56 protein-coding genes (2 of these 56 cut by a window edge) are annotated in these 55,667 nt (G+C 61.1%); 30 read left to right on the top strand and 26 right to left on the bottom strand.

Features of this window, described 5'->3' with window-relative positions:
- Positions 1-20, top strand: the final stretch of a protein-coding gene (locus I2I01_RS00545) for a DNA/RNA non-specific endonuclease (RefSeq protein ID WP_196284476.1). The gene continues 1,495 nt to the left of window position 1, outside the view; only the last 20 of its 1,515 coding nucleotides appear in the window; its start codon lies beyond the left edge, outside the window; its stop codon occupies positions 18-20.
- Between the two features lies 1 nt (position 21).
- On the opposite strand, the gene I2I01_RS00540 is transcribed toward I2I01_RS00545, so the two are convergent.
- The 8 genes from I2I01_RS00540 to rsmA all read right to left on the bottom strand — a co-directional run bounded on the left by I2I01_RS00540 (position 22) and on the right by rsmA (position 6,698).
- Positions 22-966, bottom strand: coding sequence for a hypothetical protein (locus tag I2I01_RS00540; RefSeq protein ID WP_196284475.1), 945 nt, complete (start codon positions 964-966; stop codon positions 22-24).
- A 130-nt stretch (positions 967-1,096) separates the two neighbouring features.
- Positions 1,097-1,933, bottom strand: coding sequence for an alpha/beta hydrolase family protein (locus I2I01_RS00535; protein ID WP_196284474.1), 837 nt, complete (start codon positions 1,931-1,933; stop codon positions 1,097-1,099).
- Positions 1,934-2,025: 92 nt separating this feature from the next.
- Positions 2,026-2,610, bottom strand: a complete 585-nt coding sequence (locus I2I01_RS00530) for a hypothetical protein (protein ID WP_196284473.1) — start codon at positions 2,608-2,610, stop codon at positions 2,026-2,028.
- A gap of 70 nt (positions 2,611-2,680) precedes the next feature.
- Positions 2,681-3,511 (bottom strand): nuclease A inhibitor family protein, encoded by an 831-nt coding sequence (locus I2I01_RS23475; protein ID WP_196284472.1) that lies wholly within the window; start codon positions 3,509-3,511, stop codon positions 2,681-2,683.
- A gap of 152 nt (positions 3,512-3,663) precedes the next feature.
- Entirely contained in the window at positions 3,664-4,140 is a 477-nt protein-coding gene (greA, locus tag I2I01_RS00520; protein ID WP_196284471.1) for a transcription elongation factor GreA, read from the bottom strand.
- A gap of 101 nt (positions 4,141-4,241) precedes the next feature.
- The gene (locus I2I01_RS00515) at positions 4,242-5,207 is read right to left on the bottom strand and encodes an NAD(P)-dependent oxidoreductase (protein ID WP_196284470.1); all 966 of its coding nucleotides are present in this window, start codon (positions 5,205-5,207) and stop codon (positions 4,242-4,244) included.
- A 9-nt stretch (positions 5,208-5,216) separates the two neighbouring features.
- Positions 5,217-5,831, bottom strand: a complete 615-nt coding sequence (locus tag I2I01_RS00510) for a hypothetical protein (protein WP_196284469.1) — start codon at positions 5,829-5,831, stop codon at positions 5,217-5,219.
- A gap of 42 nt (positions 5,832-5,873) precedes the next feature.
- The gene (gene rsmA, locus I2I01_RS00505; RefSeq protein ID WP_196284468.1) at positions 5,874-6,698 is read right to left on the bottom strand and encodes a 16S rRNA (adenine(1518)-N(6)/adenine(1519)-N(6))-dimethyltransferase RsmA; all 825 of its coding nucleotides are present in this window, start codon (positions 6,696-6,698) and stop codon (positions 5,874-5,876) included.
- Between the two features lie 127 nt (positions 6,699-6,825).
- Between rsmA and I2I01_RS00500 the strand changes: the two genes are divergently transcribed.
- The 15 genes from I2I01_RS00500 (at position 6,826) to I2I01_RS00430 (ending at position 19,028) form a co-directional block, all read left to right on the top strand.
- On the top strand, positions 6,826-8,184 hold the full coding sequence (locus tag I2I01_RS00500; protein WP_196284467.1) for a TSUP family transporter: 1,359 nt from the start codon (positions 6,826-6,828) through the stop codon (positions 8,182-8,184).
- A gap of 156 nt (positions 8,185-8,340) precedes the next feature.
- Positions 8,341-9,798: a leucyl aminopeptidase family protein gene (locus I2I01_RS00495; protein ID WP_196284466.1), complete on the top strand. Its 1,458-nt coding sequence runs from the start codon at positions 8,341-8,343 to the stop codon at positions 9,796-9,798.
- Positions 9,799-9,920: 122 nt separating this feature from the next.
- Complete coding sequence (gene pdxA / locus I2I01_RS00490) at positions 9,921-10,955, top strand: 4-hydroxythreonine-4-phosphate dehydrogenase PdxA (RefSeq protein WP_196284465.1); 1,035 nt, start codon at positions 9,921-9,923, stop codon at positions 10,953-10,955.
- A 104-nt stretch (positions 10,956-11,059) separates the two neighbouring features.
- Complete coding sequence (locus I2I01_RS00485) at positions 11,060-11,593, top strand: YceD family protein (RefSeq protein ID WP_196284464.1); 534 nt, start codon at positions 11,060-11,062, stop codon at positions 11,591-11,593.
- Positions 11,594-11,662: 69 nt separating this feature from the next.
- On the top strand, positions 11,663-11,893 hold the full coding sequence (gene rpmF / locus I2I01_RS00480; RefSeq protein ID WP_196284463.1) for a 50S ribosomal protein L32: 231 nt from the start codon (positions 11,663-11,665) through the stop codon (positions 11,891-11,893).
- A 117-nt stretch (positions 11,894-12,010) separates the two neighbouring features.
- Positions 12,011-12,952, top strand: coding sequence for a phosphate acyltransferase PlsX (plsX, locus tag I2I01_RS00475; protein WP_196284462.1), 942 nt, complete (start codon positions 12,011-12,013; stop codon positions 12,950-12,952).
- Positions 12,953-13,102: 150 nt separating this feature from the next.
- Complete coding sequence (locus I2I01_RS00470; protein ID WP_196284461.1) at positions 13,103-14,113, top strand: beta-ketoacyl-ACP synthase III; 1,011 nt, start codon at positions 13,103-13,105, stop codon at positions 14,111-14,113.
- A gap of 137 nt (positions 14,114-14,250) precedes the next feature.
- On the top strand, positions 14,251-14,814 hold the full coding sequence (efp, locus tag I2I01_RS00465; RefSeq protein ID WP_196284460.1) for an elongation factor P: 564 nt from the start codon (positions 14,251-14,253) through the stop codon (positions 14,812-14,814).
- Between the two features lie 59 nt (positions 14,815-14,873).
- Positions 14,874-15,359 (top strand): acetyl-CoA carboxylase biotin carboxyl carrier protein, encoded by a 486-nt coding sequence (gene accB / locus I2I01_RS00460; RefSeq protein ID WP_196285531.1) that lies wholly within the window; start codon positions 14,874-14,876, stop codon positions 15,357-15,359.
- Between the two features lie 126 nt (positions 15,360-15,485).
- Positions 15,486-16,829: an acetyl-CoA carboxylase biotin carboxylase subunit gene (gene accC / locus I2I01_RS00455; RefSeq protein ID WP_196284459.1), complete on the top strand. Its 1,344-nt coding sequence runs from the start codon at positions 15,486-15,488 to the stop codon at positions 16,827-16,829.
- Between the two features lie 161 nt (positions 16,830-16,990).
- Entirely contained in the window at positions 16,991-17,323 is a 333-nt protein-coding gene (locus I2I01_RS00450; RefSeq protein ID WP_196284458.1) for a hypothetical protein, read from the top strand.
- Between the two features lie 53 nt (positions 17,324-17,376).
- Complete coding sequence (locus I2I01_RS00445; protein ID WP_196284457.1) at positions 17,377-17,694, top strand: hypothetical protein; 318 nt, start codon at positions 17,377-17,379, stop codon at positions 17,692-17,694.
- Positions 17,695-17,767: 73 nt separating this feature from the next.
- A complete protein-coding gene (locus I2I01_RS00440; RefSeq protein WP_196284456.1) occupies positions 17,768-18,154 on the top strand; it encodes a hypothetical protein in 387 nt (128 codons plus the stop codon).
- Positions 18,155-18,196: 42 nt separating this feature from the next.
- Positions 18,197-18,592, top strand: a complete 396-nt coding sequence (locus I2I01_RS00435) for a hypothetical protein (RefSeq protein ID WP_196284455.1) — start codon at positions 18,197-18,199, stop codon at positions 18,590-18,592.
- A gap of 43 nt (positions 18,593-18,635) precedes the next feature.
- On the top strand, positions 18,636-19,028 hold the full coding sequence (locus I2I01_RS00430) for a hypothetical protein (RefSeq protein WP_196284454.1): 393 nt from the start codon (positions 18,636-18,638) through the stop codon (positions 19,026-19,028).
- Here the strand turns inward: I2I01_RS00430 and hutF are convergent.
- Complete coding sequence (hutF, locus tag I2I01_RS00425; protein WP_196284453.1) at positions 19,015-20,334, bottom strand: formimidoylglutamate deiminase; 1,320 nt, start codon at positions 20,332-20,334, stop codon at positions 19,015-19,017. The two genes, I2I01_RS00430 and hutF, sit on opposite strands and share 14 nt — an antisense overlap.
- A 31-nt stretch (positions 20,335-20,365) precedes the next feature.
- Positions 20,366-21,169, bottom strand: coding sequence for an N-formylglutamate amidohydrolase (locus I2I01_RS00420; RefSeq protein ID WP_196284452.1), 804 nt, complete (start codon positions 21,167-21,169; stop codon positions 20,366-20,368).
- A gap of 201 nt (positions 21,170-21,370) precedes the next feature.
- On the opposite strand from I2I01_RS00420, the gene I2I01_RS00415 reads away from it, so the two are divergent.
- Positions 21,371-22,774: a dihydrolipoamide acetyltransferase family protein gene (locus I2I01_RS00415; RefSeq protein ID WP_196284451.1), complete on the top strand. Its 1,404-nt coding sequence runs from the start codon at positions 21,371-21,373 to the stop codon at positions 22,772-22,774.
- Between the two features lie 110 nt (positions 22,775-22,884).
- Positions 22,885-23,082, top strand: coding sequence for a hypothetical protein (locus I2I01_RS00410; RefSeq protein WP_196284450.1), 198 nt, complete (start codon positions 22,885-22,887; stop codon positions 23,080-23,082).
- Positions 23,083-23,155: 73 nt separating this feature from the next.
- On the opposite strand, the gene I2I01_RS00405 is transcribed toward I2I01_RS00410, so the two are convergent.
- Entirely contained in the window at positions 23,156-25,786 is a 2,631-nt protein-coding gene (locus I2I01_RS00405; protein WP_196284449.1) for a valine--tRNA ligase, read from the bottom strand.
- 364 nt (positions 25,787-26,150) lie between these two features.
- Between I2I01_RS00405 and I2I01_RS00400 the strand changes: the two genes are divergently transcribed.
- The 3 genes from I2I01_RS00400 (at position 26,151) to I2I01_RS00390 (ending at position 28,969) form a co-directional block, all read left to right on the top strand.
- Positions 26,151-27,068 (top strand): carbon-nitrogen hydrolase family protein, encoded by a 918-nt coding sequence (locus tag I2I01_RS00400; RefSeq protein ID WP_196284448.1) that lies wholly within the window; start codon positions 26,151-26,153, stop codon positions 27,066-27,068.
- A 153-nt stretch (positions 27,069-27,221) separates the two neighbouring features.
- Positions 27,222-28,430 carry an N-acetyl sugar amidotransferase gene (locus I2I01_RS00395; RefSeq protein ID WP_196284447.1) on the top strand — a complete coding sequence of 403 codons (1,209 nt, stop codon included), beginning with the start codon at positions 27,222-27,224 and terminating at the stop codon, positions 28,428-28,430.
- A gap of 179 nt (positions 28,431-28,609) precedes the next feature.
- The gene (locus I2I01_RS00390) at positions 28,610-28,969 is read left to right on the top strand and encodes a hypothetical protein (RefSeq protein WP_196284446.1); all 360 of its coding nucleotides are present in this window, start codon (positions 28,610-28,612) and stop codon (positions 28,967-28,969) included.
- 144 nt (positions 28,970-29,113) lie between these two features.
- Here I2I01_RS00390 and I2I01_RS00385 read toward each other — a convergent pair whose 3' ends face one another.
- A complete protein-coding gene (locus I2I01_RS00385) occupies positions 29,114-29,974 on the bottom strand; it encodes a DUF4197 domain-containing protein (RefSeq protein ID WP_196284445.1) in 861 nt (286 codons plus the stop codon).
- 112 nt (positions 29,975-30,086) lie between these two features.
- Between I2I01_RS00385 and I2I01_RS00380 the strand changes: the two genes are divergently transcribed.
- Positions 30,087-31,388: a competence/damage-inducible protein A gene (locus I2I01_RS00380; RefSeq protein ID WP_196284444.1), complete on the top strand. Its 1,302-nt coding sequence runs from the start codon at positions 30,087-30,089 to the stop codon at positions 31,386-31,388.
- A gap of 48 nt (positions 31,389-31,436) precedes the next feature.
- Positions 31,437-31,898, top strand: a complete 462-nt coding sequence (locus tag I2I01_RS00375; protein ID WP_196284443.1) for a hypothetical protein — start codon at positions 31,437-31,439, stop codon at positions 31,896-31,898.
- Between the two features lie 138 nt (positions 31,899-32,036).
- On the opposite strand, the gene I2I01_RS00370 is transcribed toward I2I01_RS00375, so the two are convergent.
- The 5 genes from I2I01_RS00370 to dnaG all read right to left on the bottom strand — a co-directional run bounded on the left by I2I01_RS00370 (position 32,037) and on the right by dnaG (position 39,190).
- Positions 32,037-33,263, bottom strand: coding sequence for a bifunctional 3,4-dihydroxy-2-butanone-4-phosphate synthase/GTP cyclohydrolase II (locus I2I01_RS00370; RefSeq protein ID WP_196284442.1), 1,227 nt, complete (start codon positions 33,261-33,263; stop codon positions 32,037-32,039).
- A gap of 109 nt (positions 33,264-33,372) precedes the next feature.
- A complete protein-coding gene (locus tag I2I01_RS00365) occupies positions 33,373-34,560 on the bottom strand; it encodes a glycosyltransferase (RefSeq protein ID WP_196284441.1) in 1,188 nt (395 codons plus the stop codon).
- A gap of 8 nt (positions 34,561-34,568) precedes the next feature.
- Positions 34,569-35,798 (bottom strand): glycosyltransferase family 4 protein, encoded by a 1,230-nt coding sequence (locus I2I01_RS00360; protein ID WP_196284440.1) that lies wholly within the window; start codon positions 35,796-35,798, stop codon positions 34,569-34,571.
- Between the two features lie 66 nt (positions 35,799-35,864).
- The gene (locus I2I01_RS00355) at positions 35,865-36,920 is read right to left on the bottom strand and encodes a potassium channel family protein (RefSeq protein ID WP_196284439.1); all 1,056 of its coding nucleotides are present in this window, start codon (positions 36,918-36,920) and stop codon (positions 35,865-35,867) included.
- A 170-nt stretch (positions 36,921-37,090) separates the two neighbouring features.
- On the bottom strand, positions 37,091-39,190 hold the full coding sequence (dnaG, locus tag I2I01_RS00350; RefSeq protein ID WP_196284438.1) for a DNA primase: 2,100 nt from the start codon (positions 39,188-39,190) through the stop codon (positions 37,091-37,093).
- A gap of 214 nt (positions 39,191-39,404) precedes the next feature.
- Here dnaG and leuS point away from each other — a divergent pair, with 214 nt between their 5' ends.
- A complete protein-coding gene (gene leuS, locus I2I01_RS00345; protein ID WP_196284437.1) occupies positions 39,405-42,188 on the top strand; it encodes a leucine--tRNA ligase in 2,784 nt (927 codons plus the stop codon).
- A gap of 138 nt (positions 42,189-42,326) precedes the next feature.
- Complete coding sequence (locus I2I01_RS00340; protein WP_211537740.1) at positions 42,327-44,894, top strand: M14 family metallopeptidase; 2,568 nt, start codon at positions 42,327-42,329, stop codon at positions 44,892-44,894.
- A 142-nt stretch (positions 44,895-45,036) separates the two neighbouring features.
- Here I2I01_RS00340 and I2I01_RS00335 read toward each other — a convergent pair whose 3' ends face one another.
- The 3 genes from I2I01_RS00335 to I2I01_RS00325 all read right to left on the bottom strand — a co-directional run bounded on the left by I2I01_RS00335 (position 45,037) and on the right by I2I01_RS00325 (position 46,438).
- Positions 45,037-45,387 carry an MmcQ/YjbR family DNA-binding protein gene (locus I2I01_RS00335; RefSeq protein ID WP_196284435.1) on the bottom strand — a complete coding sequence of 117 codons (351 nt, stop codon included), beginning with the start codon at positions 45,385-45,387 and terminating at the stop codon, positions 45,037-45,039.
- Positions 45,387-45,575: a DUF6728 family protein gene (locus tag I2I01_RS00330; protein ID WP_196284434.1), complete on the bottom strand. Its 189-nt coding sequence runs from the start codon at positions 45,573-45,575 to the stop codon at positions 45,387-45,389. The genes I2I01_RS00335 and I2I01_RS00330 overlap by 1 nt, the downstream gene beginning before the upstream one ends.
- 128 nt (positions 45,576-45,703) lie before the next feature.
- Positions 45,704-46,438: a phytanoyl-CoA dioxygenase family protein gene (locus tag I2I01_RS00325; RefSeq protein WP_196284433.1), complete on the bottom strand. Its 735-nt coding sequence runs from the start codon at positions 46,436-46,438 to the stop codon at positions 45,704-45,706.
- 84 nt (positions 46,439-46,522) lie between these two features.
- Here I2I01_RS00325 and I2I01_RS00320 point away from each other — a divergent pair, with 84 nt between their 5' ends.
- Positions 46,523-46,996 (top strand): nuclear transport factor 2 family protein, encoded by a 474-nt coding sequence (locus I2I01_RS00320; RefSeq protein ID WP_196284432.1) that lies wholly within the window; start codon positions 46,523-46,525, stop codon positions 46,994-46,996.
- 3 nt (positions 46,997-46,999) lie between these two features.
- Here I2I01_RS00320 and I2I01_RS00315 read toward each other — a convergent pair whose 3' ends face one another.
- Positions 47,000-47,356, bottom strand: coding sequence for a hypothetical protein (locus I2I01_RS00315; RefSeq protein WP_196284431.1), 357 nt, complete (start codon positions 47,354-47,356; stop codon positions 47,000-47,002).
- A gap of 20 nt (positions 47,357-47,376) precedes the next feature.
- Positions 47,377-49,371 carry a (E)-4-hydroxy-3-methylbut-2-enyl-diphosphate synthase gene (gene ispG / locus I2I01_RS00310; protein WP_196284430.1) on the bottom strand — a complete coding sequence of 665 codons (1,995 nt, stop codon included), beginning with the start codon at positions 49,369-49,371 and terminating at the stop codon, positions 47,377-47,379.
- A 303-nt stretch (positions 49,372-49,674) separates the two neighbouring features.
- Between ispG and I2I01_RS00305 the strand changes: the two genes are divergently transcribed.
- The 3 genes from I2I01_RS00305 (at position 49,675) to I2I01_RS00295 (ending at position 51,896) form a co-directional block, all read left to right on the top strand.
- Positions 49,675-50,679: an SDR family oxidoreductase gene (locus I2I01_RS00305; protein WP_196284429.1), complete on the top strand. Its 1,005-nt coding sequence runs from the start codon at positions 49,675-49,677 to the stop codon at positions 50,677-50,679.
- A gap of 141 nt (positions 50,680-50,820) precedes the next feature.
- Positions 50,821-51,252, top strand: coding sequence for a TlpA disulfide reductase family protein (locus tag I2I01_RS00300; protein WP_211537739.1), 432 nt, complete (start codon positions 50,821-50,823; stop codon positions 51,250-51,252).
- A 35-nt stretch (positions 51,253-51,287) separates the two neighbouring features.
- Positions 51,288-51,896, top strand: coding sequence for a thioredoxin family protein (locus tag I2I01_RS00295; RefSeq protein WP_196284427.1), 609 nt, complete (start codon positions 51,288-51,290; stop codon positions 51,894-51,896).
- Between the two features lie 148 nt (positions 51,897-52,044).
- Here the strand turns inward: I2I01_RS00295 and I2I01_RS00290 are convergent, their stop codons facing one another.
- The 3 genes from I2I01_RS00290 to I2I01_RS00280 form a co-directional block, all read right to left on the bottom strand.
- On the bottom strand, positions 52,045-53,013 hold the full coding sequence (locus I2I01_RS00290; protein ID WP_196284426.1) for an NAD(P)H-quinone oxidoreductase: 969 nt from the start codon (positions 53,011-53,013) through the stop codon (positions 52,045-52,047).
- A 108-nt stretch (positions 53,014-53,121) separates the two neighbouring features.
- Complete coding sequence (locus I2I01_RS00285) at positions 53,122-53,649, bottom strand: PAS domain-containing protein (protein ID WP_196284425.1); 528 nt, start codon at positions 53,647-53,649, stop codon at positions 53,122-53,124.
- A 34-nt stretch (positions 53,650-53,683) separates the two neighbouring features.
- Positions 53,684-54,049, bottom strand: coding sequence for a hypothetical protein (locus tag I2I01_RS00280; RefSeq protein ID WP_196284424.1), 366 nt, complete (start codon positions 54,047-54,049; stop codon positions 53,684-53,686).
- A 210-nt stretch (positions 54,050-54,259) separates the two neighbouring features.
- On the opposite strand from I2I01_RS00280, the gene I2I01_RS00275 reads away from it, so the two are divergent.
- Positions 54,260-54,796 carry a hypothetical protein gene (locus tag I2I01_RS00275; protein WP_196284423.1) on the top strand — a complete coding sequence of 179 codons (537 nt, stop codon included), beginning with the start codon at positions 54,260-54,262 and terminating at the stop codon, positions 54,794-54,796.
- Positions 54,797-54,954: 158 nt separating this feature from the next.
- Here the strand turns inward: I2I01_RS00275 and I2I01_RS00270 are convergent, their stop codons facing one another.
- Positions 54,955-55,667, bottom strand: partial view of a glutamine synthetase III family protein gene (locus I2I01_RS00270; protein WP_196284422.1) — the 3' portion only. Its footprint extends 1,477 nt past the window's final position; only the last 713 of its 2,190 coding nucleotides appear in the window; the start codon falls outside the window, past its right edge; the stop codon is at positions 54,955-54,957.

Here is a 55,667-nt window from a genome sequence, read left to right as displayed (position 1 = left end):
ACAGCGGCCGCGCCGAGTAACTCAGAACCGCCGCGTGAGCGACAGCCCGCTGCCCCCGGCCGGCCCGGGAAAATTCACCACGCCCACGGTCGTTTTTTGCTGCGCCGCATTGCGGTGGCTGATGAGGTTCCAGGCACTCAGGGCCAAGGTGGCGGTGCCCAGGCCGATGTTGAGGTAGGATATGTTGCGCTCGGTACCATAGGTGGTGACCCGGCTCCAGTTAATGCCCTGTTCGTCGTTGGGCAGGCGCAGAGCACCAGTCAGCAGTTGGCCGGTGCCGCTCAGGATGCCAGCGTAAGCCGCGCCTTTGCCTCCCGTGGGGCGGTTGAACTGGCTGGCGTTGGCGGCGCCCAGCATCACATTCACGCCGCTCCAAAGGGCCGAGCCCACGGCGTAGGATTTCACGTCGGCCTCGGTGGGCGGCGGGGGGCCGTAGGTGGGCTGAATAAGGGCGCATTCGGCCCGGGTCAGGCCCGAGGTCTTCACCCAGTCGGCCAGCACAGGGGTGCGCATGTCGGCAATCAGGTCGTACTGATGGGCGTCGTTGATGCGCTCGGCGGCCGGGCGGCCGGCGGTTTCGGCCACCAAATAGCCCACGGCGCACAAGCGGCCGTCGCGGTCGATGAAGCAGGGGCGCCGGCCCTCGGGGTGGTCGTAATTGCGCGGAAACACGCCGGCCACCCAGTACCGATGCAGCAGGTCGAGCAAGTGGGCGCGCCGCTGGGTCAGTTCGGGGCTGAGGCCGGCGGTGGGGCGCTGGCGTAGCTGCCGTTCGGCGTAAGCCAGGTGGGCTTGCACGCGGGCATCGTCATTGGTGGCAGCGGTGGGCGCTTGGCCTGTGGCGGCCACGTAGCCGGCGTTGCCCACCAGCACGTTCACCTGGTCGGCGGCGAGGGGTTGGGGGGGCTGCTGGTTGCAGGCGTTCAAGCCAAAGCCGACGAACAGGAACAGGAATAATTTTTTCATAAAGCGGAAAGGGTAAAAGCAGAAATTTGTTGTTTTCTGCCTGACCGGCCTTCCGCCCCAATCGTTGCACCGTTCATGGCTGGCAGCATCCTTTGCTACACAGTTGCCTCAATATTCAGGGAGAGCCCTTCTACCGCTGCTTGCCTGCCGCCAGAAAGCGGCTCACTTCGCTCACATACTTATCGCCAAAATAGGCTTCGCTCAGCACCACCATGCCCTGCAGATGCGCGCCCTCGTAAGCCAGCACCTGCCGCCGTTGGCGGCGCCGGGCGTCGCGCACCACCGCCACCGAATCGACCAGGGGCGTGTGCTTATCCGCTGTGCCGCCAATCAGCAGCCACGGGCACCGCACACGGGGCGCGAATTGGGAGTAAGCGGCTGCTTCGGCCGGCAGGCTCACCACCTTTTGCCGGCTTTGCAGCTGGTAGGCCACCAAGCGTTGCGGGCTCGCCACGTAGCCTTCCGTCACCAGAAAGTCGCAGTGTGGGGCCGTGGCCGCCACCTCGCTGGCCATCATGGTGCCCATCGAAAACGCTATGATACCCGTCCGGTTGCGCGGGTAGCGCCGCCGGGCGTCGGCCAGCGCCGTGCCCAAATCCACCGCGAACTCGTGGTAATAAAGCTGCTCGGTATCGATGGCGAAGTCGGCGCTGTGGCCAAAGCCGCGGTAGTCGAACAGATACACCCGGTAGCCGGCAGCCGTCAGGGCCCGCGCTTGGTGCAGTTCGTTCGACATGTTACCGAAGTCGCCGTAGGCCACTACCATTGTGGTGTGGCGGTCGGGCACATCGATAGCGGGTTCAATCAGCCAACCGGTGAGCTGCACGCGGTCGGGCGTGGTCAGGGCCACGGTTTGGTAGCGCATACCCAGCGAATCGGGGGTGGCCAGCCACTCACGGCTGGGCTTCAGGGCCCAGGCAAAGGCAGTTTGCAGGAACAGGAACGTGAGGAGTACAAAACGCTGCATAAAGGCAACCATCAGAGCCAGGACGACGCGGCTGGCACCACAAGCCAACCGCCTTCGTTCACAGACCCCGCTTTCATGCAACCGTTGCACCCCTACGGCTTTGAATAAGTGTAGGGCTCTCCTTTCCAGTTCTTCGGTACGGGCCGCCGGCCGGCCAAATCAAAAGAGCGCACAGACGGCCGCAGGTACTTGCCGTCTCGCAGGTACCAGCGCTCTACAAAGGAAGTATCCGATTCGACGCCGGACCGGAAATTCACGAGCCTGGTTTCCAGCACCGAATCGCCGTTGAGTACTACCGGCTGCGTCAGCACATCAGCGCTCAGCGTCCCAGCCGGGTAATAGAGGCGTTCGTGGCCGGTGGTCCAGCGGCCTTTCAATTGGTAGTCGGCGTCGGCCAGCAGTCCGCCGTGCTCATCGAACTGTTGCCAATGGCCCAGCTTCGTGAATTTGTACTTGCCTTTGGCGGCCGGCTCCACACGCAATTTTCCCTGCCAATACACCTGCTTCGGAAAAAAGCGCCAATACGAAACGTGCATTTTCTCGAGGGCTTGCCCGGCGGCCAACTGCTGTTTTTCGGCTGCAGTGAGGTGACTGCGGTAGTCCGACAGCTCAAACGCCTGCGGAACGCAACCGCTCAGCCAAAGCAAGCCTCCCCAGGCCGCGGTGCGTAACTTCATGAAAACAGCAGCTATCAGGTAGTCAATCCAAATTCTCAGGCAACGGCAGCACCGTTGTTTCGGTGCTGGCTTAGGTTTCCGTCAGCACGGTTTTGAAGCCGGCCAGCGTGCCGTCCATGGTGCGGCCCAGGGCGTAGGCATGAATTTGCGGGCCCTTGCCCACGCGGTACACCTGGGCTCCGTCCAGTTCCTGCTTCATATACATCTGCAGGGCCTTGTAGCGGTTCGCCAAAGCCACGTCGTTCAGCACGCCATCGTCGGCCGTGTGGTTGCGCAGGAACTGGGTGAGTTCCACGGTTTCTACTTTGGCATCGGCCGGCTCGCCCAGCAGCTTGAGCAGCGCGGCGTTGCTCAGCTCGCCGCCGGGCGCGGCGTAGGCTACGGCTTCGAGCGGCGCGTCCGACTCGCTTAGGAAGTGCAGGCCGGCCACTTGCTTTTGCAGCTCCGGTGGCACGGGAGCGCCGCCACCTTTTGTGGTGCCTTTGGCCTCCTCCAGCCCGCTGCCGCCGTCCACTTTGGCGGCAATGGCGGTGGCCAGCTCCTGCATGCGCGCCTCGGGCACCTTGATTTTAGGGTTGGTGAAGTTGATGTCCTGCACCGTTTGCATCGGAATCAGGTGGATGTGGGCGTGCGGCACTTCCAGCCCAATCACGGCTACGCCCACGCGCTTGCAGGGCACGGCGGCTTTCAGCCCCTTGGCCACGCGCTGGGCAAACACGTGCAGCGCGGCCAGCTCATCGGCGGGCAGGTCGAAGATGTAATCGACTTCCTTTTTGGGAATCACAAGCACGTGGCCTTCCACCAAGGGCGTGATGTCGAGAAAAGCCAGGTGGCGGCCGTCCTCGGCCACTTTATAGGCCGGCAATTCGCCGGATACGATGCGGGAGAAAATCGAAGGCATGGGCGGGTTAGTTGTCAGTTGCTCGTTGTCAGTTTTTAGGTCGCTGCTGCAAATAAACGAGAACCTGCGGCCCGGCGTCCGCCCTCGCCCGAAAAGAAAAAGGGCAGCACCTCGCGGCGCTGCCCTAACAACTGACAACGAGCAGCTGACAACTAGCGCGAAATCTCCAGAATCTCGAACTGCAGCTTGCCGGCGGGCACGGTGATTTCGGCAGTATCGCCGGCCGATTTGCCCAGCAGGCCCTTGCCGATAGGCGACTTCACCGAGATTTTGCCGGCGGCCAGGTTGGCTTCTTCCTCGGCCACCAGGGTATAGTTCAACACCATGTTGTTTTTCAGGTTTTTCAGCTTCACCTTGCTCATGATGAGCACCTTGCTGAAATCCATGTTGGTTTCGTCGATGAGGCGGGCGTTGCCCACCACTTCTTCGAGCTTGGCAATTTTGAGCTCCAGCAGGCCCTGGGCGTCCTTGGCGGCGTCGTATTCGGCGTTCTCACTCAGGTCGCCTTTGTCGCGGGCTTCGCGCAGGTCTTCGGCAGCCTTGGCCCGGCCCCGGATTTTGAGGTCCTGGAGTTCGTCCTTCAGTTTTTGCAGGCCTTCGGCGGTGTAATAATTGATGGTGCTGGCCATGGGAATTGGTACTTGACGGTTTGGCTAAAAAGCAAGGAGAACGGCTGGCACTGCCAACCGTTCTCCCTTCTTAGGTTCGAGACAAAGATACGCAAAACGAATTAGCTCCCCGCTACTCCGCTTGGCTCCCCGGCCCGAAAGGCCCGAATTTTCTCCACCAGCACTTCATTGATGCGTCGGTAGCTCTCGTGCGTCCAGCCGCCCACGTGTGGCGTCAGCACCACATTCGGCGCTTGGCGCAGGAAATCAAAGTTGGCCCGCTGGCTTGGCGTCAGAGTGTTCAGCTTTTCATTGTCAAGCACATCAAGGGCCGCTCCCCGCACCCTCCCAGCTTGCAGCGCCCCCACCAGCGCGGTGTGGTCCAGCACTTCGCCCCGCGCCGTGTTCAGCAGCCACAGGGGCCGCGCAAAGTCAGCCAGCAGTGCCTCGCCCACAAAATGGTGGTTGGCTTTTGAGTACGGAATGTGCAGACTCAGCACGTCGGCGCGGGCCTGCAGCTCGGCCAGGGTCACCAGCTCGGCATTGCCGTCGGGTAAGATGTCCGCATCGATGTCATGCGCCAGCACCGTGCAGCCAAAGGCGCCCAGTCGCCGCGCAAACGCCCGCCCCATGTGCCCGTAGCCGAGCAAACCTATGATTTTGCCGCCCACTTCCTCGCCTCGGTTGGCCTCACGGTGCCACTCGCCGCGCCGCACTTCGCCGTCGGCCCGCACGATGTTGCGAAATAGCGCCAGCAGCAACCCCACCGCAAACTCGCCCACCGCGTCGCGGTTGCCCTCGGGCGCGTTAAGCAGCGCCACACCGGCCGCGGCCATGGCGGCTTCGTCAATATTGTCGGTGCCGGCGCCGGCCCGGGCCACGTAGCGCAGCTGCGGGCCGCGGGCCAGCAGGTCGGCCGTCACGCGCAGCTTGCTGCGCACCACCAGGCCTTCGTAAGGCCGGGCCGCCAGCGCGACGGGAATTTCGGCGGCCGTTAGGTTCGGCTGGTAGTCGGCCGCCACGCCAATTTCGGTCAGCAGGGGCAGCAGCGAGGGGTGCATTTCGTCGACGACGAGGCAGAGGCTCATGGGCGGGACTTACTTGGCCGGGGAAGTTTCGGTGAAGTCGGCAGCGGCCAGCGGCATGGCCTGCACCGAAGTAGCTTCGCTCACCATCGAATACCCCTGCTTGCGGTTGGTCACCACGAATTTCAGCGGCAGCGCGCCGTTGCTGGCTTTCAGGTAGGTGGCCCAGTCGCCCATCTGGTGCTTGGCGTAAGGTGCGGGGTTTACGCGCACTTTGGGCGAGAAATAATACACCGTGGTGTTGCCGTCCGAATCAATCTGCAGGCTTTGGCAGGCATAACCCGCAATAATGGCCTTCTCGGGCAGGGGCTTCACCACCGCGCCTGGTGTGCCGGGGTTGGCGTCCATCACCGTGGGCGTGCCGTTCATAAAGAACTGAAACTTGTTGGTGCTGCCATTGTACAGCTCCAGAATCTGCTTCTTTTCAGTGTAGGCCTTGTAATTATCCCCGCTGATGTAATACAGGTTTTCATTGCCGAGCACGGGGCTGAGCTTATCGGTGATGTCCTGCCCGTCCAGTGTAGCAAACGAATTGTGGTACACAATTTTACCGCTAAACCACGGCCCATCGGCGGCCATCGTGAAGGAACACAGCAGCACAGCGGCAGCAAGTAGCGTTTTTTTCATTGTCGAATCAAAAGTGAATGGGGATTTTAAAAAAACACGTCCTTATTCCGCTACGTCGCTGTCATCCAGCTCCGGCAGCGCCGTGCCGCCAGCCATGTGCTGGGCCACGTGCCGCGTGAGGCCCACAAACTCGGCCACGCCCAGCGTTTCGGCGCGGCGGTCGAAAATAGGGTCGGTGGTGGCCTCAGCCGGCATACCGAAGGGTTTCAGGGCGTTGCGCAGCGTCTTGCGACGCGTCTGGAACGCCTGCTTCACCACCCGGAAAAACAGCTTTTCGTCGCAGTCCAGTTGCTGCACGTCGTTGCGGGTGAGGCGCACCACGGCCGAATCAACCTTGGGCGGCGGGTTGAACACGTGCGGCGGCACCGTAAACAGGTACTCAATTTTGTAATAAGCTTGGAGCAGCACGCTCAGAATGCCGTAGGTTTTCGAACCGGGCGGCTCGGCCAGACGCTCGGCCACTTCCTTCTGAATCATGCCCACCACCTCGCGCACCTGCTGCCGGTTGTTGAGCACGGCAAAGAAAATCTGACTGCTGATGTTGTAGGGGAAGTTGCCGATAATGGCCAGCGGCTGCCCCGGAAACAGCTCGCCGAGGTTCTGCTTGAGAAAATCGGTGGCATAAATGCGGCCGTCCAGCGCGGGGTAATGCTCCCTCAAATAGGCTACCGACTCGGTATCGATTTCCACCACACTGGTCTGGTATGCGGGGTTTTCGAGCAGGTATTGGGTGAGCACGCCCATACCAGGGCCTATTTCCAGCACCGTGCGCACGGCGTCGGGAAGCTGCAGGGCGCCCACGATGCGGCGGGCAATGTTGGGGTCGGCCAGAAAGTGCTGGCCCAGGTGTTTTTTCGGACGTACCACGGCAAAGCGCGGCCGCGGCTAGGGGCGCGGCAGCCCGGCAAAGGTAGCAGCCCCGCCGGCCGGGCCGTGATAACCTTCTGCCCGGCATTCGGCTTTTACGCCGCGCCAGCTGTATCTTTCAAGAGTCATGCCCGCCGACGCCAACGCTACCCCCGTCACCTGCACCGCCGGCCCGCCGCATAAGGCAACGCCGCCTAACATCCTGTTTCCCATCTTCCTAAAACTGGAAAGCATGCGGGTGCTGCTGGTAGGTGGCGGCTCCGTGGCCCTGCAACAACTCGGCGCCATTCTGAGCAACAGCCCGGCCGCGGCTGTTACAGTGGTCGCCCCTGATATCTTGCCCGCCCTGCGCGAACTCGCCGACCAGCATACGTCGGTACAGTTGCATCAGCGCCCCTTTCAGGATGCCGACCTCGACGGCCACGACCTCCTGTTCCTAGCCACCAACGACCCGGCCCTGCACCGCTACATTGGTGCGGCCGCGGTCCAGCGCCACCTGCTCACCCACGTGGCCGACGCGCCCGATTTGTGCAGTTTCTGCCTACCAGCAGTGGTGCCGACAGAAGACGACCGAGTTGCCCGGTATCCCAACCGCACCCTAGCCTACGAAACGCCCGCCACGGCTTACTGGCGGAGGGTGGCTACAGGGGCGCTTGCCACATTCGCGCTGTTCATTTTCATCAACATCCTCTCCTACTATTTCACCTGGCAGCAAGCCTGGGACCTGGCCCGCTCCTCGTCCACATTCTACACGTTCGTGGCCGTGGGCTTCGTGGCGCAGCTCATCGATGGCATGCTGGGCATGGGCTACGGCGTGGTGTCGGCCATCAGCCTGATGTCGCTGGGGTTGAGTCCGGTGTCGGTGAGTGCCAGCATTCACACGGCCGAGATGTTTGCCAGCGGCGCCTCGGGCTACCAGCACTACCGCTTTGGGAACGTTAACAAAAAGCTGTTTCGGGTGCTGCTCCTGCCTGGCATTGCGGGCTCCATCGGGGGGGCGTATCTGCTCTCCCGCTTCGGCGAAGAATACGCCAACTGGGTGAAGCCCCTGCTGGCCGCGTACTTGCTTGTTCTGGGCTTGCGCATCCTGAGCAAAGCCCTGCGCCCCCAGCGCGACAAACGCCGCAAAGTAAAAAACGCCGGGTGGCTGGCCGGCGTGGGCGGCTTCCTCGATTCGTTTGGCGGCGGCGGCTGGGGTCCGCTCGTTACCAGCACCCTCATCACAACCGGCCGCACCCCGCGCTACGTCATCGGCACGGTGAGCCTGGTGGAGTTCTTCGTAACGTTTGCTAGTGCTTTCACCTTCTTCGCCATGAAAGGCCTGTCGCACTGGCAAATAGTGGCGGGGCTCATTGTGGGCGGGGTGGCGGCCGCGCCCCTGGCCGCCCGGCTGGCCGGCCGCATCCCCACCCGCTGGATGTTCGTGGGCGTGGGCCTGATGGTGATAGTTTGGAGCCTGTGGGCGCTGCGGAAGGTGGTTTTCTGAAACAGACAGGCCTCCCGCCGGGCACAAAATGTGCGGCTAGGATTTCTTTAATGCTGGGGGTGGGTGTCCCGCAAGTAAGGCGTTTATTCCTCCCTCCTACTTTTAACTGCCCCGGCGGCTACCTTCGCGGTCGTATTACCTCAGTCTTACCTGTCCATGCCCCTCGCTCTTGCCCATGCCGCCGCCGCGCCGGCTCAGTCCACGCAGGTATTCATTCTGCCCCACGGCACTACTAGCCTTCCCGCCGCGGCCGCTGGCGACCTGCCCGAAGCCGCCGCCCGCTACGTCGAAAAAGCCCTGGCCGACGACCAGAAGCTGGTGCATCTCAACCACTTCAGCCACCACCACTATTTCGTGGTGCTCGCCGACAAGCCTACCACCGCCCAGGTAGCCGAGCAGCTGCGCCGCGCCGGGCACACCCTACACGGGCAGCTGAAAGCCGAAAAGGTGGAAGAGGTTTTCATCGAAAACCACAGCGCCACTTCCAACGCCGCCCTGCTGCTGGCCGAAGGGCTGGCCCTGAGTGCCTACCAGTTTGAAGGCTACAAAACCGACGAAAAATCGCAGAAGCCGGCATCGCTGGCCCGGGTGTACGTGGTGGGTAATGGCGCCACAGTGGCCGAAATCACCGAGCTTGAAGGCTTGCTCGAAGGCGTGGAGTTTGCCCGCGACCTCGTCAACGCCCCGCTTAATAAGCTCAACGCCGTCCAGTTTGCCGAGCGCATGGCCGAAGCTGGCGACCGCGCCGGCTACACCACCGACATCCTCGACCTGGCCAAAATTGAAGCCCTGCGCATGGGCGGCCTGCTCGCTGTCAACCTCGGCTCGCCCGAGCCGCCCACTTTCAGCATCCTCGAGTACAAGCCCGAAAACGCCCAGAACGAGAAGCCCTACGTGCTGGTGGGCAAAGGCGTGGTGTTCGACACCGGCGGCCTGAGCCTCAAGCCCACGCCCAACAGCATGGACATGATGAAGTGCGACATGGCCGGTGGCGCGGCCGTGGCCGGCACGCTCTACGCCCTGGCCAAAAACCAAGTGCCCCTGCACGTCATTGGCCTCGTGCCCGCCACCGACAACCGCCCCGGCGGCCTCGCCTACGCCCCCGGCGACGTCCTCACCATGCACTCCGGCCTCACCGTGGAGGTGCGCAACACCGACGCCGAAGGCCGCCTGCTGCTGGCCGATGCTCTCAGCTTCGCCAAGCGCTACGAGCCCGAGTTGGTCATCGACCTGGCCACCCTCACCGGCGCCGCCGTGCGCGCCCTCGGCACCGAGGCCAGCGCCTCGATGGGCACCGCCGAGCCCGCCACCCTGCAAAAGTTGGCCGAAGCCGGCTACGCCGTGCACGAGCGCCTCGTGGAGTTTCCCCTCTGGGACGAATACGCCGACCACATCAAGTCCGATATTGCCGACATCAACAACCTCGGCAAGGGCGAAGCCGGCCACATCTCGGCCGCCAAGTTCTTGGAGCGCTTCGCCGTCGGCTACCCCTGGATTCACCTCGACATTGCCGGCCCGGCCTACCTCACCGCCCCCGAGAGCTACCGCGGCAAGGGCGGCACCGGTGTGGGCGTGCGCCTGCTGTATGAGTTCCTGACCAAGCAGTTGGCCTAGTAAATCGTTGTCATGCTGACGAAGGAAGCATCTTATCACGGTTGCTTTTGTCAGAATTAACCTACCCTGAGGGCGCGATTTGGATAAGGTCCTTCGCTTCGCTCAGGATGACAGAATAAAAAATGCCCCAACACCTCCCCCGCCTCGGTTTCTCCGTGGGCGACCTCGCCGGTATCGGCCCCGAAGTCATTTACAAAACCCTGCTCGATGAACGCCTGCTAAAAATCTGCACGCCGGTTATCTACGGCACGGCCACCGCACTTTTCGACGACTTCCCCACCCCCGCCGATACCGAGCACCTGCAGTTCCGTCAGCTGCGCGACGCGGCCGACATTGCCCCTGGCCGCCTGAACGCCGTGACCTGCTGGGACGAGGACTTTGCCCTCGCTCCCGGCCAGCCCTCGGCCGCCACCGGCGCGGCCGCCCGCGAAAGCCTGCTCTGTGCCGCCTGCGACCTCAAGGCCGGCAAGCTCGATGCCATCGTCACGGCCCCCATCAGCAAAGACAACACCCAGGCCGACAACTTCCGCTACCCCGGCCACACCGAATTTCTCACCAGCTTCTTTGAGGCGCCTGAGAGCCTCATGTTTCTGGTGGATGAGGACGCTGGTCTGCGCATTGCCACCGTCACCGGCCACGTGCCGCTGAAGGATGTACCGGCCAAGCTCACGGCGGAACTGCTGCGCACCAAAATCACGCTGCTCTTGAAGTCGTTGAAAAACGACTTTGGCATTCTCAAGCCCCGCATTGCTGTGCTCGGCCTCAACCCCCACGCCGGCGAAAATGGCCTGCTGGGCAAGGAGGAAGGTGAGATGGTTTCGCCAGTCATCCAGCAGTTCGTGCAAGACGGCCACCTCGTCCTCGGCCCTTTCCCGGCTGATGGCTACTTCGGCACCCAGCAGTTCCGGCAGTTCGACGCCACGCTGGCTCTCTACCACGACCAGGGCCTGATTCCTTTCAAGCTCATGGCCTTCGAGCGCGGCGTCAATTTCACGGCCGGCCTGCCCGTAGTACGCACCTCGCCCGACCACGGCACTGCCTACGGACTCGCCGGCCAGTACCGGGCCGATGAGTCGTCTTTCCGGGCGGCTGTGTACCTGGCCTGCGACGTTTGGAAACAACGTTGGGAAAATGCACAGCCGCGCTCGGCTCGGTAACGTTTAAGACGGGTAAACACGCGCCTTATTGACGAGAAATTGGCTGCCATTTTTGGCAAAAAGGCGGATTTTCACTACTTTTGCCCCCTGCTATCCAGCTACCCGTGAAAAAAGAAAGTAAATACGACATCAATCTGGCCAAGCTGGCGCTAAAAACGCACCACTTCGAGTTCGAGTTGGGTCCTGATTTTTTTGCCTTGTTTGAGGAGCCGCTGGTAGAGCAGGGCCAGCTGCATGCCGATGTGGAGCTCATCAAAACCGAGCGTCTGCTGACGCTCAACTTCCACATTACCGGCACTGTGCAGCTCACCTGCGACCGCAGCCTCGACGAGTTCGACCAGCCCCTCGACATTGAGGAGCAGCTGCTGGTGCGTTTCGGCGATGAGAACAAGGAGCTGGACGACAATGTGTTGCAAATCACGCCTGAAACCCAGACCCTGCCGCTGGCCCAGCACCTCTACGACTACATCGGCCTGGCCCTGCCCATGAAGAAGCTGCACCCGCGCTTCCAGAACGAGGCCGACGACAACCCCGACGCCGAAACCAAGCTCATTTTCTCGACCCGCAACGAAGACGAGGGACCCGACGACGATGAGCCGGCCGACCCGCGCTGGGCCGCCCTGCGCAACCTGAATTGAATCCGTCAGCGCCCCGGGTCGCTCTCCCACTCCGCACTTAAAACTCAAAAATCATAATTTACCGAAACCATGGCACATCCTAAGCGCCGCACCTCTTCCGCCGTTCGCGACAAGCGTCGTACCCACTACAAACTCACCCCTAAGGCCGTGACCCTCTGCCCCAACACGGGCGAGCTGCACCTGCGCCACAAGGCCTACGTAGTAGACGGCGACCTGTACCACAACGGCCAACTGGCCATCAAAAACTACACGAAAGTGAGCGCTGCGCCCGCGGCTGATGCCACCGGCGACGACGAATAGCGCGTCAGGTTGTTACTTCGCGGTACCACACGGTCCGGCTTCGCTCCTTTTTTAAGCCAGCGGGGCCGGACTTGTGGTTCCTGACACCCTCTCCTGACCTTCCCAAACACCTCGTTCATGAAAATAGCCCTCGACGCAATGGGCGGTGATTACGCCCCCCAAGCCGCCGTGGCGGGTGCCCTGCTGGCCGCCGAGCAACTGGCGGGCCGGGCCTCCATCGTCCTCATTGGCCAGGCCGATGCCGTGCAACCCTTGCTGCAAGCCGCCGGCCCAGCCGCCGCGGCCCTCGAATTTGTGCCTGCCTCGCAGGTCATCGACATGGGCGAGCACCCCGCCAAAGCCTTCCAGCAGAAGCAGGATTCCAGCATTGCCGTGGGCTACCGCATGCTGCACGCCGGCGAGGTCGACGCGTTTTGCTCGGCCGGCAACACCGGCGCCATGCTGGTGGGCGCCATGTTCACGGTGAAGCCCGTGGCGGGCGTGATGCGTCCGGCCATCGCCAACTTCCTGCCCAAGCTCAACAGCGAGTTTGGCATTTTGCTTGACGTAGGCGCTAACGCCGAATGCAAGCCCGAGATGCTGGAACAGTTTGCCGAGTTGGGCTCGCTCTACGCGCAGTACGTGCTGGGCATTGCCCAGCCCAAAGTTGGCCTGATGAACCTGGGCGAGGAAGAAGGCAAGGGCACTCCCAATACCCAAGCCGCTTACCAGCTGCTGAAAGTGAACCCGCACGTGAATTTCGTGGGCAACCTCGAAGGCCGCGACCTGTTCGACGACAAGGCGGACGTCATCGTGTGCGACGGCTTTACGGGCAACGTGATTTTGAAGATGGCAGAATCCATCTACGACATCATGAACCACAAGGGCATGATGGACCCGTTCATTGCCAAATTCAACTACGAAGCCGTCGGTGGTTCGCCTATTCTGGGCATCAACGACAACGCCATCATTGGGCACGGCAGCAGCACGCCGCTGGCCATCTGCAACATGTTGGTGCAGGGTTTCCAAATGGCCGATTCCGGTATTGTCGACCAGATTAAAGCCACGTTTAAGTCGTAGCCGAGTCTGGCCGGCACGGAAAATCTCCGGCTCCGGCCGGATTTTTTTTAGCCTCTGGCCTGCTCATTTTCCGGTGCCTACCGTGTTTGGTACCGGACCTTTTGCGGCGCTGATTCCTATTTATCGCCCGCCCCGCCTACTTTTGCCCGTATGAAGATTACTGCTGCCATCACCGGCGTGGGTGCCTACGTGCCCGACTACGTACTGACCAATGCCGAGCTTGAAAAGCTAGTAGACACCACCGACGAGTGGATTATGTCGCGCACCGGTATCCGGGAGCGGCGCATTCTCAAGGGCACCGACCAGGGCACGTCCGTCATGGGCATCAAAGCGGTGCAGAATCTGCTGGACAAAACAGGCACCAACCCCGAGGATATCGAGCTGCTGATTTGCGCTACCGTGACGCCTGACATGTTGTTCCCGGCCACCGGCAACATCATTTCCAACGGTGTGGGCGCCATCAATGCCTTTAGCTACGACATGAACGCAGCCTGCTCCAGCTTCCTGTACGGACTGGCGACGGGCGCGCAGTTCATTCAGGCGGGCACTTACAAAAAGGTCGTGGTGGTGGGAGCCGACAAGATGTCGGCCATTGTAGACTATACCGACCGCGCCAACTGCATCCTGTTTGGCGACGGCGCGGCCGCCGTGCTGCTCGAACCCAGCACCGACGGCTTCGGCGTGCTCGACATGGTGCTACGCACCGACGGTAGCGGCGAACCCTACCTGCACCAGAAAGCCGGCGGCAGCCGCCGTCCGCCCTCCTACGATACCATCGACCGCAAGGAGCACTACATCTACCAGGAAGGCGCCACGGTGTTCAAGTTTGCCGTGAAAAGCATGGCCGATGTGGCCGCCCAGGTAATGGAGCGCAACCACCTCGGCAAAGACGACGTGGCCTGGCTGGTGCCCCACCAAGCCAACAAGCGCATCATCGACGCCACCGCCAACCGCATGGGCGTGGGGCCGGAGAAGGTGATGCTCAACATTGACCGATACGGCAACACCACCAGCGCCACCATCCCGCTGTGCCTGGCCGACTACGAAGGCCAGTTGCGCCGCGGCGACAACCTCGTGCTGGCGGCATTCGGCGGCGGCTTCACCTGGGGCTCCATCTACCTGAAATGGGCCTATGATGGCGACAAGGTGGCCAAGAGCTAATGGCCGCTGGCTGTTAGCTTTGTCCCTCAACACAAATTTTTAGTTGTTTAATAGCCAATTGCTTTCAAACAACTACTCATAAAAACACCCACAAAAAAGCGAGTAGCTACCGGCTGCGCGCTAAAAGCTAAATCACAATGGCATCAACCGCCGACTTCCGCAACGGCCTCGTTCTCAACTACAACGGGGAATTGCACGTCATCACCGAGTTTCAGCACGTGAAGCCCGGCAAAGGCCCCGCTTTTGTGCGCACCAAGATGCGCAACATCAAAACCGGCCGCACCATCGACAACACCTTCAACGCCGGTGTGAAGGTGGAAACGGCCCGCGTGGAGCAGCGCCCGCACCAGTTCCTCTACAAGGACGACTACGGCTACACGTTCATGAACAAGGACGACTTTGAGCAAGTGGTGCTGCCCGAAGAAATGGTGCCCTTCGCCGACCTGATGAAGGAAGGCCAGGACGTGACCATCCTCATGCACGCCGAGACCGAGCAGCCCCTCACCGCCGAACTGCCCACCACCGTGGACCTCGTGGTGACCTACACCGAGCCCGGCCTGCGCGGCGACACCGCCACCAACACGCTGAAGCCTGCCACGGTGGAAACCGGCGCCCGCATCCAGGTACCGCTGTTCATCGACGTGGATACCAAAATCCGCATCAAAACCAGCGACTACAGCTACGTGGAACGCGTGAAGTAATCAAGCGAAAGCTGCTAACCAAGATGTCAAACTCGCCCAAAAAGGAAAAGGACGCTGCCATGAAAGCTAAAGAACTCCAGGAGCTGCTCGATTTTATCGCCAAGTCGGGCCTAAATAAGGTCAACATTGAAACCGAAGAATTTAAAATCTCGGTGCAGCGCGAGCCCAATGTGAAGCAAGTGGTAAGCGCCGCCCCCGCGCACACTGCCCCTGCCGCGGCCCCCGCGCCGGCCGCTCCGGCGGCTGCCCCGGCCCCCGCTGCCGCCGCGCCTGCCGCGCCTGCAGCTTCGGCCGAGGCCGCCGGTGGCAACCACAAGCCCCTGAAAGCCCCCATGATTGGCACGTTCTACCGCAGCAGCGGGCCCGACGTGGCTCCCTTCGTGCAGGTGGGCGACATGGTGCAGAAAGGCCAAGTTATCTGTATCATCGAGGCCATGAAGCTCTTCAACGAGATTGAAGCCGAGGAAAGCGGCCGCATCGTGAAGGCGCTGGTGGAGAATGCCTCGCCGGTGGAATACGACCAGCCGCTGTTTTTGATTGAATAGTCAATACGTCCGTCATCCTGAGCGCAGCGAAGGACCTTATCCAGCCTGAACGAAGCCGTTCGAATGTGATAAGGTCCTTCGCTCCGCTCAGGATGACCCGTTTTATACACCTGACATCCCACCCACATGTTTAAGAAAATACTCATCGCCAACCGGGGCGAAATTGCCCTGCGCATTATCCGCACCTGCAAGGAAATGGGCATCAAAACGGTGGCCGTGTACTCGACTGCCGATAAGGAAAGCCTGCACGTGAAGTTTGCCGATGAGGCCGTGTGCATCGGGCCGCCGGCCTCGAAGGACAGCTACCTGAGCATGCCCAACCTGATTGCGGCCTGCGAAATCACCAACGCCGACGCCATTCACCCCGGCTACGGCTTCCTCTCCGAAAACGCGGAGTTCTCGCGTATCTGCGCCGAAAACGGCATCAAGTTCATCGGGGCCTCGCCCGAGATGATTAACAAGATGGGCGACAAGGCCACGGCCAAGGACACCATGAAAAAAGCCGGCGTGCCCTGCGTGCCCGGCTCCGACGGCCTGCTGGAAAGCGCCGAGCAGGGCCGCAAAATCGCCGCCAAAATCAAGTACCCGGTGATGCTGAAGGCCACGGCTGGCGGCGGCGGGCGCGGCATGCGCGTCATCAACTCCGACGAGGAATTCCAGAAGGCCTGGGACGACGCCCGCACCGAGTCGAAGGCTGCTTTTGGCAACGACGGCATGTACCTGGAGAAGTTTGTGGAGGAGCCCCGCCACATCGAAATCCAGGTGGTGGGCGACCAGTTTGGGCACGTGTGCCACTTGTCGGAGCGCGACTGCTCCATTCAGCGCCGCCACCAGAAGCTGGTGGAAGAGTCGCCCTCGCCGTTCATGACCGACGCGTTGCGCGAGAAAATGGGCGCGGCGGCCATCAAAGGCGCCAGCAGCATTGGCTACGAGGGCGTGGGCACCATCGAGTTTCTGGTAGACAAAAACCGCGACTTCTACTTCATGGAGATGAACACCCGCATCCAGGTGGAGCACCCCGTGACGGAGGAAGTGGTGGCCTACGACCTCATCAAGGAGCAGATTAAAGTGGCGGCGGGCATTCCGATTTCGGGCAAGAACTACCTGCCGCAGCTCCACGCCATGGAGTGCCGCATCAACGCCGAGGACCCGCGCCACGGCTTCCGCCCAACCCCAGGCAAGATTACCACGCTGCACATCCCCGGCGGCCACGGCGTGCGCGTCGATACGCACGTGTACGCGGGCTACACCATCCCGCCGAACTACGACTCGATGATTGCCAAGCTCATCACCGTGGCCCAGAGCCGCGAGGAGTGCATCGTGAAAATGAAGCGCGCCCTGAGCGAGTTCGTGGTAGAAGGCGTGAAAACGACCATTCCCTTCCACCTGGCGCTGATGGACAACGAGGATTTCAAGGCCGGCAATTTCACTACGAAATTCCTGGAGACATTTGATTTCTCGGTGCTGTAAGCGCACGACCGATGGAAGGATGGGTCGTCGGGTTTTTAGTCTTGGCTGGATACGCCTGGTGGCTGTATAGCCACCGTGAATTGGGAGGTGTGCAGTTGGCAATGGCGCCCATCATTTGGGGGCTGCTGTTCATCCTGGTTTCGCTGACCCAAACAGCCGTCATGCAAAACCCCATTGTGAGCGGCTACTCCCACACTGCTGCCTGGGTAAGCCTGAATGACAACCCCCACCCGGAAAGCTGGCAACTGGAATACAAGGGCGAAAACTGGCCCTTGTATCTAGCCCTTATTTCGCCCCTGCTGGGCTGGATACTGCTTAAACGCCTCACAGAACCAGGGCCATTGCGGGCATGGCAAATGCAGCATTTTAGAGGGCTAGGCGCGTTTGTGTGGCTGGGGCTGCTGTTCCATTCCTGCGACACGGAGCAACGGCAAGAGTACTATAATCAGTCCGACTTGCCGGCCATTGGCACGATTAAACCCCCACTAGATTGAGCCAGCACGCTTATTACCCAAAACTCCTGACAGCCCTTGGGCTCTGTGCGGGAATGCTTCTCACCGCCTGCTCCGACGCCTGCAACGGCAACATCGAAACCACGGTGCTGTTTGCCAAGCCAGGGCCCAACGGTGCCGGCCGGCGCATCTACGTGGACGTGGTGAACAAGCCCGACCTCGGCATTCAGAAGACTTTGCTCTACGAGGGCAAGGAATTTGGCACCTTTCCGCATGTTGTCATTATAAACGACCCCAGCAGCCGGTTTGCGAAAAATTCCAAAATCTGCTTCACCACCTACCGCACGGAGGCCGCTGCCACGGGCGGCGACTTAACCGAAGAGGGAATCCCACAAATAACCGTGGAAAAATAGGGGCCTTTTAATCCCTTGCAACCCCTCGCCATGGCCGGGACTCCGATGAGAGTTCCGGCCTTTATTTTGTGCGATGCTGCTCCGATGTCTGCTCTTCTGCCTCTGTCTCAATACTCATCTGGCGCAAGCTCAGGAAGCACCTGCGCCGCGCCCGGTGCGCGATTCGGCCTACGCCGTGCACAACTTGTTTCGGGACCGGCGGCAGCGCGCCTTGAAGGGCGGCTCGCTGGGCCTGGCTGGCCTGGCGGGGGCCGGGCTGGCGGCGGCTTACAAGCAGCCGGGCCTTTCGGGCGGACTGCTGCTGCTTTGCATTGGAACCACGGCGCTCGACCTGCGGCAACTGAGCCGCTATAGCGAAAGCCGGGAAACCCTCGTCGCTACGCGCTACGAGCAGGGCTGGCCCCTGCCACCAGACGTGCGCCGCCGGCTCAAGGCCAAATACTTTCACGCGTTCAAGTGAACAGTGGTTCTTTTGCTGGTGCCTGCATCCTCTCGCTTTATCATGAATAAGAAATTCCTTCTCCTCGGCGCGTTGCTGCTGGGTGTCGTGCTGCCCGGCCTCGGACAAAGGCGCGACACGGTGTTTGCCGTGCACAAACTGTTTCGGGAGAAACGAGCGGCGGCACGGGGCCTACAATCGGCTGGCAGCCGCGAAACGACTGATGCGAATTACCTAGGACATTCGCCCCCAACAGCCCAGGAAGCGCGGCAAGACGCATTAGGCAACACCGCGTTTACAACCGTTGGAATGATGAAGGCAGCCTATTACAGTCCTGAGAATGAAGCTATGGTACTCCAACGCTACAACGAAGGCAGCGGACTACCGCCGGATATTCGCCGCAAGCTGCGCCGCAAACATTTCCATCGTACGGCGGAAGACGTTACGCTTGGTCGGTAAAGCTTCTATCCGCATTCAACTGAACACGCTTCTTTGCTCCGCAATGAAATATTATCTACTCCTTTTAGGAATAGCCGCCACACATCAGGAAGTCGCCGCCCAAACGCTGGCTCCTCCCAGCCAATTGCCGGCGCAGCCATCAGCTGCCGACATCCGGCGCGGCGGGCGCCCGGGGCCGGAGCTAAGCCAAACGGGCTGGTACTTCGCTTCGGTGCCAAAACCGGAATTTGTGGATGAAAAGCCCGGCACTATTCGCTTCCGGGTAGTTGTCAACTCAACGGGCACGCTCGATTCGATTACCACTGTTTCCAGCAACATGTCGGCGAAGCAGGAAGCCACTTGTCGACAGGCTTTGCAGACGGTTCAATTCACAACCAACAGCCCGGCCCCGAATAGGGCCGTGGGCTTTTACACGTTCAAATTCACCGTACGCTAGCCTCCTCTCCCGCACGGTAGGCCCACTGCCCATCCACCAATGTACCGAGGATGGCTGTGGGGTCGGTGGTGTAGACGAGGGCAGGCAGCAGGTGGGCGGGGCCGGCCTGGGCCAGCAGCGGCTGCTTCAGGTCGTACACCACGGCATCGAGGGGCTGGCCCAGGGCGAAGTAGTTAACGGGGGTGCGGCCGGCGGCGCGGTGGCCGGCGAAGAAGGTTTTATCGACCAGCACCGAGGCGCCGTCGGCAAAGATGTTGCGGCGGCGATGGATGAGGCGCTGGCCGTAGTCGAGCCAGCGCAGGTCTTCCAGCGGATTGAGGCTGATGTGGCTGTCGGTGCCGATGGACCAATGGCCGCCGGCTTCGGCGTAGTCAACGAGGGAGAAAATGCCGTCGCCGAGGTTGCCTTCGGTGCCGGGGCAGAGCACCACATTCGCGCCCGACTGGGCCAGATGAGTGGTTTCGTCGGTGGTGAGGTGGGTGCAGTGCACGAGGTGAAACCGCTCGTTGAGGGGCAGGTTGTCGAGCAGCCACTCCACGGGGCGGGCGCCAAGGTGGGCCAGGCTACGCTCCACTTCCAGCGTTTGCTCGGCGGCGTGCAGGTGGAAGGGTAAGTCCTTAGGTCCTTGGGCGTGGGTGGCCAGCACGTCGGCCGCTTCCACGGCCCGTAGCGAATGCACGCCGAAGCCCAGGTTGGCTCGCTCGTAGGCGGCCACGGCCGGGCGGCTGGCATCCAACAGCTTTAGATAATCATCGAGCGTGGGCGAGATGAAGCGCCGCTGCCGGGGCGCGGGCTCGCGGCCGAAGTCACCCTTTTGGTAAAACACCGGCACCAACGTGATTTTGATACCGGCCGTGCGGGCGGCAGCCACCAGGCGTTCGCCCATCTCGGCCAGGTTGGCGTAGGGGCGGCCGGTTGGGTCGTGGTGCAAGTAGTGGAACTCGACCACGGTGGTGTAGCCATTGCGCAGCAAATGGCGGTAGAGGGTGGTAGCTACCTGCTCGTTCTGTTCGGGGCTGAAGGTTTCGGCGCAGGCGTACATGGCCTCACGCCAGCTCCAGAAGTCGTCGCGCGTGCCGGGTACGTGTTGCTCTGCGTGCCCCGCCATGCCGTACTGAAAGGCGTGCGAATGGGCGTTCTGGAAGCCGGGCAGGGCGGCGCCCTCCACCTTTTCGATGCTGATTTCGAAGCCGACAGGTGGTTCCTGCGACAGATATTCGATGATGCCTTGCGCATTGACACCTACATAGGCGGGGCTGAGCCAGCCGTCTTGCAGCAGCAGGGAAGAAAATTGGTAATAAGTCATAGCCAACAAAGCAGGCAGGGATTTTCAGGAGTTAAGCGGTGCGAAGGGACTCGCCCAGCGTGCGCAAGGTGCGGCGCAGCACAGCACGAATTTGCTCGGCCCGGGCTGGGTCGTAAGCTTGCTCGGCATCGTCCATGTACACGTCTTTCGACATTTCCAGCTGCAGCGCGTGCTGCTTTGCCTCGGGCCGGCCAAAGTGCCGGGTGATGTAGCCCCCCTTGAACGGGGTGTTGTGGCTGAGCGAATACCGCCCGCTGCCAAGCTGCTGCAGGGCCTGTTCAATCAGCGGCTGCGAAGCCGACGTTTCATCGGCGCTGCCCAGAATGAGGTCCGGGAACGGGCCATTGTGGATGGCCGAAACTACCCGCCGGATGGAATGGCAGTCCCAGAGCAGCACCTGGCCGAATTGGGCTTTGGTTTCGTCTAGCAACTGTTGCAGGGCTGCGTGGTAGGGTCCGAAGTAGAGGGATTTGCGGCGAGCTACTTCCGTGGGGGCTACTTCGGCACGCTCGTCGCGGTAAATGGGCTCGCCCAGAAAGGTGGTGCTGGTGCAAAGGCCTGTGAGCACGCGGCCGTCGTGGTAGAGCGGGCTGCTGTCGGGGTTGCGGTTGAGGTCGACCACCCAGCGGCTGTAGTTGGCTTTAATGATGGGCAAGCCCAATTCGGTGGCGAAGTCGTAGAGCTGGTGCACAAACCAATCGGTATCGTCGGGCGGCAGCAAGCTCGGCTTTAGCTCGGCTTGGATGTCGGCGGGAAACGCTATGCCCGCGTGGGGTACGCTGATGACGATGGGCAGGAGCGGCGTGCTGGGGCGGGTGAGGTCAAAAAGCGGCATGATGGTTCTGAGGCCGAGGGTGGTTGCCTGAAGCGGGAATTCGCGCGTAAAAGTAGTGCCGCAAACCCGGGCCCGGCGCTGCGTTTTTGGTGGGCAAAATATCCATTTACATGCACGGCGGGGGCGTTCGGCTTTTGGGCTACCTTTGCGGCTCTAAACTCCCACCCCACCCCCAATTACTCCCAAACCTCCTCCTTACCTATGGCACGAGTGGAAATGACGATGCCCAAGATGGGCGAATCCATCATGGAAGGCACCGTCCTGAAATGGCTCAAACAAGTCGGCGACACGATTGAACAGGACGAATCGGTGCTGGAAGTAGCCACCGACAAAGTGGATACTGAAGTGCCTGCCATCCACGCCGGCGTGCTCCAGGAAATTCTGGTGCAGGAAGGCCAGGTAGTGGCCGTGGGCGCCCCGATTGCAGTGGTCGAAACCGATGCCGCCAACGCTGGCGCTTCGGCCCCGGCCGCTGCCTCCGCCGCCCCGGCCAGCAACGGCAGCGCCCCCGATGCTGGCGCTGCCGAAGTGCCTTATCTGCCCACCAGCAACGCTGCTCCGGCCGCCCAGCCGGCCCTCAATGGCGCCGAGCACCAGCCTGGCCGCTTCCTCTCGCCGCTCGTGCTCAGCATTGCCCGCGAAGAAGGCGTGAGCCTGGCCGACCTTGAATACCTGCCTGGCACCGGCAAGGAAAACCGCGTTACCAAGAAGGACATTCTGGACTACGTGGCTGCCGGCAAGCCCGCCCTGGGCCCGAAAGCGGCCGCATCGGCTCCCGCCGCGTCAGCCCCGGCCGCCCAGCCGCAAGCTGCGCCTCAGCCCGCTCCGGCCGCACAACCTGCCGCCAGCACCCCGCAGCCTGCCACTGCCTCGAAACCTGCGCCCAGCGTGAGCGGGGGCCAGGAACTCATTGAGATGGACCGCATGCGCAAGATGATTGCGCAGCGCATGGTGGACTCGAAGCGCATTTCGCCCCACGTCACCAGCTTCGTGGAAGCCGACGTGACGGACATCGTGAACTGGCGCAACAAGCACAAGGACGCCTACAAGAAGCGTGAGGGCGAAAACCTGACCTTCACGCCCATCTTCATTCAGGCCGTGGCGCGCGCCATTCAGGACTTCCCGAACATCAACGTGTCGGTGGACGGTGACTACATCATCAAGAAGCGCGACATCAACATCGGCGTGGCCGTAGCCCTGCCCTCGGGCAACCTAATTGTGCCCGTCATCCACAACGCTGACCAGCTTAACCTCAACGGCCTCACTAAGAAGGTGAATGACCTGGCCAACCGCGCCCGCATCAACAAGCTCACCCCCGCCGACCTCGAAGGCGGCACCTACACACTGAGCAACGTGGGCTCGTTCGGCAACGTGATGGGTACGCCCATCATCATGCAGCCGCAAGTGGCCATCCTGGCCGTGGGCGCTATTAAAAAGAAGCCCGCCGTGATTGAAACACCGCAGGGCGACCTCATCGGCATCCGCCACTTCATGTTCCTGAGCCACAGCTATGACCACCGCGTAGTCGACGGCTCACTCGGCGGCATGTTCGTGCGCCGCGTGGCCGATTACCTTGAGCAGTTCGACCCTAATACGGCCATCTAAGGAAACCGTCCTGTCATCCTGAGCGCAGCGAAGGACCTTATCACGTTGGAACATTCTGACGTGATAAGGTCCTTCGCTGCGCTCAGGATGACAGTTTTTATATCACAATCATGAAAAACCTCCTGTTTATCGGTGCGCTGCTGCTGGCGCTGGGCCTCATCGGTTACTTATACCAGCAACTCACCGCCACCGAAAAAGCCTTGCAGCAAGCCGAACAACGCTTCACCGATTGCCAGAAAGTAACCTTTCAGCTCCAGAATCAGTTGGCGCCGCTGCAGAAGAAGCAGCCGGGCGGTATTCCGCAGTAAGGCAAAACTTAACCGCACAAAAAAGCCGCTTCCTGCATTAGGAAGCGGCTTTTTTATGACTCTGCCTGAATAATTACATTCCCTTCAGCGCCTGTTCCAACGCGGCGATTTTCGTTTCGGCGTCGGCCAGTTTCTGTCGTTCCTTTTCCAATACTTCGGGCTTGGCATTCTGGGCGAATTTCTCGTTGCCCAGCTTCTTGAGCACCGAGTCGCGGAAGCCCTGGGCGTACTCCAGGTCTTTTTCGAGACGGGCGCGCTCGGCGGCCATGTCGATGTGGCCTTCGAGCGGGATGAAGAACTCGCTGCCGCCCAGCACGAAGCTCACCGAGGCAGCAGGGCCGGCCTCGGCCAGGCTCACCTCCGAGATACCGCCCAGCTTGCGGATAATGCCATCGTAGTCGGCCAGCAGTTGCGGCTCGTCGGTTTTGGCCACCAGCGTGAGGGGTTTGTTCGGGCCGAGGTTTTTCTGGTTGCGCACGGTGCGGATACCGGCCACGATGGCCAGCGCCTTATCCATGTTGGCTAGGGTTTCGGCGCTGTTGGCGGGCGCGGTGGCGCGGGGCCAGGGGGCCACGGTCACGTAGTCGCGGGGGCCGCGCTCGGCCAGTTCATGCCACAACTCTTCGGTGATGAAGGGCATGAAGGGGTGCAGTAGCTTGAGCAACGTTTCGAGGAAGCCGACGGTGTGGCGCAGCGTCTCGGCGTCGATGGGGTGCTGGTAGGCCGGCTTTACCATCTCCAGGTACTGCGCGCAGAAGTCGTCCCAGGTCAGCTTGTAGATGGTCATAAGCGCATCTGACATTCTGAACTTCTCGAAATGGTCGTCCATCTCCACGATGGCGGCCTGCAGCTTGGCGTTGAACCAGGTCACGGCCTTTTCATTTGCAAAAGGCAGCGACGCATCTGGCTCCCAGCCTTTCACGAGGCGGAAGGCGTTCCAGAGCTTATTGGAGAAGTTACGGCCCTGCTCCACCAGCTTCACGTCGTAGAGCAGGTCGTTGCCGGCCGGGGCCGAGAAAAGCATTCCCGTGCGCACGCCGTCGGCGCCGTACTGGGCGATGAGGTCGAGCGGGTCGGGCGAGTTGCCGAGTTGCTTGCTCATCTTGCGGCCCTGGTTGTCGCGCACAATGCCGGTGAGGTACACGTTCCTGAACGGCACCTCCTGGCGGTACTCCAGGCCGGCCATAATCATGCGGGCCACCCAGAAAAACAGGATGTCCGGCCCCGTCACCAGGTCGTTGGTGGGATAGAAATAGTTGATGTCAGCGTTATCGGGGTCCTTGAAGCCGTCGAACACTGAAATCGGCCACAGCCACGACGAAAACCATGTATCGAGTACGTCCTCGTCCTGGCGCAGGTCGCTGGCTTGCAACTCCGCATTGCCGCTCTGCGCGCGGGCTTTTTCCAGCGCATCCTCCGCGGTGAGTGCCACCACGAAGGTGCCATCGGGCAGATAGTAGGCCGGAATCTGCTGGCCCCACCAGAGCTGGCGCGAGATGCACCAGTCGTGCACGTTCTCCATCCACGCCCGGTAGGTGTTCTTGAACTTGGCCGGGTGCAGCTTCACGGTGTCGTTTTCTACCACTTCGAGTGCAGGCTTGGCCAAGTGTTCCATTTTCAGGAACCACTGCATCGAGAGCTTGGGCTCAATCACGGCCTTGGTGCGCTCCGACGTCTGCACGATGCTGGCGTATTCCTCTACTTTCTGCAGCAGCCCGGCTTCCTGCAAATCCTTGGCAATCTGCTTGCGCACGGCAAACCGGTCCTGCCCCACGTAGAGCACGGCCTTCTCGTTGAGCGTGCCATTGTCGGCCAGAATGTCGATGACCGGCAGGTTGTGCTTCACGCCCAGTTCGTAGTCGTTCAGGTCGTGGGCAGGCGTCACTTTCAGTGCGCCCGTGCCGAAATCCATCGACACGTACTCGTCGAAAATCACCGGAATCTCGCGGCCCAACAACGGGATGCGCACTTTCTGGCCGGTCAAATGGGCGAAGCGCGGGTCGTTGGGGTTCACGGCCACGGCCACGTCGGCCATGATGGTTTCTGGTCGCGACGTAGCCACGGTCAGAAACTGGCCCTCCTGCCCTATTATGGCGTAGTTCAGGTAGTACATCTTGGCCTGCACGTCTTTGGCAATCACCTCCTCGTCGGAGATGGCCGTGCGGCCTTCGGGGTCCCAGTTCACCATGCGGATACCGCGGTAAATCAGCCCCTTATTGTACAAATCGACAAACACGCGCAGCACGGCCTCGGTCAGCTCCGGCTCCATGGTGAAGCGCGTGCGGTCCCAGTCGCAGGAAGCGCCAAGCTGTTTGAGCTGCTCCAGGATAATGCCGCCGTACTTGTCTTTCCAAGCAAAGGCGTGGCTCAGGAATTGCTCGCGGGTGAGGTCTGACTTGCTGATGCCTTGTTCCTTGAGCAAGGCCACCACTTTGGCCTCAGTGGCAATGCTGGCGTGGTCGGTGCCGGGCACCCAGCAGGCCTCCTTGCCCTGCATGCGGGCGCGGCGCACCAGCACGTCCTGAATGGTGTTGTTGAGCATGTGCCCCATGTGGAGCACACCTGTCACGTTGGGCGGCGGGATGACTACGGTGTAGGGCGTCTTTTTGGGGTTGGCTTTGGCTTTGAAGAAGCCTTGCTCCTGCCAACGCTGGTACCATTTGGCTTCAACGTCGGTGGGCGAGTAGGTGGTGGCGAGAGACATGGGAAAATAAAAGAAGCAGAAAGGGCAAAAATAGGCAGCAGAACGCCGGGGCTGGGCGTTGGCCTGGGTGGCGTAGCAGAATCCCGATTTTAAAGCAGCATTTTCCTACTTCACATAAAGTTCATCATCCTGCCCTCTGCGTCAATGGCATATCCTGTTTCACGGTTCACCAAGCCTTTGGCCAACACGCACTAAGCTTCATTTATTTAACTTAAACAGGGTATTATTGCTTTTAATGGCTATTTAATCTGATGCGTGCTTTCGGCGTTTACCTTTGGTTGGCGACCGTGAAAAGCATTCAGAGTTTAATCTCCTAGTTGTAACTTACTTCAAATTTCGTCCGCTTTTTCTTCCCTTATAGGTAATGGCCGCGCTTTTCTCGTTTCGCAAATCGGTTCCCGTTGCAGCCGCTCCTCCCCAAGAGGTGCCGGCGCCGCTGGGCACCATCCGCGTGGGCATGGGGCAGTTGCTGGTGGAGGGCGGTGAGCCTGCGCGCAACCTGGCGCGCGCCGTGGAGCAAATTGCCCAGGCCGCCGCGCAAAAGTGCGACCTCGTGCTGCTGCCCGAAACCCTCGACTTTGCCTGGACGCACCCCAGCGCCCTCTACGAAGCCCAGCCCATTCCGGGCCCTTTTAGCGACGTGCTGTGCCAGGCCGCGGCCGAGCATGGCCTCTACGTGTGCGCCGGCCTCACCGAGCGTGCGCCCGACGGCCGCAACTACAACGCCGCCATCCTCATCGACCCGCAAGGCCAGATTATTGTCAAATATCACAAAATCAACCTGCTGGCGGTGGAGCAGCCCTTCTACGCAGTGGGCCAGACGCTAAACGTGGTGGATACGCCTCTGGGCAAAATCGGCGTGAACGTATGCGCCGACAACTACCTCGACGGCCTGCCCATCGGCCACACCCTGGCCCGCATGGGCGCCGAGTTCATCATTGCGCCGGCCTCGTGGACGGTCGATTACTCCATCACGGAGGAAAACGACCCCTACCAGGAGAAATGGGTGAAGCCCTTTTCCATTCTCGCCAAGCTCTACAATGTGGTGGTGGTCAGCACCACCTCCGTGGGCTACATCGTGGGCGGGCCCTACGAGGGCAAGAAAAGCGTGGGTTGCTCGCTGGCAGTAGATGCCCACGGCGTGCAGGCGCAGGGAACCTTCAATGAGTTTGCGGGCGAGCTGGTGGTAGCAGACTTAAACCGCCCCCACCGCCCCGAGCGCGGCACCGACATCGGCCTGATGCTGCAGCGCAAGGGCTACCGCTTCGACCAGTTGCCCTAGTTATTGCGTATCAGCCCCGCCCGCCGGTGCGCAGTTTCCCTTCTTCTCTTTCTAATTATCTTCTATCATCCGGTTTTTCGCTCTTTCCTATTGCTTTTAGCGGCTGCTACCCACCCCTTCCTTCCGTAGCTCCCACCTCTAGCCTCCTTCCCTTTGCTTACACAAGTACATCCTGCCGAAGACCCCATTTTGGCCTCGCAACTGCATGACCATCAACGGTGCACGCGCTGCGTGATGGATACCACCGTGCCCGGTATAACCTTTAATGAAGCGGGTACCTGCTCTTTCTGCGACGTGCACGACCGCATGGAGCAGGCTTTCCCGACGGGCGAAGCCGGCTTGAAAACCGTGCAGCGCCTGGCCGACGAGATGCGGCGTGCCGGCCGCGGCCGGCGCTACGACTGCGTACTGGGCGTGAGCGGCGGCCGCGACAGCTCCTACACCCTGTGGTACTGCGTCACGCAGCTCAAGCTGCGCCCGTTGGCGGTGCACTTCAACGACGGCTTTGGCAACCCCGTGGCCGGCGAAAACATGGTGCGTGCCTGCCAGCGCCTGGGCGTAGAGCTACGCACCATCACCTCAGACTGGCGCGAGTCGAAGGACCTGAAAATTGCGTTCCTGAAAGCTTCCGTGCCCGACATGGAAGAAGGCACCGACCTGGGCATTGCCACCGCCCTCTACGGCGTGGCGGCTAAGGAAGGCGTGCAGCACCTGGTCATCGGCCAGTCGTTTCGCACCGAGGGTATTGCACCGCTGAGTTGGAACTTCCTGGACGGCAAGTACCTGCGCGCCGTGCACAAGCAGTTCGGCACCGTGCCCCTGCGCCCGTGGAAGCCGGCCGACCCGGGCTTTAATCTGGGCGTGAAGGAAATGTTTTACTACGCTTTTCTGCGCCGCATCAAAACCGTGACGCTGCTTTACCATCTCGACTACGTGCGCACGGAGGTAGATGAGCTGCTGGTGCGCGAGCTGGACTGGAAGAGCCCCGGCGCCCACTACGCCGACGACCTCTACCAAAGCCTGATTTACTACCTCAACCGCGTCAAGTTCAACATCGACCGGCGGCTGTTCAACTACTCGGCGCTGGTGCGCTCGGGCCAAATGAGCCGGGAAGTGGCCTTGGACCGCATTTCCCACATCAATTCCATCGAGGACGAAACGGTCATTTCCTTGTGCATCAAGCGCCTGGGTCTCACGCGAACTGAATTCGAGCAGATAGTTTCGGCCCCGCCGAAGACCTTTCACGACTACCCGAACAGCTACGCCTTGCTCCGCTTGTTCCGCCTGCCCATCAAGTTGATGAGCCGGCTCAACCTGATTCCGGAATCGGCCTACGACAAGTATTTTAACTGCGGCACCTGAGCGGGGCAAGGAACTGAGGCACCGGAAAACAGAAGCGCAAAAAGGCCCCTAATGAGGCTTCAGGTTATTTTTTCGCCGTAAAATTGCGCCTTGAAGCCAACCGAAAAAGTGCGACTGACGTATCTTCGCCACTACCGATTCGGCCTTATTTTTCACCTCAACCACCCTCCGCCCCGGCCATGATAGATGACGACGACCTGGACGACGACTTGCTCGACGACGACGACAACCTGGACTCCTACGCCAAGAAAGGCGGCGCTTCCGCCCTCGGCAATTCCGAAGACCGCCTCTCGGCCAAATACGCCGACTACCTGATGTGGACCGACACTGGCTCCTCGCACGACGAAGCCCTGGACCTGGCCAACATGACGGAAGAGGAATTTGTGGAGGCCGAGCGCGCCGAGAACTCCGACCGCGGCGGTTTCACCAGCCTCGACGATGATGACGACGATGATTTCGGCGACGACGATGATGACGACGAAGGCTACTCCAGCGGCCGCGGCGGCCGCCGCAGCAGCTTCGAAGACGACGATTACTAGGATTTTGGTAGTCTGCATAGAGTAAGCAGTAATCAAACTACTTGCCGCCAATCCATTGACAGAAAAGGCCCCGCCCGGAAAATCCAGGCGGGGCCTTTTTCGTGGTCTAAATATTGACTACCCAGTACCGACTACGCTTTACCCTTACTTTCGGCCGAACACCGACTTAAGGATGTCGCTGGTACGGGCAGCTGGGTTTTTGCGGATTTTGGCTTCCTCGTTGGCCAACAGGATAAACAGACCGTCCACGGCTTTCTGGGTGGTGTAGTCGGCCAGGCTGAGGGTGACGGGCTGCTGCAGCGGAATTTTGTTGTAGGTGTTGGTGATGGTGGCGTAAGCCCGGCCGGCACCCACCTGGTCGATGGCGGCCTCAATGTCGGGGTGGAAAGCCGACACCAGCTGTGCCTGCGTCGACTTGCGCAGGAACTGCGTGGCCGCATCGGTCTGGCTGCTCGTCACCAGCGTGATGGCGTCGGTGAAGCTCATGTTGGTGAGGGCGTTGAGGAAGATGTCTTTGGCTTTGGGCGCGGCGGCCTCGGCGGCGCGGTTGAGCTGGGTTTCGAACGTTTCGAACAGCTTGGTCATGCCGGGCAGGCGACCGATGGTGCCTTTCACCAAGTCAAGGTCGGGCGGTGTGGGAATGTGAATGTCGTCGTTGGCATTATAACCATCAGGCTCAGAGGCGAACTGCACCGCTTTGATGATGCCCTTGTTGAGGGCTTCCTTCACGCCGGCGCTGGCTTCGGCCTCGGTGAGGGGCTTGGCCGCGGCAGCTGCAGCAGCTTTGTCAGCGGCAGCCTTTTCGGCCGCAGCCTTGGCGGCGGCTGCTTTATCGGCGGCGGCCTTGGCGGCTGCAGCTTTGGCCGCGGCGGCTTTTTGGGCTGCGGTCTGGGTGGTAGTTTTGGTCGTAGTGGTTTTCTTGGTAGTGGTTTTGGTCTGAGCCTGGGCCGACGAAGCAGCCAGCAGGCCAACTACCAGCAAAGGACCGGCAATGCGCGTAAACATGGAATAAACTGACGCGGCGGGAAAACCGGATGGCCCCTGTGGCTGTCCTTGGACCGTCGCTTGCGCAAATTGAAGACAATTTTGCGGCCAAACCTATTTTTTCGCCAAACACATGCCCACGCCCGCCTCCCATACCGCTCCCGCCGTTCAACCTGGTTCCGCGCCCGCCCCGCCCGATGTCGAAATCATGACCATCGGCGACGAGCTGCTCTACGGGCAGGTGGTGGACACCAATTCGGCCTTTATGGGCCAGGAGCTGGGCAAAATCGGCCTGCGGGTGCGGCAGATTTCGTCGGTGTCGGACCGGGCCGATGAAATCGTGGCCGCCCTCGACCAGGCCCGGCAGCGGGCGCAGGTGGTGCTGATGACCGGCGGCCTCGGCCCCACCAAAGACGACCTCACCAAGCACGTACTGGCCCGCTACTTCGGCACCGAACTGGTGATGCACGAGCCCACGCTGCGCCACGTGGAGGAAATTTTCAAGCGATTCCAGCGGCCCATGCTCGACGTGAACGGCCAGCAGGCGCTGGTGCCGGCCAACTGCGAGGTACTGCACAACGCGGTGGGCACCGCGCCCGGCATGTGGTTCGAGGACCGGGGCACCGTGTTTGTGAGCATGCCCGGCGTGCCCTTCGAAATGAAGCGCCTGATGACCGACCACGTGCTGCCCCGCCTGCAAAGCCAGTTCCACCTCGCCCCCATCGAACACGTGGTGGTGATGACGGCCGGCCTGGGCGAAAGCTTCCTGGCCAAGCAAATCGAAGACTGGGAAGACGCCCTGCCCGCCAACATCAAGCTGGCTTACCTGCCCAGCTTCGGGGCCGTGCGCCTTCGCCTGACGGGCACCGCCGATGGCCAGCCCGACCTGCGCGGCCGCATGCTGGCCCTGTTGCCGGCCCTGCGCGAGCGCATCGGCGAGTACATTTTTGCCGAAGAAGAAACCACCCTCGAAGCCGCCATTGGCCAATTGCTGCTCGCCAAGGGCCTCACCGTGGGCACGGCCGAGAGCTGCACCGGCGGCCTGGTGGCCCAGCGGCTTACCAGCGTGCCGGGCAGCTCGGGCTACTTCCGCGGCGGCATCGTGGCCTACCACAACGACATCAAGCAGGAAGAGCTGGGCGTGCGCGCCGAAACGCTGGCCCAGTACGGCGCCGTGAGCGAGGCCACCGTGCGCGAGATGGCCGAGGGCGCCCGCCGCCGCCTGGGCGTAGACGTGGCTGTGGCCACCAGCGGCATTGCCGGCCCCGGCGGCGCCACCGCTACCAAAAAGGTGGGCACCGTGTGCCTGGCCTACGCCGATGCCACGCAAACCATCAGCCGCGAATACGTGCTGGACCGCGGCCGGGCCCTGAACACGGAATACGCCGCGCAACAGGTGCTCACACTGCTCCGGCAGCAGCTGGCGGGGGTGTAAATAACTTTTTTGGCATCTCTGAACAATCTCAGCTCCTTCTACATAGCTATGCTCATCCTGCTGCTTCCACTGCTAAGCTTATTCAATTTCAGTACGCCCCATTCGGCGCCCATCGAGTTGAAAGGTTATTTTCGATGCCGCGAAAGCCTGATAGAAGGAACGCAAGATGCGCTTGTGTGCTATGCGCCCACCCAAGGAGGCTGCAACGCGGGCAGGGTAATTCTTGCTTATGAAAGGCGCCACAGCCAAGCCGGCCGTAAGCCGATGTTTGACATTGCGGACACGGTACAGGTGCGGGTATCTGCCCAGCGCCGCGCAGTGGCCATCGCGCGTTGCACCGCCGGCGGCAAGTCACGGCAATATTTCGTCGTTTTTGACGCCACGGCTACCGGCGCACGGCCCCACCTGAGCCATATCGTTCAGGCCTGGGGCGTAAATACCAAAGGGCGGCTTACCCCGGTGGCCGTGAAAACCATTCAGTGCGCTAACGAAGATTTTAGTAGCAACTGAATTTCAGTTGGCCGCGCCTACGTGCTTGCCTACTCCTTGCAAGCTGAACGGCGGTGTACCGAAACCAATTGCTTGCAATAAAAAAGGCCAGGCTTTGAAGCCAGGCCTTTTTTATTGCAAGCAATTGGTTTTAAAAACTTATGCTGCGGGAGCATCTGCGGCAGCCACGCGCATGATTTCGTGCCCCATCTTGTCGCGCTTGGTGGCAAGGTAGGCCTCGTTGTGCGGGTTGGCGTGGATTTCGATGGGCAGCGTTTCCACAATTTCCAGCCCGTAGCCGATGAGGCCGGTGCGCTTGCGGGGGTTGTTGGTGAGCAGGCGCATCTGCCGGATGCCCAGGTCGCGCAAGATGCTGGCGCCCACGCCGTAGTCACGCTCGTCGCCCTTGAATCCGAGTTCCTCGTTGGCCTGCACGGTGTCGCGGCCCTGCTCCTGCAGCTTGTAGGCTTTCAGCTTGTTGAGCAGGCCAATGCCGCGGCCTTCTTGGTTCATGTACACGATGACGCCACGGCCTTCGCGCTCAATCTGGCGCATGGCTTGGTGCAGCTGCGGGCCGCAGTCGCAGCGGCAGGAGCCGAAGATGTCGCCGGTCACGCAGGAGCTGTGCACGCGCACCAGCACCGGCTCGGGGCCGCTGATGTCACCCTTCACCAGGGCCAGGTGCTTGGCCCCGTTCGAGTTCTGGGTATAAGCGTAGAGGTCGAAATCGCCGTGCTCGGTGGGCATCTTCACCGAGATTTCGCGGGTAATGAGGCTCTCGTTGGCCAGGCGGTACTTGATGAGGTCCTGCACCGAAATGAGCTTCAGGCCCCACTTCTTGGCCACAATTTCTAAGTCGGGCAGGCGGGCCATTTCGCCGTCTTCCTTCAGAATTTCCACCAGCACGCCGGCCGGCTCAAACCCCGCCAGCCGGGCCAGGTCCACGGTGGCTTCGGTGTGGCCGGCGCGGCGCAACACGCCTTCCTTGCGCGCTTTGAGCGGGAAGATGTGGCCGGGCTTGCCGAGTTCCTCGGGCTTGGTGGTGGGGTCGATGAGGGCCTGAATGGTCTTGCTGCGGTCGGAAGCCGAGATGCCGGTGGTCACGCCATTCTTCAAGAGGTCGACCGAGACGGTGAAGGCCGTGGCGTGCAGGGCCGTATTATGGCCCACCATCAAGTTCAGGCCCAGTTCATCGCAGCGCTCCTCGGTGAGGGCCGTGCACACCAGCCCGCGTCCGTGGGTGGCCATAAAGTTGATGACTTCGGGCGTGGCTGCGCGCGCGGCGCAAATGAAGTCGCCTTCGTTTTCACGGTCTTCGTCGTCGACGACGATGACGACCTTGCCAGCGCGAATGTCTTCGATGGCGGATTCGATGGAATCTAGCATTGGTGGGATGGATGGGGTATTTCGGGCCATAACAACGGCGGCGCCCGCAAAGTTAGCCAGGGCCGTGCGGGCGCGTTTGCCTCCAACGCCGCGGCTCGGCGTTCCTGTTCTATTTGGCCTGCTGAAACCGCTGCGTGGGCTGCCACACGGTGGTTTTGATGCCGCGCAGGTAGCGCCAGTAGCCCAGCAGCAGGGCTGCATTCATGCTATAAAAGTGCGTGACAAAGCGCAGCGCCCGGGAGTGGCGGCCCCGGCGCTGCAGCGCGGCATCGAGCAGCAGCAGCAGCGGCAGGCCAACCTGTCCGGCCAAGGCCAGCTGAAAAAACCAGCCCGCGCCCATGGCTACTAGCCCCGCCGTGGCCGCTAGCAACACCAGCAGCAGCTGCGGCGTGAGCCAGCGCAGCACCTTATGCGACCACCACGCAAACGCCACCCCGCGCCACGGTGGCCACAGTAGCGAACGAAAGGCCCGCAGATTCTGGAAATTACCGGCCGAGATGCGCGCCTTCCGCCGGAACTCCTCCGGCAGGTGGTCCGATACATCTTCGTAGCACACCGCGCCCAGCTCATTAATGGCCTGGTAGCCATCGCGCAGCACGGCCATGGTGATGTAAAAGTCATCGACCAGAAACGCGGCCGGGGCCGGGTGGTAGCAGGCGCGCCGCACCGCAAAACAGCCACCAAAGGCGCCCATCATGGCGCCCCACACCACGCCTTCTTGGTACTTCATCAGGTTTTCGCGCACCAGGTAAGCTTTTTCCTGGCCCGAAATGCCTTCGGCGCGGTGCTCGGGATTGAGGATGTGGCCGCCCACCAGGCCAATGGCCGGGTTGTGGAAGTGCTGCACCAGCTGGTGCAGCGTGTCGGGAGCGAAAAAAACATTGGCATCGGTGAGCACCAGCACCGGGGCGGTGGCCTGCCGGGCCAGGTTTTCGATGACGGTGGGCTTGCCGGTGCGCTGAGTGTAGGCCTCAAATTGCAGCTGCGGGTATTGCTGTGCCAGCTTAGCGAGCAGGGCGTTGGTTTGGTCCGAAGAATTATCGGAGCCCACCAGCAGGCGCAGGCGGTCGAGCGGATAAGTGGTGGCAAAGGTGGAGCGTACCTTTTCCTCAATGACGGCTTCCTCGTTGTGGGCCGCCAGCAGAATGTCGACGGCCGGCAGGTCGGGCGCGCCGGGCGGGTACACGTCCTGGTTTTGCTGCTTGCCGCGCGCCAGCCGCGCCAATAGCAGCGGAAACAGCACGTAGCTGTGCGCTACCAACAGCAGGCACCCCCAAAACACAAGTTGCAGCACCACGGTCATCATCAGCTGGCCGGCACCGGCCGCAGCCGCTCGTATAGGCCTACGAATTGCTCTGTGACGCGGCGGCGGTCGTAGCGTTCGGAGGCGGTTTGGGCCGCGGCCGCACCAATGGTGGCCACCGGCACCTCGCCGCGGTACCAGCTGCGCAACGCGTCGAGCCAGGCGACGGCCGAGTCGCGCAGCACGATGTCGCGGCCGTCGTGCACGGCAATGCCCTCGGCTCCGAGCGTAGTGCTGAGAATGGCCTTGCCCAGTGCCATTCCCTCGATGATTTTGATGCGCATGCCGCCGCCGCTCAGCAGCGGCACCAGCATCAGCTCGTATTGCTGCATAAACGCCGCCGCCGAATCGACAAAGCCGTGCACCACTACCCCGTCGGTGCGCGGGCGCAGCAGCTCATCGGGCGTGCCGCTGCCGGCAATGTGCAGCTCCACGTCGGGCATCTCGGCGCGCACCGTGGGCCACACTTCGCGCAGCAGCCAGTGCAGGCCTTCGAGGTTGGGGAGCCAGTTCAACGAGCCAATCATGAACAGCGTGCGGGGCTTGGCTTGCGCGGCCGGGTCGGGCTGGAAACGGCTTAAATCGGCCCCCGCCGGAATAAACACCACCGGCTCGGGGCAGCCTAGGGCGCGCAGGCGCTGGGCGTCGTCGTCGGTGATGGCGGCCACGGCGTCGAACTGGGGCAGGTGGCGGCGCTCAAACTTTTCGAGCCGCGCTGCCATGATGCGCAAAAACAAGCGCTTGGCCGGGTTCGCCTCCCGTCGGGCCAGCATCTGCCAGATGGTGTACTCCACGTTGTGGGCGCGCAGCACCAGCGGTGGCACGGCCAACGCCGCGCTGTGCTGGCGGCCCAGCAACTCAGCATACCATGCCACGAAGGTGCCCTCCAACTGCACCACATCCACAGTTTCGGTGCGCAAAATCTCCAAAAGCTTCTCCCCCACCGCCGGGCTGATAAAGCGCTCTACGTTGTAGGGCAGCGTGCTGAACAGCAAATTCCTCAGCGCTTTCACCGGCGATAAATCGGTGTTCACGTCCACCGTTACCAACCGGAAATTGGGGCCGAGGTGGTCGAGCGCGTTAGCGGGCTGGTGGTGCTTGGGCGTGTTGATGGCTAGCATCGTGACACGATGGCCGGCCTGCACGAGGCCCGCGGCCACGTCGTACATGGCAATGGCCCCGCCGGTGGTCAGCGGAAACGGAACGCGCGGGCATAGTTGCAGAATGTGCATAGGGCCCGCAAAGGTAGAGGCAAGCAGGAAAAGGCTTCGCAAGGGCAGGCGATTCCGTATCCAGCGTTACAACTGCCGGAAACGTACCTCGAAAGTTTCAATCTGTTCTTCGCTACCGAGCACCAGCAGCACATCGCCGGAAGCCAGCACATAATCGACGGGCGGGCTCACGAGCAAATCCCCACTGGCCTGACGCAGGCCGATGATGGTGGCACCCGTAATGGAGCGCACATCGAGCTCTCGGATGCTGCGCCCGCGCAGCTCTTTGCGCAGCTGCTCAAAACTCATTTCCTCAAGCCGCATTTTATCGGCGCTGAGGCCCGAAATCAGGTCGAGGAAGCGGATGACTTCGGGGCGCACCACGAGGTTGGCCATGTGCGAGCCGCCGATTTCGTCGGGCATCACCACCGAGTCGGCCCCGGCCGAGAGCAGCTTGCTTTCGGAGGTTTTTTGGGAGGCACGGGCAATGATGCGCAGGCGCGGGTTGAGGGCGCGGGCCGAGAGGGCCACGAACACATTGTCGGCATCTTTGGGCAGGGCGGTGATGAGCGAGGACGCCCGCTCCACGCCGGCTTGCTTGAGCACGCGGTCGGCGGTGGCATCGCCGAACACGCTGTAGATGTTGCCGCCGGGGGCGCCGTCGCCGTCGTAGTCCTCGTCGGTTTCGCCCTCGGCGTGGCTTTTCATCAGCTCCTGATTCATCTCGATGACAACTACGCGCACGCCGTTGGCAATGAGCTCCTGGTAGGCGCGGCGGCCGTTGCGGCCAAAGCCGCACACAATGACGTGCCCGCTGAAACGCCGGATTTCCTGGTCGGTCCGAATCATGTTGTAAATTTTGCGCAGCTCGCCGTCAAAGATAAAAGAGGAGAACACCGACACCAGGTAGGCCACCACCACCAGGTTGTACATGATGTAAAAAGAAACGAACAGCCGCCCGGCGTGCGAAAACGGGTGAATCTCGCCAAAGCCCACCGTGGCAATGGTGGTCACGGTCATGTAAAAAGCATCCACCGGGTGGTAGTGCTCGATGACCATGAAGCCCGTCATGCCAAACACCAAGCTCAGCCCGGTGAGGGTGATGGCCAGCAGCAGGCGGTTGATGTTGAGGCGGTGGAGCATTTTTTAAAAAGCGGAACCGGGGCCGCAAAGAAAGTCATCTTTGGCCGTCATGCCGAGCGCAGTCGAGGCATCTCGCGGGCAACGGTAAATCCTGATAATCGGATTACTTCAGCACGCGAGATGCCTCGGCTGCGCTCGGCATGACGGTCTTAATTTGTTCAAGAAAAACCCTACGCGCTGCGTCCCACCACCGTGCCCAGCAGGCCAGCCAACTCGTTATCCAGCTCCTTCAGCCGCTTGATGTCGCCCAGAATCTCGAACATCTCGGCGTCCTCCAGCGGGTGGCGGAGCTTTTCGAGGCACTGGTCGAGCTCGCGCTGCACGTGCACTTTGTTGAGGCGGAGCACGGCGTTGTCGCAGGCCAGCTGGGGAAGGTCAACTTCGTTGAAGACGTAGATTTCCTTGGTGCGCCAGTTGGGGCTGATTTCGTAGCGCTCGGTGGCCAGGTCGGTTATGAGTTGGCGGATGTCTTCGCGCTCGTTCTGGGCCAGCTGGCGGGCGTCGGGGAAGCGGCCGGCCAGCAGCTCCTGGCGGCAGATTTCCCACATCTCGGCGTAGAGCGGAAACGTGAGCGGGTACTCGCCGAGCTGGCCCATCAGGTAGCCGGCCACACTCATTTCATTGTCGATTTCGCGGCCCGCGTAGAGCACCAGCAGGCGCAGCACCTCGCGCTCGCACACTTGCAGCATGTCGGGCATGGGCTCCTGCTCGGCGGCTTTGGCCGGGGCCGCCGCAAAGGAGTTGCCCAGCGACTCGGCTGCTTCGGCGCCGCCGTACATCAGCATTTCAGCCTCTTCCTCATCGGTCATCGGACGCGCGGCGGGGGCCGGGCGCGGGGTGCTGCTGGGCGGGTAGCCGGTGTTGGCGCTGCCGGCGCCCTGGCCGTAGTTGCCACGGTTTTCACCGCCGGGCTGGGGGCGGCCATCGGGGGCCTTCTGGCTGGCGGTTTTTACTAGCTTGTTGTACTCGGTGATGAGCACCTGCTCGTCGATGCCGAAGGTGGCCGATGTCTGCTGCAAAAACACCTGCCGCTTGATGGCGTCGGGCACTTTGGCGATGCTGTGGAGCACGTCGCGGATGGCCTCGGCCTTTTTCACGGGGTCGCCAGAGGCCTCACGGGCCACCAGCGTGGTTTTGAAGCTGATGAAGTCCTGGCTCTTGGTTTCGATGTACTCGGTGAAGCGCTGGTCGCCTACTTTGCGGATGTAGGAGTCGGGGTCGTCGCCATCGGGGAAAAGCACCACGCGCACGTTCAGGCCTCCTTCGAGCAGCAAGTCCGTACCGCGCAGTGAGGCCTTGATACCGGCCGCGTCGCCGTCATACAGTACCGTAACATTATCGGAATACCGCTTGATGAGGCGAATCTGGCCCTCGGTGAGCGAGGTGCCCGACGAGGCCACCACATTCTTGATGCCGCCTTGGTAAAGGCTGAGCACGTCGAGGTAACCTTCCACCAGGTAGCAGACCTCCTGCGTGCGGATGGCCTGCCGGGCTTGGAACAGGCCGTAGAGCACGTCGGACTTGTGGTAAATCTCCGACTCGGGCGAGTTCAGGTACTTCGCCATCTTGTCGTCGCGCTTCAGCGTGCGCGCTCCAAATCCCACTACCCGGCCGCTGATGTTATGAATCGGAAACATCACGCGGCCCCGGAACCGGTCGTAGCGCCGGCCGGTGTCCTTGCCTTGGTCGTCGGTGCGGATGACGGTGAGGCCGGTTTTTTCGAGGTATTTCTTGTCGTAGCCGGCCGCTTCGGCGGCTTTCATGAGGTCGTCCCAGGCGTCGAGCGAGTAGCCCAACTCGAAGGTTTGGATTGTGCTCAGGTTAAGGCCGCGCTCCTTGAGGTAGCCGTAGCCGATACTCATGCCCTCCTCGGAGTTGAGCAGCAGGCGATGGTAGTGGTTTTTGGCGAAGTCGGAAACGATGAACTGCGAGTCTCGCTCGTTCTGCTCTAACTGCTGCTGGGGCGTCTTTTCCTCCTCCTGAATCTCGATGGCGTACTTGCGGGCCAGGTACTTGAGGGCCTCCACGTAGCTGGTGCCCTCCACGTCCATCACAAACTGCACCACGCCGCCGGCCTTGCCGCAGCCGAAGCACTTGTAGAGGCTTTTGGCTGGGTTCACCGAGAACGAGGGCGACTTCTCGTTGTGGAACGGGCACGGGGCCCACAGATTCTGCCCCTTGCGCTTAAGCTGCACGAAGTCGCCGACGACTTCCACGATGTCGGCGGTCTGGATGATGTGGTCAACTAACTCTTTGGGAATGCGGGCCATCGGGGGCGGGGTATCGGGGCAAAAGGGGTGGTCGGGTTTCTACGTCTGTCATGCTGAACGCAGTGAAGCACCTTCTCACGTTGGCACGACTTGTTCAGTGGTAATTAAGGTGCTTCACTGCGTTCAGCATGACAGTCGACTCGTGGCCAACACAACAAATTTCGCCCTACTTTCTCCTACGTCCTACCTTTGCCCGGAATAAACTCCGCGCAAGATGCCCGCATACCGCCCCGAAGAAATCGAAAAGAAGTGGCAGGCCCACTGGAAAGCGCACGGCACTTTCCAGGCCCAGAACCACTCCGACAAGCCCAAGTACTACGTGCTCGACATGTTCCCCTACCCGTCAGGGGCGGGCCTGCACGTGGGGCACCCGCTGGGCTACATTGCCTCCGACATCGTGACGCGCTACAAGCGCCTGCAAGGGTTCAACGTGCTGCATCCCATGGGTTTCGACTCCTTCGGCCTGCCCGCCGAGCAGTACGCCATCCAGACCGGGCAGCACCCCGCGCTCACCACCGAGCAGAACATCAATACCTACATCCAGCAGCTTAGCAGCCTGGGCTTCAGCTATGACTGGAGCCGCGAGGTGCGTACCTCCGACCCCAGCTACTACAAGTGGACGCAGTGGATTTTCCTCAAGCTGTTCAACTCCTGGTACAACCTCGACACCGACCGCGCCGAGCCCCTCACCGAGCTCACAGCCCGCTTCGCGAAAAGCGGCAGCGCCGGCATCCGGGCCGCCGGCGATGACGAGGAGCGCCACGACTTCACCGCCGGCCAGTGGCAGATGATGAGCGAAAAGCAGAAGCTGGCCGCCGTGCTCCCCTACCGCCTCGCCTACCAGCAAGACACCTACGTGAACTGGTGCGCCGGTCTGGGCACGGTGCTCTCGAATGATGAGGTGAAAGACGGCGTCTCGGAGCGCGGCGGCTTCCCCGTGGAGCGCCGACTCATGCCGCAGTGGAGCCTGCGCATCACCGCCTACGCCGACCGTCTCCTGCAAGGCCTCGACCAGCTCGAATGGCCCGATGCTGTGAAGGAGATGCAGCGCAACTGGATTGGCAAGAGCATCGGGGCCGAAGTGACGTTCCCGGTACAGGGCTCTGATACGGCGCAAATCAAGGTGTACACCACCCGGGTTGACACGATTTACGGGGCCACCTTCCTCGTTCTGGCCCCGGAACATGAGCTGGTAGACCAACTGACCACGCCGGAACAGCGCACCGCGGTGGACGAGTACATCGCCGCCACCAAGCGCCGCTCGGAGCGCGACCGCATGGCCGATGCCAAAACCGTGTCGGGCGTGTTCACCGGCGCCTATGCGTTGAACCCGGTCAATAACGAGCCCGTGCCCATCTGGCTGGCCGACTACGTGCTGGCCGGCTACGGCACCGGCGCCGTGATGGCCGTGCCCAGCGGCGACCAGCGCGACTGGCTGTTTGCCACGCATTTCGGCCTGCCCATCCCGGCCATTTCCGACGCCCAGCAGGGCCTCGACCAGCAGGCCGACCCCACCAAGGAAGGCCGCTACATCAACTCTGACCTTATCAATGGCCTCACCTATAAGGAGGCTACGCAGAAGCTCATCGCCTTCCTCGAAGAAAAGGGCCTGGGTAAGGGCAAGGTAAATTTCCGCCAGCGCGACGCCATTTTCGGCCGCCAGCGCTACTGGGGCGAGCCCATCCCGATTTACTACAAGGACGGCACGGCCTACGGCATCGCCGAGAGCGACCTGCCGCTGGTGCTGCCCGAAATCGACGAGTACAAGCCCACCGAAACCGGCGAGCCGCCCCTCGGCCGTGCCCAGGACTGGCTGTATAAAGGAAAATACCCCTACGAGCTGAGCACGATGCCCGGCTGGGCGGGCTCGTCGTGGTACTACCTGCGCTACATGGACCCGCACAACGACGCCCGCTTCGTAGGCGAGGAGGCGGAAAAATACTGGGGCAACGTGGACCTCTACATGGGCGGAGCGGAGCACGCCACCGGCCACCTGCTGTACGCCCGCTTCTGGTACCTGTTCCTGAAAGACTTGGGCCTAGTGCACTGCAACGAGCCGTTCCAAAAGCTGATTAACCAGGGGATGATTCTGGGCCGTTCGAATTTTGTGTACCGCATCAACGGCACCAACAAATTCGTGACGCTGGGCAAGAAAGACCAGTACGAAACCACGGCCTTGCACGCGGATGTGAACATTGTGGAAAACGATGTGCTCAACGTCGAAGCCTTCAAGAAGTGGCGCGAAGAGTATGCCAACGCGGAATTCATTCTCGAAGACAACGGCACCTACGTGTGCGGGGTTGAGGTCGAGAAGATGTCGAAGTCGAAGTACAACGTGGTAAGCCCCGATGTGCTGATTGGCCGCTACGGTGCCGACGCGCTGCGCCTCTACGAGATGTTCCTCGGTCCGCTCGAGCAGTACAAGCCCTGGAACACCAACGGCATCAGCGGCGTGGGCAGCTTCCTCAAGAAGTTTTGGCGCCTCTACCACCCCGAAGATGGTGTTCTGGCTGTGACCGACGAGCCAGCCACCCCGGCCGAACTGAAGGTGCTGCACCGCGCCATTCAGAAGGCCCAGGAAGACATCGAGAAGTTCAGCTTCAACACCTCCGTCAGTTTGTTCATGATTACCGTGAATGAGCTCACGGCCCTCAAGTGCCACAAGCGCGCAATCTTGGAGCCGCTGGTGCTGCTGGTGAGCCCGTTTGCGCCGCATCTGGCCGAGGAATTGTGGCAGGAGCTGGGCCACGAAGCCGGCAGCATCTCCACTGCCCGCTACCCCGAGTTCCGCGAGGAATACCTGGTAGAGGAAAGTGTGACCTATCCGCTGGCCATCAACGGCAAGGTGCGCGAGCAGATGCAATTCGCCGCCGATGCCACTCCGGCCGAGATTGAATCGGCCGTGCTGGCGTCGGATTTCCTGGCCAAGCACGGCGAAGGCAAAGCCGCCAAGAAGGTGATTGTGGTGAAGGGACGGATGGTGAACGTGGTGGTGTAGTCACCGAAATTCTGGCTGCGTATGGCGCGCTGCGGAGTGATACTTTTGAAGTGTCGCTTCGCGGCGCGCTTTTTTCTGGAATTTCCTTTTGCCCAATAGATGATACTATTCCCTACAAGTCTACAGCAAGGTGTTGGCGTGAAACTGCAACTGAGTTTTTGGAGCTTGCTACTGGTGCTGGCTTTTAGCAGCACTCCCAACCTACAAGCGCAAACCACCGACGCAGCCGGCCCGCTGCTCACGCCCACGCAATTCCTGGGTTACAAGCTCGGCACTCAGTTCACGCCCCACGCCGAAATTCTGCGCTACGTGGCCCACGTAGTGGCACACACGCCCGGCCGCATGAAGCTGGTGCGCTACGGCAAAACCTATGAAAACCGCCCGCTGGAAGTGGTGCAGGTGGCCAGCGCCGAAACCTTCGGCCGGCTGGATGAGGTGCGCCGCAACAACCTACGCCTGGCCGGCCTGGTAAGCGGCAGCGCCCAGCGCCAGCTGCCGGGCGTGTGCTGGCTGAGCTACAACGTGCACGGCAACGAGGCCAGCTCGTCGGAAGCCGTGATGCAGGTGCTCTACGACCTGGCTAACCCACAGGACCAGCAGATGCAGGAGTGGCTGAAAAACACCGTCGTGGTGGTCGACCCATGCATCAACCCCGACGGCCGCGACCGGTACGTGAACTGGTACAACACCGTGCGGAGCCAGTCGCCTAACGCCGCGCCCGATGCCTGGCAAAACCGCAACCCCTGGCCCGGCGGCCGCACCAACCACTACTACTTCGACCTGAACCGCGACTGGGCCTGGCAAACCCAGCAGGAAACCCAGCAGCGCATTGCCCTATACAACCAGTGGCTGCCCCAGGTGCACGCCGACTTCCACGAGATGGGCCCCAACAGCACCTACTACTTTTCACCCGCCGCCCGCCCCTACCACGCCGACCTCACCGCCTGGCAACGGAAGTTCCAAGGCGTGCTTGGCGACTACAACAAGGTGGCGTTCGACAAAAACAACTGGCTGTATTTCACCCGTGAATTCTACGACCTGTACGCGCCCACCTACGGCGATACCTGGCCCAGCTTCAACGGGGCCATCGGCATGACGTATGAGCAGGGCGGCCAAACCGGCACCGCCTACGCCCGCCTCGACGGCGACACCCTGACGCTGGCTCAGCGTATTGCGCACCACCACGCCGCCAGCCGCGCCACCATTCAGGCCACCGCCGAGCGGCACGACGACCTGCTGCGCGAGTTTCAGAGCTATTTCGCTAATGCGGCCAATAAGCCCGGCGGCGAGTTCAAGAGCTACGTCATCGGCGCCGGCAACGACCCCGGCCAGCTCCGCGCTTTCACCCGCTACCTCGACCGCAACCAGATTCGCTACGGCTACGCGCCCAAGCGCACCAAAACCAAAGGTTTCAGCTATTTCACCGGTAAAACCGGCGACGTGACCGTGGAGCCTCACGACGTAGTTATCAGCATGTACCAGCCCAAATCGACGCTGGTGAAGGTGCTTTTCGAGCCCAAGCCTCAGCTCGAAGACTCGCTCACCTACGATATCACCTCCTGGGCGCTGCCCTACGCGTTTGGTCTGAAAGCTTATGCCGTGCCCGGCCGAATTGATGCCTCGGCCAGCGCGCCCACCACGGCCAGCGTGAAGGGCAGCGCCGCCACCGCCGAGCGGCCCTATGCCTACCTGGCCCGCTGGAACAGCCTGCAGGACGTGCGTTTCCTGAGCCGCCTGCTGCAACAAAAAGTAAAGGTGCGCTACGCCGAAAAGGCGTTCGAGTCGGAAGGCCAGCAGTACGCGCCCGGCACGCTCATCATCACCCGCACCGGCAACGAGGGCCTCGGCACCCGGTTCGACCAGCTGGTGCGTGCCCAGGCCGATTCGGCCGGCACCACCGTCATGGCCGTGAAATCGGGCTTTTCGACCTCGGGGCGCGACCTGGGCTCCAGCTCAGTGCATTTTGTGCAGAAGCCAACAGTGGCCGTGGTGGCCGGGCCGGGCGTCGACGCCACCGCCTTTGGCGAGGTGTGGCACTTCTTCGAGCAACAGCTCGGCTACCCGCTCACGGTGCTCGGCACCGACTACTTGAGCCGCGTTTCGCTCAACAAGTACGACGTCCTGATTCTGCCCAATGGCGGCTACAACGATATCTACAACGACCGCAACCTCGACAACCTCAAAGCCTGGGTGCGCGACGGCGGCCGCCTCATCGTCCTTGAAGGCGCGGCCCGCTTCCTCTCCGGCAAAAAGGACTTCCTGCTCAAACCCAAAACAACTGACTCCACCGCCATCAAAAAAGAGCTGAAAGCCAACCCCTACCGCCTGCTGCGCCGCTACGGCGACGCCGAGCGCGAGGAGGCCGAAGAAGCCGTGCAAGGCAGCATCTACCGCGTGCAGCTCGACAACACCCACCCGCTGGCCTTCGGCTACGGCGATACCTACTTTGCCCTGGTGCGCAACCCGCTTGGCTACCGCTTCCTCGACAAGGGCGGCTGGAACGTGGGAGTCATCAAAAAAGACAGCTACTCGGCCGGTTTCACCGGCGCCAAGGCCCGCAAAGACCTCACCGACACCTTCGTAGTGGGCGCGCAGGACATGGGGCGCGGCGAGGTCATTTACCTGGGCGACAATCCATTGTTTCGCGCTTTCTGGCAGGGCGGCAAGCTAATGTTCGGCAACGCCGTTTTTTTGGTAGGACAGTAGCTTTTGTTTGCACCTGGAATCAAGAACGTCATGCTGAGCCAGTCGAGGAATCTCGCTCGGGGCAGTATTCAAAACCGTATTCACGATTGAATTACTACTACACGCGAGATGCCTCGGCTGCGCTCGGCATGACGTTCTTTTTTTATTCTTCCAGCTTTGCCTTCACAGCTTTCGGCAGCGAAGCGCGCACCAAATCGTAGGAATGGTCAATCAGTTCGCGGAGCTGGCCTTCCGGGGCACCGGTTCCGATAAGCACCGTGTTCCAGTGCTTTTTGTTCATGTGGTAGCCGGGCAGCACGTAGTCGTGGGCCTCGCGCAGCTCCACGGCGCGCTCGGGGTCGCACTTCAGGTTGATGCTGCCGAAGGTATCGATGTCGGTAAGCGCGAAAACTTTGCCGCCGACTTTGAACACCAAGGTTTCGGGGCCGAAGGGCGTTTCTTCGGTCACGCCGGGCTTCAGCAGGCAGTAGTCGCGAAAATCTTCAATATTCATTAGCGCGTGAAAGCGGGCAGGATGTAGCGCACAAACATTACCACCAGGCAAATCAGGAACATCGCCAAGCTCAGCTTGTTAATGAAGTGCATGGTCTTCAGGTTGAAGTTGGATTTGCGGTTGGGGTCGTTCTTGCGGAAGTAATAGCCGAGGACCGGGCCGAAGTTGAAGAGGTTTTTACCGTTCATGGCGGGGCGGATTTTGATTCGGAAAGGTAACACCGCGCGGGGCAGAATGATTTGCCAAAACACGGAATATTAGAGGATTCGAAGGTGCTGAATTACCAGCAACGCGCCGGCATACTAAGCATTTTATATTACATCATCAGTCGCTTGCCTTCCCGCCAAGCCAGGCCCGCGGGCAATTCCACCGACGCAAATTCAAGGTGCATCACCCGGCGCGGACGGTTGCCGGTGCTGCGGTTGGAGGCGTGGAGCAACAGCGGTTTCATCAGCATGACGCCACCGGCCGGCACGGCGCACACGGTGGCTTCCGGCGTGAGTTCCGCAATAGCGGCGGCCGGTACCACGCCGCGCCGGTGCGAGCCGGGCACCACTTTTAGCGCGCCGTTGGTGGCGTCGCAGTCGTCGAGGTGCAGGCGCAGGGTCACCACATTTTCCAGCACCGCCACCGGTGGCTGCACCGACACGCCCTCCGGCTTGCTGGTCCAGGGGCCAAAACCGGGCTGGTCGGTGCGCTGGCTCACGTTTATCATCAAGTCCTGGTGCCAGGCTACCAGCCAGTTCGAGCCGGCGGGCTTATCGAAGTAGATGGCCTTCACTAACTGACAGCCAGTTGGGAACAGCTGCCCCAGCAACTGCCGCAGGGCTGCCGTATCTAGCAAAGGCCACAGCGCCGGCACCGCGCCCACCATATCGCGAATGGCAAACACCTCCTGGCTGCGCCTGAAGTTGGGTCCGCTTACCGGCGCCTGCTCCACCGTGCGCAGCAGGGCGGCTAATTCCGCAGGTGCGTAGAGGCCCGGCAACACGGCAAATCCGGCTTCGGCAAACTGCTCGGCGTCGGCCTCTTGAAGAATAGCTGATTTCATACGCCCGCAAAGCTACATTCGCTCTTCTGCTGCCCACGCAACCAGTGCGCCCACCCAGCGCCTTTAGCTCCCAACTGTGTCGTCATGAACCAACCCCTTACCTCCCTCCTGCTCGTGGGCGTGCTAACCGCCGCGACGCCCGTCGCCCACGCCCAAAAGGCCTCACCCGAAACCGCCGCCGTGCAGCAAACCGTCACCGCCTTTTTCGACGGCATGCGGCGCGGCGACAGCACCATGGTACGCCGCACGCTTGCGCCGGGCGCTGTATTCCACGGTTTCGGTGGCAAGCCCGGGCAGCCGCCCAAGCTGGAAATTGAAAGCATCAACGGCTTCCTGAAGGCTGTGGGCACGCCCCACGCCGAGGTGTGGGATGAGCGGGTGCAGTTCGAGCACACGCTCGTCGATGCCAACCTGGCCAGCGTGTGGGCGCCATACGAGTTCTACCTCGGCAGCAAATTCAGCCACTGCGGCTACGACTCGTTTCAGCTGGTGAAGCTGGCCGATGGCTGGAAAATTGCGCACATCATCGACACAAGGCGCAAGGAGAAGTGCAAGTAGTACTTAGCTTTCGTGGATAGATAATTTCCTGCAAATGATAAGTAGACATCCCAAATGGTCGATACCAAGCGCGAAGCTTATGGCCTCTTCATCTGGCAGTGAAGTGCTATAGCTCAAATCATCTATTCGATATTCAAGCTTGCTTCGCTTCTCTTTTTGCAGAACGCTGCGAATACGCTGGTCAAAGAGGGCCACTTCCTCCCCATTTATAATGCCTGAGAATATCAATTGAAAGCGCATTGTAGGCTGCTTATCAATTGCGTACCTCGAAACGCTGATTATCAGCCGAGCAGCATGATGGACAAAAGCAAACTCCTCAACAGTGGCATCGTGCAGGTTGGGAAGCGGTTGCTTTTTCATTACCTGAATCAGAGAAAAGCCTAAACTCCTGCCGGCTCCCCTACTTCCTTCTCAATCCACTTCCCGTCCTCACGCATGAGTTCGATGAGTTCATCCACGGCGGCTTCCTCGGGCACCGATTTCTTGATGACTTCCTGGCCGCGGTAGAGGGAAATTTTGCCCTTGCCCACGCCCACGTAGCCGTAGTCGGCGTCGGCCATCTCGCCGGGGCCGTTCACGATGCAGCCCATGATGCCGATTTTGATACCCTTGAGGTGGTCGGTGCGCTTGCGAATCATGGCCGTGGTTTCCTGCAGGTCGAACAGGGTGCGGCCGCAGCTGGGGCAACTGATGTATTCGGTTTTGCTCATGCGGGTGCGCGCCGCCTGCAGGATGCCGAACGAGAGTTGGTTGAGCATGTCCATATCGCGCAGCCAGTCCTCCTGGGGCCGGTCAACGGGCAGTAGGCGGGCGCCCAGCACCACGCCGTCGCCCAGGCCATCAATGAGCAGGCCACCTACGTCGGTGGCCGCATCGAGCTGGGTTTTCTCGACCGACTGCGGGCCGTAGAACCGCGCGATGATGACCGGGCAGGTCACGCCGTTATTAATCAGCTCAAAGAAGGCCCGGCGCAGGTCAGGCATGGCGTGGGCGTTGTGGGTTTCGAGCACCAGCACCACCGTGCGGTCGGGGCGCAGGAAGTCGAGCAGGCGCTTGTCCAGCGCATTGGGCTCCACCATCAGGAAATTCAGCTGCGGGTGGCGGGCCGCCGGCGTGTCCTCCAAATAAGAACCGGCCGTCATCAGCGGGTAATGGTCGAGGCGCCGGCCGGCGTCTTTCCAGGCCGTGAAGGTCACCACTTCCTTCAGGCCATTGGGCAGCATGTAGGGCACTGGCCGCTCACCAGTGTAGATATAATCAGCCCCGAGGTCCGACATCTGAAACTTGTCGAGAAACGGCGAATACAGGTGCCCGGCAGCGCGCAGGTCGGCATACTCGCGGCGCGGCAGGCGCGACAAATCCGACACCACGCGCGGTACGTTCAGTCCGCCGAAATTGGCCACTTCGTGCGTGATGCGGCGGTGGTACTGGAAAGGGTCGATGGGTTCCTCGCCCACCAGCGGCCGGATGGGCTGGGCTACGGCGGCGCGGCCGGTGTAGCGGTCAATCAGCATGCGGGCCACCGGCGCTTCGGCCTCAGGAGCTTCGGTAAGGCTCACGCGCACAGTATCGCCCAGGCCGTCTTCGAGCAGTGTTCCGATGCCCACGGCGCTCTTAATGCGGCCGTCTTCGGCCTCACCGGCTTCGGTCACGCCCAGGTGCAGCGGGTAGGGCTGCAGGCCTTCTTCGTCGAGCTTCTGCACCAGCAGGCGGTAAGCCTGCACCATCACCTGGGTGTTGCTGGCCTTCATGCTCAGCACCACGTCGTAGTAATTCTCTTCCTCGCAGAGGCGCAGAAACTCCAGTGCCGACTCCACCATGCCCAGCGGCGTATCGCCGTAGCGGCTCAGAATCCGGTCGCTCAGGGAGCCGTGGTTGGTGCCGATGCGCATGGCAGTGCCGTACTGCTTGCAAATCTTCACCAGCGGCCGGAACCGCTCCCTGATGCGCTCCACCTCGGCCGCGTAGGTGGCGTCGGTGTATTCAATCTCCTCAAATTTCTTTTTGTCGGCGTAGTTGCCGGGGTTCACGCGCACCTTCTCCACGATACGGGCGGCCAGTTCGGCGGCGTTGGGCGTGAAGTGAATGTCGGCCACCAGCGGCACGTTGCAGCCGCGGGCGCGCAGCTGCTTCTTGATTTCCAGCAGGTTTTGGGCCTCCTTCATGCTCGGCGCGGTGATGCGCACGTACTCGCAGCCGGCCTCCACCATGCGCAGCGTCTGCTCCACCGAGCCCAGCGTGTCCATGGTGTCCACGGTGGTCATGCTTTGCACGCGGATGGGGAAATCGCCGCCCATGGGCACGCCGCCCACATTTACTACGCGGGCTACGCGACGCTTGTACTCGGTCAGGCTGGGGCAATACGTCTTATTCATGAGCGAAAAACCAGGTGAAACCGGCGAAAGTTGCGCCGTAGCACAAAGGTAAACCCACAGCGGGTGGCTGCTAAACAATGCCGATGTGCGCAACCCGCTACGGATAGCCAAGGCTGGGGTAGCCGGGAGTGCACTTGCCAGGTCAACGACCTAGTGCTGGCATTGCTCAAACCATTCAGTACTGAGAAGCGCGACTGTTGTTCAGCTTAATTATTTATAAGGTTAGCTGCCAACCCCAGCCACACAAAGCAGGTATATGTTCCTGAACCTTTCCACATCATTAAACTACTATATTTCAGGAACATGAACGAAGAAAATAAACTTAGCCGGCGCGAGGTCATCAGCGGGCTGGGCGCTGGTCTGGCAGTGGCAGCTGTGGCCCCGGTGCTGTCGGCTCAGGGCGCAGAGGCGCCCGCCGCAGCCCCGGACCCGATGGTCAATCCAATGACTAAATACCCCAAGCCGCCGTTCAAAGGGCAGTCGCAGCCCTGGCCCGGCCTGGCCAGCCAAATGGACCCGCGCCCCGACCACGGTGAAAAAAGCTACAAGGGCTCAGGCCGACTGCAGGGCCGCAAAGCGCTTATAACCGGCGGTGACTCCGGTATGGGCCGCGCCGCCGCCATTGCCTACGCCCGCGAAGGCGCCGACGTGGCCATCAACTACCTGCCCGCCGAGGAGGCCGATGCCAAAGAAGTCATTGCCCTGATAAAAGCCGAAGGCCGCAAGGGCATCGCCATTCCCGGCGACCTGCGCGAGGAGGCGTTTTGCCAGCGGCTGGTGGCCGAAGCCGTGCGCCAGCTTGGCGGGCTCGACATTGTGGTGAACAACGCCGCGCGCCAGCAGCAGCGCCAGTCCATCCTGGAGCTCACCAGCGCTGACTTCGATGCCACCATGAAAACTAACATCTACGCGCCGTTCTGGATTATCAAAGCCGCGCTGCCCCACCTGCCACCCGGCGCCTCCATCATCGGCACAGCTTCGGAGCAAGCCTACGACCCCTCCCCCAACCTCTACGACTACGCCCAAACCAAAGCGGCCACGATGAATTACGTGAAATCTTTGGCCAAGCAGCTCGCCCCCAAAGGCATTCGCGTGAATGGCGTGGCCCCCGGCCCCATTTGGACGCCGCTGCAGGTAAGCGGCGGCTCAACGCAGGAAAACCTGAAAGAATTCGGTGCCAAAACGCCCATGGGCCGGCCCGGCCAGCCGGCCGAGTTGGCGTCAATCTACGTGCAGCTGGCGGCCAACGACGCCAGCTACACCACGGGCCATATTTACGGTGCTGCGGGCGGTGGCGGCCAGCCGTAAGGCGCCGACGCTCCGCCCTGTTAGATATCTCATGCAACCTCCCACAAACCACGGCTGTTTGTGGGAGGTATCTTTTTATTGAGCATGAAGATTCTTAGACTAACAGCCTTCTCAGTGGGCATTTTCCTCTCTGCCCCTGCTTTGGCCCAACACGTGGCCGTCGTCAAGTTTCCGGAGCTGCAGAAGCGACTGGCGCGACCCACCGACACCACCTACGTGGTGAATTTCTGGGCCACCTGGTGCGCGCCCTGCGTGAAGGAGTTGCCCGGCTTTGAGCAGCTGAGGGCGGCCAATTCCAGCAAAAAAGTGAAGGTGCTGCTGGTCAGCATGGATTATGCCTCGCAGCTTGACAAGAAGGTGAAACCCTTTGTGAAACAGCGCGGGCTGAAATCGGAAGTGCTGCTGCTGAACGAGCCGGACCCCAATACGTGGATGGACAAGCTTGATGCGAAATGGTCGGGCGCGCTGCCGTTCACGCTCATTGTCAATAACAAGAGCCAGCAGCGCGTTACATTTGAGCAGGAGCTTTCGCCGGCGGAGTTGACTGCCGCCTTGCAGAAATTCCCGAAATAGGTATTTTCAATCTTCACCTTTTACAGTCAATGCTCATGAAAAAGCTCCTGCCCTACTTCACGCTCTGTTTCGCCCTGTTGCTAAGCAGCTTCATTGCCCGCCCCGCTGCCGATGGCTACAAAGTGGGCGACAAAGCCACCGACTTCAAGCTCAAAAACATCGATGGCAAAATGGTGTCGCTAGCCGACAACAAGGCTGCTAAGGGCTACATCGTGGTATTTACCTGCAACACCTGCCCCTTTGCCAAAGCATACGAAAGCCGCATCATTGACCTGAACACCAAGTACGCCCCCAAAGGCTACCCCGTGGTGGCCATCAACCCCAACGACCCGGCCGTGGCCCCCGGCGACTCCTACGCCGACATGCAGAAAAAGAAGTACGCCTTCCCCTACCTGGTCGATGAGTCGCAGCAGGTGGCCAAGACCTATGGTGCCACCCGCACGCCCCACCTCTACGTTCTCACCCGCCAGGGCAACGACTTTGTGGTAAGCTACATCGGCGCCATTGATGACAACTCCGAGGACGCTTCGCTGGTGAAAACGAAGTACGTGGAAAACGCCCTGACCGAAATCCTGGCCGGCAAACCCGCCACCACTAATTCGACCAAAGCCATCGGCTGCACCATCAAGTGGAAGCGGGCGTAAGCGGATAGGTAACCAGACCCGTACAAGCAGAACGTCATGCCGAGCGTAGCTGAGGCATCTCGCGTGCAATAGCAAATCCTGACGATTGGATTGCTAACCCGCTCGAGATGCCTCGGCTATGCTCGGCATGACGTTCTTTTTTTTTGCCCTAAACTTCCAGCACAATCTTCCCAATGTGCGCGCTGCTTTCCATCAAACGATGCGCGGCCGCAACTTCGGCCAGCGGGAAAGTTTTGTAGATAACCGGCCGGAATTTCCCCGCCGCAATCAGCGGCCACACGTGCTTTTCCACCTCCACCGCCAACGCCGCTTTAAAATCGGCCGAACGCGGGCGCAGCGTGCTGCCCGTGATGCTCAGTCGGCGCCGCATGACATCCATGGCGTTGAATTCGCCCTTGCCGCCCTGCATGGCATTCACGAACACCAGGCGTCCGTCGTCTTTCAGCAGGCGCAGGTTTTTGGCCGTGTAGTCGCCGCCAATCATGTCCAGGATGACGTCGACACCTTCCTCGTTGAGCACTTGCTCGAAGTCTTCGGCTTTGTAATTAATGGCCCAGTCGGCGCCTAGCTCGCGGCAGGCGCTGCACTTCGTTTCGTCGCCGGCCGTGGCGGCCACCCGGCTGCCCAACGCCCGTGCCAGTTGAATGGCCGTGGTGCCAATACCGCTGCTGCCGCCGTGCACCAGCAGCGTCTCGCCCGGCTGCAGGGCTCCGCGCTGAAACACGTTGTGCCACACCGTAAATACAGTTTCGGGCAGCGCAGCAGCTTCCACCATGCTCAGCCCGGTCGGCACAGGCAGGCAATGGCGGGCGTCGACTGCCGTGTATTCGGCGTACCCACCGGCGGGCAGCAGGGCGCATACGGCGTCGCCGGGCTGCCAGCGAGTGACCTCCGCGCCACAGGCTGCCACAGTCCCAGCTATTTCCAAGCCGGGCACCATGCCGGCCACGTCGCCGCTGCCCGCATATTTGCCCTGGCGCATGAGCACATCGGGCCGGTTTACGCCGGCGGCTTGTATGCAGACCAATACCTCGTGCGCCTCCGTCTGGGGCATTGGTTGCTCTTTTAGCTCCAGCACCTCAGGGCCGCCGGCTTGTAGGATAACAATGGCTTTCATTGGGAATGTTGAAAGGGCGCTTCTTACCTGATTGCGCAGCTCCTTGCTAACGAAAAACGGCTCAGAAGAGCCGTCTTGTCACTTAAAAAGCAAGTTTTGCCGGTGCAACTATTTGCCCACCTGCGCTTTTAGCTCTTTCAGTTCGCGCTCCAAATCCAGCGTGCGGAACATTACCTTAGCCTCCAAATCGGAATAAGCGGCTTCCAACTGCTCACGCATCTGACGCTGCTCCTGAATGTCGGTGCAGGTGCCAAACCAGGCGATGATATGGCCGTCGTCGCCCCGGCGCGGCAGCGCCTGGCCCAGAAACCACCGGTAGTTACCATCACGCCCTTTGAAGCGGTATTCGATGTTGTAGTCGTCGCCGGTGGCCAGCGAGTGGCCCCACACCTCGCGGGCGCGGGCGCGGTCGTCGGGGTGCAGCAGGTTGTTCCACATATCGGGACCCACGCTGCCCGCCAGGTCGTAGCCGGTATAGTTAATCCAACGCTGGTTGAAATAGGTATGAAAGCCCGTCGGGTCCGTTATCCAGACCAATTGCGGAATCATATCGGCCAGAAACGTAAACTGCTCGGGCCCCACCAGGCCTTGCGCCGCGTCGGCAGGCAACGGAGTGACGGATGACGAATTATCCACGAACGAAAATGAATTGAAGGTTCGAAAAGAAAAATCAGGCGCGGTCGAGTTGCATTTCCATGCCCGACGCAAAATACAGGTTCAACTGGCTGTGCAAGCCGTCGGCAGAGCGGCGCAGGCGCGTCACCAGCGCCCGGGTGGCCTCATTGGGCAGTTCGAAGCTTAGGTACGGCCGATTCAGAATCTCATCGCGCATCACGGCCCATTGGCCGGTCTGGCTGGGGCCAGGCGGAATGGGCTGCGTTTCTAGCTGGCCAGGCGACAGCACCAGCCGCGCCGCCCGCGCCAGCGGGCTGCTGGGGTCATTGTGGTTTAGCACACGGTTGGCCACCTGCCACTCGCCGCCGAAGTATTCATCGGGCAACTGTTGTAAATTTATATCCAGCAGCAAGTCTGACATAAGCAGTAAAAAGATGCCTAAAGGGCAGCAACTTAACAAGCAATACGGCTCCAGGTTATCAAGTAGGATGCCAAACGCGATTTTTAATGGTTTTTTAATTAATCGCGTCTTAATCGCGCCGCGGCGCTCACTGCCGGGCTTAACCCAAATTGCGCCCCTCGCGTTCCTATCAAGCAACAAATAAGCAGGCAGCGCCGACTGCTGCACCACATGAAAAAACCCCGCTTTCTTCCCACGCTCTTGGGCGCGGCCCGTGTTACCGGCCTGGCCGCCTGGCAAACCGGCCGCCTGTTTCGACAACTGGCCGCTCGGGCCCTCGACAGCGTGCAGGACGTGCTGCGGGCTGAAGTCGAGAAAGGCAACCTAAAGCTGGTGGCCGATTTCCTGGCCGACAAAGCCCTTCCGGCTGCCCGCGTGCTCCTGCTGGAGCAAATGACGACACGCCTCTTATTGCGCCTGGGGCTGCGCGGTGCCCTGGCGTCGAACGTGGTGGGCTGGGTGCTGCCCTTCGTCATCGAAAAGCTAATTGTGGCCGGCCACAAAAGCGGTTTGTTCGACAAGCTTAAAGCCAATCCGACCGTGAGCGAAGCCCTCGATAAGCTCGACGAGCTGCGTAGTGCCACCTGGCGCATGCTGGTGCCCGACCCCGGCAGCAGCGCCGAGGTGGTGGATGAGGACAGCGACATCCAGGCACCGCGGTTGCCGTTGCTACTCGGGCCCTCCTCATCCACCAAAATTGCGAAGTAACCAAACTCCCCGGCACACGTATCAGGCCGTATTCCAACTACCCGCAATCGTTTGCGGCCGACGGCCAAAAAAAGGCGCCTCACGGAGGCACCTCTTTAAAAACCGGGGCGCGGCGAGAATTCCCACCCAACACCGGACCCGATTCCGTCCGTCAGGAACTACCGGCTGAACAACAGTTCGCGGTACTTCACCAGCGGCCAGTCCTCGTCGGCCACCATCTGTTCGAGCTTGTCTACGGCGCGGCGGATGGGGTCGAATTTCGGTTTTACTTGTTCGCAGTACGTCACCGCGAGTTCGCGGGCGTCTCCGATTTTATTGGCTTGCTTGCGGGCCTCCGTCATGGCGTCGGCCGTGGTTTTAATAGTGGCTACATGGCGCGAAATGGCTTTAATCATGTCCACGGTCACTTGGCTGTACTCATCGTCGAGGCCAAGTTCGCGCAAACCGCGCACATTATTGATAAGTTTGGTCTGGTATTGTAACGCAGTTGGGATGATATGGTTGATAGCCAGGTCGCCCAGCACGCGGCTTTCAATCTGAATTTTTTTCATGTACTCCTCCAGCAGGATTTCGTGGCGGGCATGAAGCTCGACTTGGGAGAAGATGCCGTGGCGGGCAAAAAGTTCCTCCGCGTCTTCGCGAACAAAGGCATCCAGGGCCTGCGGGGTGGTGGCAATGTTGTTCAGGCCGCGGCGGGCAGCCTCTTCTTTCCACTCGTCGGAATAGCCATTGCCTTCGAAACGGATGTTTTTAGAAGAGATGACGTACTCGCGGAGCACCTCCACGATGGCCACTTCCTTCTTCTTGCCTTGGTCAATCAGCGCGTCTACCGATGCTTTAAAATCGATGAGCTGGTCAGCCACAATCGTGT

The organism is Hymenobacter properus (assembly GCF_015694735.1).
Taxonomy (GTDB): Bacteria; Bacteroidota; Bacteroidia; order Cytophagales; family Hymenobacteraceae; genus Hymenobacter; species Hymenobacter properus.
The sequence above is the reverse complement of the archived record's forward strand: the minus strand, read 5'-3'. Positions and strand labels throughout refer to the sequence as shown.

What these genes read in the sequence shown, in the direction of transcription:
- I2I01_RS00385 (WP_196284445.1), bottom strand. Translation starts at nt 29,974, where the DNA reads ATGTTTACGCGCATTGCCGGTCCTTTGCTGGTAGTTGGCCTGCTGGCT.
- I2I01_RS00440 (WP_196284456.1), top strand. Translation starts at nt 17,768, where the DNA reads ATGCTGCTCCGATGTCTGCTCTTCTGCCTCTGTCTCAATACTCATCTG.
- I2I01_RS00375 (WP_196284443.1), top strand. Translation starts at nt 31,437, where the DNA reads ATGCTCATCCTGCTGCTTCCACTGCTAAGCTTATTCAATTTCAGTACG.
- I2I01_RS00445 (WP_196284457.1), top strand. Translation starts at nt 17,377, where the DNA reads ATGCTTCTCACCGCCTGCTCCGACGCCTGCAACGGCAACATCGAAACC.
- I2I01_RS00295 (WP_196284427.1), top strand. Translation starts at nt 51,288, where the DNA reads ATGAAAAAGCTCCTGCCCTACTTCACGCTCTGTTTCGCCCTGTTGCTA.
- I2I01_RS00500 (WP_196284467.1), top strand. Translation starts at nt 6,826, where the DNA reads ATGCCCGCCGACGCCAACGCTACCCCCGTCACCTGCACCGCCGGCCCG.
- pdxA (WP_196284465.1), top strand. Translation starts at nt 9,921, where the DNA reads ATGCCCCAACACCTCCCCCGCCTCGGTTTCTCCGTGGGCGACCTCGCC.
- I2I01_RS00370 (WP_196284442.1), bottom strand. Translation starts at nt 33,263, where the DNA reads ATGCTAGATTCCATCGAATCCGCCATCGAAGACATTCGCGCTGGCAAG.
- I2I01_RS00325 (WP_196284433.1), bottom strand. Translation starts at nt 46,438, where the DNA reads ATGAAATCAGCTATTCTTCAAGAGGCCGACGCCGAGCAGTTTGCCGAA.
- I2I01_RS00420 (WP_196284452.1), bottom strand. Translation starts at nt 21,169, where the DNA reads ATGCCGCTTTTTGACCTCACCCGCCCCAGCACGCCGCTCCTGCCCATC.
- I2I01_RS00495 (WP_196284466.1), top strand. Translation starts at nt 8,341, where the DNA reads ATGCCCCTCGCTCTTGCCCATGCCGCCGCCGCGCCGGCTCAGTCCACG.
- I2I01_RS00510 (WP_196284469.1), bottom strand. Translation starts at nt 5,831, where the DNA reads ATGAAAAAAACGCTACTTGCTGCCGCTGTGCTGCTGTGTTCCTTCACG.
- greA (WP_196284471.1), bottom strand. Translation starts at nt 4,140, where the DNA reads ATGGCCAGCACCATCAATTATTACACCGCCGAAGGCCTGCAAAAACTG.
- I2I01_RS00470 (WP_196284461.1), top strand. Translation starts at nt 13,103, where the DNA reads ATGAAGATTACTGCTGCCATCACCGGCGTGGGTGCCTACGTGCCCGAC.
- efp (WP_196284460.1), top strand. Translation starts at nt 14,251, where the DNA reads ATGGCATCAACCGCCGACTTCCGCAACGGCCTCGTTCTCAACTACAAC.
- I2I01_RS00315 (WP_196284431.1), bottom strand. Translation starts at nt 47,356, where the DNA reads ATGAAAAAGCAACCGCTTCCCAACCTGCACGATGCCACTGTTGAGGAG.
- I2I01_RS00355 (WP_196284439.1), bottom strand. Translation starts at nt 36,920, where the DNA reads ATGCTCCACCGCCTCAACATCAACCGCCTGCTGCTGGCCATCACCCTC.
- leuS (WP_196284437.1), top strand. Translation starts at nt 39,405, where the DNA reads ATGCCCGCATACCGCCCCGAAGAAATCGAAAAGAAGTGGCAGGCCCAC.
- hutF (WP_196284453.1), bottom strand. Translation starts at nt 20,334, where the DNA reads ATGACTTATTACCAATTTTCTTCCCTGCTGCTGCAAGACGGCTGGCTC.
- I2I01_RS00450 (WP_196284458.1), top strand. Translation starts at nt 16,991, where the DNA reads ATGCAAAACCCCATTGTGAGCGGCTACTCCCACACTGCTGCCTGGGTA.
- I2I01_RS00430 (WP_196284454.1), top strand. Translation starts at nt 18,636, where the DNA reads ATGAAATATTATCTACTCCTTTTAGGAATAGCCGCCACACATCAGGAA.
- I2I01_RS00330 (WP_196284434.1), bottom strand. Translation starts at nt 45,575, where the DNA reads ATGAACGGTAAAAACCTCTTCAACTTCGGCCCGGTCCTCGGCTATTAC.
- I2I01_RS00415 (WP_196284451.1), top strand. Translation starts at nt 21,371, where the DNA reads ATGGCACGAGTGGAAATGACGATGCCCAAGATGGGCGAATCCATCATG.
- I2I01_RS00305 (WP_196284429.1), top strand. Translation starts at nt 49,675, where the DNA reads ATGAACGAAGAAAATAAACTTAGCCGGCGCGAGGTCATCAGCGGGCTG.
- I2I01_RS23475 (WP_196284472.1), bottom strand. Translation starts at nt 3,511, where the DNA reads ATGCCTTCGATTTTCTCCCGCATCGTATCCGGCGAATTGCCGGCCTAT.
- I2I01_RS00360 (WP_196284440.1), bottom strand. Translation starts at nt 35,798, where the DNA reads ATGCACATTCTGCAACTATGCCCGCGCGTTCCGTTTCCGCTGACCACC.
- dnaG (WP_196284438.1), bottom strand. Translation starts at nt 39,190, where the DNA reads ATGGCCCGCATTCCCAAAGAGTTAGTTGACCACATCATCCAGACCGCC.
- I2I01_RS00400 (WP_196284448.1), top strand. Translation starts at nt 26,151, where the DNA reads ATGGCCGCGCTTTTCTCGTTTCGCAAATCGGTTCCCGTTGCAGCCGCT.
- I2I01_RS00530 (WP_196284473.1), bottom strand. Translation starts at nt 2,610, where the DNA reads ATGAAGTTACGCACCGCGGCCTGGGGAGGCTTGCTTTGGCTGAGCGGT.
- I2I01_RS00280 (WP_196284424.1), bottom strand. Translation starts at nt 54,049, where the DNA reads ATGTCAGACTTGCTGCTGGATATAAATTTACAACAGTTGCCCGATGAA.
- I2I01_RS00290 (WP_196284426.1), bottom strand. Translation starts at nt 53,013, where the DNA reads ATGAAAGCCATTGTTATCCTACAAGCCGGCGGCCCTGAGGTGCTGGAG.
- I2I01_RS00275 (WP_196284423.1), top strand. Translation starts at nt 54,260, where the DNA reads ATGAAAAAACCCCGCTTTCTTCCCACGCTCTTGGGCGCGGCCCGTGTT.
- I2I01_RS00390 (WP_196284446.1), top strand. Translation starts at nt 28,610, where the DNA reads ATGATAGATGACGACGACCTGGACGACGACTTGCTCGACGACGACGAC.
- I2I01_RS00540 (WP_196284475.1), bottom strand. Translation starts at nt 966, where the DNA reads ATGAAAAAATTATTCCTGTTCCTGTTCGTCGGCTTTGGCTTGAACGCC.
- I2I01_RS00535 (WP_196284474.1), bottom strand. Translation starts at nt 1,933, where the DNA reads ATGCAGCGTTTTGTACTCCTCACGTTCCTGTTCCTGCAAACTGCCTTT.
- accB (WP_196285531.1), top strand. Translation starts at nt 14,874, where the DNA reads ATGAAAGCTAAAGAACTCCAGGAGCTGCTCGATTTTATCGCCAAGTCG.
- I2I01_RS00320 (WP_196284432.1), top strand. Translation starts at nt 46,523, where the DNA reads ATGAACCAACCCCTTACCTCCCTCCTGCTCGTGGGCGTGCTAACCGCC.
- plsX (WP_196284462.1), top strand. Translation starts at nt 12,011, where the DNA reads ATGAAAATAGCCCTCGACGCAATGGGCGGTGATTACGCCCCCCAAGCC.
- accC (WP_196284459.1), top strand. Translation starts at nt 15,486, where the DNA reads ATGTTTAAGAAAATACTCATCGCCAACCGGGGCGAAATTGCCCTGCGC.
- I2I01_RS00405 (WP_196284449.1), bottom strand. Translation starts at nt 25,786, where the DNA reads ATGTCTCTCGCCACCACCTACTCGCCCACCGACGTTGAAGCCAAATGG.
- I2I01_RS00435 (WP_196284455.1), top strand. Translation starts at nt 18,197, where the DNA reads ATGAATAAGAAATTCCTTCTCCTCGGCGCGTTGCTGCTGGGTGTCGTG.
- I2I01_RS00515 (WP_196284470.1), bottom strand. Translation starts at nt 5,207, where the DNA reads ATGAGCCTCTGCCTCGTCGTCGACGAAATGCACCCCTCGCTGCTGCCC.
- rpmF (WP_196284463.1), top strand. Translation starts at nt 11,663, where the DNA reads ATGGCACATCCTAAGCGCCGCACCTCTTCCGCCGTTCGCGACAAGCGT.
- I2I01_RS00380 (WP_196284444.1), top strand. Translation starts at nt 30,087, where the DNA reads ATGCCCACGCCCGCCTCCCATACCGCTCCCGCCGTTCAACCTGGTTCC.
- I2I01_RS00410 (WP_196284450.1), top strand. Translation starts at nt 22,885, where the DNA reads ATGAAAAACCTCCTGTTTATCGGTGCGCTGCTGCTGGCGCTGGGCCTC.
- ispG (WP_196284430.1), bottom strand. Translation starts at nt 49,371, where the DNA reads ATGAATAAGACGTATTGCCCCAGCCTGACCGAGTACAAGCGTCGCGTA.
- I2I01_RS00335 (WP_196284435.1), bottom strand. Translation starts at nt 45,387, where the DNA reads ATGAATATTGAAGATTTTCGCGACTACTGCCTGCTGAAGCCCGGCGTG.